Consider the following 57,671-nt stretch of genomic DNA (forward strand, 5'->3'; position numbering starts at 1 on the left):
TAGTTTAATAAAGTTTATAAACAATTGTTTTGCAAAAATATTACATTGACATTTGATTAAAGTAAAATGAAACAATGTTTTAGTAAGTATATTTTTACTCTTAAGGCCCTGTTCAAACAAAAAAAAGACTATTTTTGATTTGTACGTTTACAAATATAAATATGAATAAATTTGATGATCAGGCTACTAAAGCGCTCTTGGAGAGAAATCTTATAACAGAAAATCAATATGAGGAAATAACGTCCTATCGCAATTTGAATATTTTCTCGCTAAATGCAGAATTGAAGTTGTTTCTTTATTTGTCCGTTTTATTATTTACTTCAGGAATTGGAGTTTTAATTTATAATAATATTGACAGTATTGGGCATATTGCAATTCTTTCACTATTGTTAATTGTTATCGTAGTTTGCTTTTATTTCTGTTTTAAAAATTCAAAAGGATTTCAAAAACAGGAGACTGCATTCGAACATCCGGTTTTAGAATATCTGGTTTTAGCAGCTAATATTCTAACATGTGTTTTTATAGGCTATTTGCAGTTTCAATATGAAGCTTTCGGAACTCATTATGGTTTAGCGACATTAATTCCAACTGTCGTCAGTTTCTTCTGCGCTTATTATTTTGATAATAAAAGTGTTTTAGCGATTGCAATCACTGGTTTGGCAGCCTACGTAGGACTTTCGGTTACTCCTCAGGATTTACTAAATAACAGTCGTTTTTATTCAGGACAAAGTTTAGGTTATTCTGCAGTTATGTTAGGTGGATTATTGATTTTGTGGACCATTTATAGTTCAAAAATTCAGTTAAAAACACATTTTAAGATTATCTACCTCACATTTGCATTGCATATAATAAGTATTGCGTCAATCAATAATTTAATATATTATTATTACGGTATTTGGATCGTTTTTGCATTCATTTTAGCTGGTTCTTCTTTCTACTTTTATAAAGTAAGTCATCAAATGAAGGCAATGTCATTGTATGTATTTATGATCATTTACGCTTATATTGGTCTAAATATCTTTTTGTTCAGGCTTTGCGAAGCTGTCGATTTCTCTGATTTTTGGCAATTATTAATTTTAATTCTTCCTGTATATTTTATAGGTTCTATAATAATGTTTATAAAATTGATTAAAACCTTCAATAAAGAAATTGCAGCATGATAGTATACGATAAAAATTTATTAGATAATTTGACTTTAGTCGAAGAAGCAAATTCATTAGAGGCAGCTGGATTTATCAGCAAGGAACAAAAAGTTTTTATAAAAAAAGAGTTGCCGGCTTTTAAGAGACAAAGTAATATTTTAGTTCGGATAGGATTTTTTCTCTTGGGAGCATTCTTGTACCTTTCAATATGTGGTGTAATTGCATTAATGGGATTAACAGGTTCTTCTTATTCTGAACGTACTTTTTTTAGCATATGCTGTTATCTTTTTGCTATTGTTGGCTTTGCAGGAGCAGAGTTTCTTGCCCAGCAAAAATATTACGAACATGGCTTAGACGATGCTTTTATTTTGGGAGCCCTTTTAAATGTAGGATTTGCTATTGCTATAACTACAGAGGGCTATGAAATACAAGTTGCAATTTTTGTAGCCGTAGCTTCTTTTTTTATGTACAGAAGATATTTGCATTTATTGTCTTTATTGGTTTTCTGTTTGGCGGCGTCAGCAGTTTTATTTTACGGAATGTTTGAACTGGGCAGTATCGGAGAAATGATTTTACCATTTGCAGCTATGTTAATCTCGGCAGGTTTTTACTTTTTTACTAAAAGAATACTTAACAATCTAAAAGAAAGTTATTATTACAAAGGACTTTTATTAGCCAATACCTTCTGTTTGGTATTGTTTTATCTTTCTTGTAATTATTTGGTAGTAAGAGAACTTTCTATTGATTTTTTAGGAAGTGAAGTACGTCCTGGAGAAGATATTCCTTTTTCTTTTTTCTTTTATGCTTTTACCTTTATTGTTCCGGTTTTATATTTGATTCAGGCTTTAAAGACAAAGGATAGAATCATGCTTTGGATTAGTTTTTTAGCCATAGGTTTTTCCATCTATACAATCCGATATTATTACTCTGTTTTACCAATAGAAGTAGCATTAACCCTTGGCGGATTAGTTTTATTTGCGCTGGCTTACTTTTCGATTAGAAAACTAAAAGATAATGAAGCAGGATTGACATTTAAACCGGACAGAATTAATAATTCTAATGCAATTTTAAATGCCGAAGCTTTAATTGTTGCCTCAGCATTTGGCATGAAGCCAGAAGCAAAAGCTCCAGATTCGCCTATGAATTATGGTGGTGGTGGATTTAGTGGAGGAGGTTCAGAAGGAACTTTTTAAGGAAACAAAATTTCTCACATATTTAATGATTTTAAAAACATTTTAATATGTGAGAAAAATATTATACCTTAGCTTTTAATGCCACAGCATCAATATCACTGTGAGAAACATCATAAACTGCCTTTCCATTTCTGATGAGAATTAGTTGCGGGGATTCATGATATACATTAAATCTGCTTGCAATTTCGTTCGAAATATCTCTATGTGCGATCAAATCGAGAAAATAAGCATCAACAGTATCATTTAAATCAAATTCACGTTCAAATTGTTTCAAAGCCATTCGGCTAATACTGCATCGTGTACTGTGTTTGAAAATGATAACCGGCTTTTCATTTGAAATGGCTGCAATTTCCATTAATTGTGCTATATCTGTTAATTCGGTCCAGTTTACATTACTTTTTGGAGAGTCTGTATTGTCTGAATTTCCGAAGATTGAATTTAAAAAACTCATATTTTGACGTGTTTAATGACTTTTTGGCGTTAAAAATGAGTTAAATATCAATGTTTAATGCCATTTTGTCTGTTTTTTTAGTATGGAATATAATTTGAATAATCTGAAGCAAAGTTATATCATTTTAAGTTAAAAATTTAACCCAATAAATCGTAATTTTAATGATATCAAATAGTATAACTGATAATCAACCATAAATCGTATACATATGAACATAAATAAATTTACAACCAAGTCGCAGGAAGCCATACAGCTATCACAGCAATTGGCACAACGCAACGGACAGCAGCAAATAGAAAACGAACACATTTTTAAAGCTATTTTTGAAGTAGATGAAAATGTAGCTCCTTTTATTTTGAAAAAACTAAATGTAAATGTTCCGTTGTTTTTACAAATACTAGACAGTACAATTCAGAGCTTTCCTAAAGTTTCCGGAGGTGATATTTTACTTTCCAGAGATGCAAACAAAGCGTTGAATGAAGCAGAGATTATAGCTGAAAAAATGAACGATGAATATGTTTCTATCGAACATTTAATTTTGGCAATCTTCGATTCAAAAAGTAAAGTTTCTCAGATTTTAAAAGATCAGGGAGTTACAGGAAAAGGGCTTAAAGCTACGATCGAAGAACTTCGCAAAGGTGAACGAGTTACATCAGCTTCTGCTGAAGAAAATTATAATTCATTAAATAAATACGCTAAAAACCTAAACGAATTAGCACGTACAGGAAAATTAGATCCTGTTATTGGACGAGATGAAGAAATTAGACGTGTTTTACAAATTTTGACACGTCGAACTAAGAATAACCCAATGTTAATTGGTGAGCCCGGAGTGGGTAAAACTGCAATTGCCGAAGGTTTGGCGCGAAGAATCGTTAATGGTGACGTGCCGGAAAACTTAAAGGATAAAATTGTGTTTTCGCTTGATATGGGTGCATTGATTGCGGGTGCAAAATTTAAAGGGGAATTCGAAGAACGATTAAAATCAGTTGTAAAAGAAGTTACAGCTGCCGAAGGTGATATCGTTTTGTTTATAGATGAGATTCATACACTTGTAGGTGCAGGTGGAGGAGAAGGCGCTATGGATGCTGCCAATATCCTAAAACCGGCATTGGCTCGTGGAGAGTTAAGAGCGATTGGAGCGACGACTCTGGATGAATACCAAAAGTATTTTGAGAAAGATAAAGCGCTTGAACGCCGTTTCCAGAAAATTATAATTGATGAGCCGGATACAGAAAGTGCGATTTCAATTTTACGTGGAATCAAGGAAAAGTATGAGACACACCATAAGGTTCAGATAAAAGACGAAGCGATCATTGCAGCTGTTGAGCTTTCTCAACGTTATATTACCAATCGTTTCCTACCGGATAAAGCGATTGACTTAATGGATGAAGCTGCTTCTAAATTACGTATGGAAATCAATTCAAAACCTGAGGAATTAGATGTTCTGGATAGAAAAATAATGCAACTGGAAATTGAGATTGAAGCCATAAAACGTGAGAAGGAAGAAAGCAAGCTCAAAGTTTTAGGAATGGAACTGGCTAACCTGAAAGAAGAACGAAATGAAATCTACGCGAAATGGAAATCTGAAAAAGATGTAGTAGATGGAATTCAGGCAGTAAAATTAGAACTTGAAAACTTTAAGAATGAAGCTGATCGCGCAGAACGTGATGGTGATTACGGAAAAGTAGCCGAGATTCGTTACGGAAAAATAAAAGAAGCGCAAGAGCGTCTTGAAGTTTTACAAAAACAAATACATGAATACCAATCCGGACATTCTTTGATTAAAGAAGAAGTGACCAGAGAAGATATTGCCGAAGTTGTTGCAAAATGGACAGGTATTCCTGTGATGAAAATGCTGCAGACTGAGAGAGAAAAATTATTGCATCTTGAAGATGAATTGCACAGACGTGTAGTAGGGCAGGAAGAAGCCATTGAAGCCGTAAGTGATGCCGTTCGTAGAAGTCGTGCAGGTTTGCAGGATATGAAAAAACCAGTTGGAACGTTCTTATTTTTAGGAACAACTGGAGTGGGTAAAACAGAGCTGGCAAAAGCCCTGGCCGAATATCTTTTTGATGATGAAAATTCGATGACGCGTATTGATATGAGTGAGTACCAGGAACGTCACAGTGTGAGTCGTTTAGTAGGTGCGCCTCCAGGATATGTAGGTTATGACGAAGGAGGTCAGCTGACTGAAGCCGTGCGTAGAAAACCGTATTCTGTAATCTTATTAGATGAGATCGAAAAAGCGCATCCTGATACTTTTAATATTTTATTACAAGTGCTGGATGAAGGTCGTTTGACAGATAACAAAGGTCGTCTGGCCGATTTTAAAAATACAATTATCATCATGACATCCAACATGGGAAGTCAGATTATACAAGAGAAATTTGAGAATTTAAAAGGAGGTATCGAAGCTGCAACAGAAGCTGCAAAAGCTGAAGTTTTAGGATTGTTGAAACAAACAGTTCGTCCGGAATTTATAAACCGTATCGACGAAATTGTAATGTTTACACCTTTAACAGTTGAGAATATTTCTAAAATTGTTAGTTTACAGCTTAAGAGTGTTACAAAAATGCTTGCCTTACAAGGTATTGTCATGGATGCTACACCAGAAGCTATCAAATATTTATCAGACAAAGGTTATGACCCTCAATTTGGTGCAAGACCTGTAAAACGTGTGGTACAAAGAGAAGTGCTGAATCAATTGTCGAAAGAAATTTTGGCAGGAAAGATTACTACAGACAGCATCATTTTATTAGATGCTTTTGATGGGCAATTGGTTTTCAGAAACCAGACTCATAATCATCCACATACTGAAGAATAATTTATTTGGTTTTTAATATTAAGGAAACACCAGTGGAAACACTGGTGTTTTTTTTGATCTTTATCGAAATCAAATCAGTAAATAATGAAACTTTTTTATAAAGTAATATAATTACATTCAAAGATTAAAGGATGAACTTTACTTTTGTAAATTTATATTATAAATAATTGATTAACAGTGTAAAAAAGGAGAACTATGAATAATATTTTTAGAGGATTACTAGCGGGCTACGGAGCTAAAAAATTAGGTGGAGGATGTTTTGGTACAATCTTCGTTTTTATAATTATTTGGGTACTTTTGGGACAATGCAGTTAAATTTTAGATAAAAAAGTCGACAAAAAAAGTCTTAGATTAGCGCACTTAAATAATCAAACTCGTAAAGTAAACCGGATACTCAAAGCCAGTCAATTACGTAGTTTTTAAAACCAAATAAAGTATAATGGCATCAGGTTTTTTCGTACTATTAGATGATATCGCAGCAATTATGGATGATGTTGCAGTAATGAGTAAGGTTGCAGCAAAAAAAACAGCGGGAATTCTGGGCGATGATTTGGCTGTAAATGCTGAAAAAGCTTCGGGATTTGCTTCGTCAAGAGAACTTCCGGTATTGTGGGCAATTAGTAAAGGCTCACTTCTTAACAAAGTGATTATTTTGCCTATTGCTTTTTTGCTAAGCGCCTTTTTTCCTGTTGCGATTATAATAATTTTAGTACTAGGAGGATTATTTTTAGCCTACGAAGGAGCCGAAAAAATTTATGAATTTATATTTCCGCACAAACATGAAGAGTCAGAAGGAATAACATCACAAACTTTTACGGAAGAAGAAATTCTGGAAGCTGAGAAAGGAAAAGTGAAATCGGCAATATTAACTGATTTTATTTTGTCTGTCGAGATAGTAATCATTGCATTAGGAACTGTAATAGGAAAGCCTATTTTACAGCAAATTATAGTAGTTTCAATAATAGCCGTAATTGCCACTGTTGGTGTTTATGGTATTGTTGCTCTTATTGTTAGAATGGACGAGGCGGGACTTAAACTAATTCAGATCAGCAAAAAAGAAAATAGTATTTTAAAAATCATCGGAAATATATTAGTACAGGCACTTCCTATTGTTATTAAAGGCCTAACTGTAATTGGTACAATAGCTTTAATTTTAGTAGCAGGAGGGATATTTGTTCATAATATTGATTTTTTCCACGATTTAGTACCAAACTTGCCATCAATTATAAAAGAATTTACAATAGGAATTATTTTGGGATTTATAGTTTTAGCCATTGTAAATCTTGTTAAAAGAATACTTGGAAAGAAATAGAAAATAAAATTGTCACGTAAATTTTAAAACACCAGTCGAAAGGCTGGTGTTTTTTTTTGGAGCAAAATCATCCTCTTAAACATACCATTTGTCCCGCTGTCAACTGTATCTTTTTATCAGCAAAAAGCAGATAAAAAGGATGCCGTTTGTATCGGGGCTATACGGAAAATTATAATTTTTATAAGAAATAACTGTTGTTGCTTAAAAAATATTATTTAATTAATGTTTTGGTATACAGTTGTTTAATGTTTTTGTTGAATTATTTAACATTTTTAGTAAGCAACCAAAGCAACCCATCTGCATCTTCATAGTAATTAACAATTAATTATTATTTTATATGAAAAATTTTAGATTTAAATCAGCTTTAGTAGTATTATTTTTATCAACTGCATTAATTTCATGCAGCAATGACGATGACAAACCAAGTGTTCCTGATGCTACAACAAAAGTGGCGCTAGTAACAGAAGTTAAAGGACCTGAAACCGGAAAAGTAAATGAAGAGCTTAGTTATGATGTAACTTTTATCGTAGATAATGCTTGTGGAGAATTTAGTAAAATTAGTGACGCTACAATTGGAACAGAAAAAGGATTGCAAGTTGAAGCAAAATATCCAACAGGAGTTTGTACACTACAAGTTCCGGATCCAAAGAAAACAGTTTACAAATTTAAATCAGCAACAAAAGGAACTTTTGAAATCAAATTCAAAAAGTCAGATAAGGAATTCATAACGACAAAAGTGGTTATTGAATAATTAGGTTTTAGGTTAGAAGCCATTTTGCAAATGTTTGAAATATTTGTAGAATGGCTTTCTTTTTTTATGAAAGTTAGATCTGCAGGAATTTTATAATTAACTAAATAAAAAAATGAGTCAAAATAGCTATCTTTGAATTATTAAAAGATTATAATTATGGGTGCTTTAGAATTAAGAGATAGTGTTTTAGAATATATAAATGCTGCAGACGAACGTCTTTTAAAAGTTGTTAAAGCGGTTATTGAAAGCTATCAGGAAGAAGAAATAGTTGTTTTTTCTGTTGAGGGAAAACCAATTACAAGAGCTGTTTATAAAGAAGAATTAGCTACTGCAAAATTAGATATTAAAAAGGATAATGTGATTTCGCAGGAAGATTTAGAAATAGAATCTGAGAATTGGTAATGAGTGAAGTTAAAAAGATAATTTGGACAAATTCAGCAAAAGATCAGTTTAAAAAATATTTTTAATTATTACAAAGAAAAATCAGTTCAAAGCGCCCACAATATAAAAAATGATATTTTAAAAATTACAAAGGATATTCATTTTACGGAACAATATCAAAAAGATGAAATTGAACCAGAATACCGAGAATGAAGTTGTTTGTATTGTTAGGGTATTTCTGACAAAAAAGTGATTTTGTAAAACAAATATGAAGAGCTTAATAAGCTCTTTTTTTATAATAGTAAGTAAAGAAACACTCTTTGTCATTCCTCCAAAAATTACTATTTTTGCAGTCTAAATTTTATGTCATGCCGAAAAGAAAATATAAAATCGCCGTTATACAATTAAATCTTAACGACGTTGCCGAAAATAATCTTAAAAAATGTATCAGTTGGGTAAAAGACGCTGCCAATAAAGGAGCAGAAGTAATCTTGTTACCGGAATTATATAGCAGTCATTATTTTTGCCAAAGTGAAGATGTCGATAATTTTGCTTTAGCAGAACCACTTTACAGTACTTCATTTATTGCTTTTAGCGAATTGGCAAAAGAATTGGGAGTTGTAATAATTGTTCCTTTTTTCGAAAAAAGAATGGCTGGAGTTTACCACAACAGTGCTTATATTATTGATACAGATGGTACAGAAGCCGGTTTATACCGTAAAATGCATATTCCGGATGATCCTCATTTCTACGAAAAATTCTATTTTACACCTGGTGATTTAGGTTTTAAAGCAATTGAAACTAAAAAAGGAAAAATAGGAACACTTATTTGTTGGGATCAATGGTATCCTGAAGCTGCACGTATTACAGCTTTAAAAGGAGCCGAAGTATTGTTTTACCCTACAGCTATTGGATGGCATCCAAAAGAGAAAGAACAGTACGGAGAAAACCAATATGGGGCCTGGATGAATGTAATGAAAGGTCATGCGGTTGCAAATGGAGTTTTTGTTGCTGCAGCAAATAGAATTGGTTTAGAAAAATATATCGAAGGTACCGAAGGAATTCAGTTTTGGGGAGCGTCGTTTATTGCAGGTCCTCAAGGCGAGATTTTAGCACAGGCTTCTCATGATCAGGAAGAAATTTTGATTGCTGAGGTTGATTTAGATCTTCAGGAAAATGTACGTCAGAACTGGCCATTTTTCAGAGACAGAAGAATCGATGCTTTCGGTGATATTACAAAAAGAGCAATTGACTAATTCAGTTAATTAATATATAATAGAAAAAGGACGAAATATAATTTCGTCCTTTTTTTTATTTCCTGCAGTAAAAAAAAGTCCGCTCCAAATATTTTGAAGCGGACTTTTTACTATTATTTATAAAAAGATTATTTTACCTGGAAAGTAACTCTTCTTACGATTTGACGAGCTTCTTTAGATTTTTTGTTCACAGAAGTGTCTTCACCATTAGCGATTACATTCAGTCTTGAAGAATCAATTCCAGCATTTTCAGCTACTTTTTTCACAGCTTCAGCTCTTTTTCTTGATAATTCAGTGTTATAACTAGAACTTCCAATTTCGTCAGCATTTCCTATGATATCTGCAGATTTACCTGGATTGTTTTTCAAGTATTTCACTAAGAAATCAACACCTGATAACGAAGCATTTGTTGGTTTAGAAGAGTTAAAGTCAAAATATACATTCACATAACCACCGTTAATCAATTCTTCAACAGTATTGTTTGTAGTTGTACTTTCGCTTCCTTTTTTAACATAAGTTTTGTCTAGGTAACTTTCTAATTCATCCGGAACACCATTTTGATTGTTGTCAATAGATTGTCCTTTTGTATTTACAGCAACTCCGGAAACAGTATTAGGTTCTAAGTCGTATAAATCAGCAACACCATCTTTGTCAGTATCAATAAGATTAGTTTCAATAGTAGTAACTCTGTTTTCTAATTGATTTAATCTTTCATTTTCTTCTGAATACCAATCAGCATGTTTAGTATTTTTACCTAAGTAAAAAGTCAAACCAACAGAAGCATTCAATAATACACCGTCTAATGAACCAGTAGTAGTTGTTGCCTGACCATCAAAGTTATGGTTTTGTCTTCCGTTAACAATACCGGTAAGATCTCCAGTAATTGCAATTCTGTCACTTACTCTAATTTGTCCTGTTAAACCAGCGATTCCATGAGCCATGTAATCTTTTCCGTCAAAACCTTTGTCGGAGCTTAATTGAGAAACACCAAAACCACCATGTGCTAATAAACCGAAAGTATTGGTCCAGGTTTCAAAGTTTAAAGCTCTACCAAGGTTAACAACCCCTTGTAAACTCGCTCTGTAATATTTACTATCAAATTCAGGAGTGTCATCACGTTCTTGAAATTGATCATAACCAACATCCAATTTCAAACCAAATTTAGGATTAAACATATATCTTACACCTAAATCTGCGTGAAACAGGTTAAGAGATTCAGTAGAATAACCAGGAGTTATTGCTCTAAGTGGTTTGTTTACCCCGCCATTCAATTCAACAGACCATTTATTGTATTCAGGTTTGTCAATTGATGGCTGAGTCGAAGTCGTTGCCATATTTTGCGCGCCTGCAGCGAATGTTAGTAGTAAAAGCGAGACTGAAGCTAATTTCTTTTTCATGATATCCAATTTTTATTTAATTGTTATTATTTAAGAGTTTTTCGTTTTAAACTCATTGACAAAATTATAGCAGGAGTTTTAATTTGTGTTCTATTTGGTGTTACATAATTCCCACCTTTTGGGTTTTATTTATGTAAATACGTTAAAACAATCAAAATATTTGGGCAAAAAAAGGGGCTAAATTTATATTTAGCCCCTTTTGGAATTTGTAAATGTGAAAGTTATTTTAAATCTGGTTGGTATATTTTTATTGTGCCATCTCCCTCACTACTAACAACTAACAAACTTCTTTTTGTTGGACTTTTAGAAGCTGGGATGAATAAAATCCCTTCAGGGGCATCTCCGGTTTTTACAGTTTGCAAATATTGTGGCGAATTTGGATTGGTTACATCATAAGTCATAAAAGCATCTGATCTTTCCAGGCCAACAAACAGAATATTCTGACTTCCCATCTTAACAGCTACCACAGCTTCCGGTTCTGAGCCTTTATCATCGCTGCGTTTGTCATCATAAGTACCAAGTTCATTCGTTTTTTTGTCAACATCATTTTTGCTGTCGTAAACAATTTTTCCGGTATTTCCGTTCCAGATTGAGAAAGAACGAGCTCCAAAAGCAACTAGTTCGTCAAGGTCTCCATCTCCATCAGTATCTCCCATATCCGCAATAAGATTTAATCTTCCCAGATTTGTTTCTAGTTTTAAAGTTGCGGCATCAGGAAAAGCAGTTGCATCAAGTTTCATGTCTTTCATTCTTTTAATATCAGAATAAGCGGTATATTCTCTTGCATCACCTTCGTTTGCCGTTACAAAATAAGGAACGTTATTAGCAGAAAAGTGGCTAATACCATCAGGCATATACATCCCTTTTACTTTCCAGGGATTAAAAGCTATTTTATCATCCTTGTCGCTAACATCAATAGCATTTTCTGCAGTATTGAAATTTTTAAATCCTAACGGGTAAATTGCGGTAATAGTTTTAGAAGTCAAATCTACTTTTGCAACACCATTATTTTCTTGTAATGTTACCCAGGCCGTTTTCGAATCATCAGAAATTGTAACATATTCTGGTTCGATATCCTGTGCGAAACTTTTTGCGAACTTCGAAATTCTGAAACCTTCTTTCTGCAAAGCAGCCGCCTGACTGCTGAAAGAACTAAAATCTAAAGTCGTAACGGCATAATTGTTAGCAACCTCAATGATAGAAATAGTACCGTTTGGATCTTGCGAATAATCAGTATTTGGTTCTCCTTCGTTAGCTGTCATAATATATTTTCCGTCAGGCGAGAAAGTAACCATATCCGGCAATGCGCCTACAGTAATTTGTTTGATTAGGCTATAATCAGTAGTATTAAAGATTACCACCTTTCCATTTCCTTGTTTGTTTACAGTTGATTCTAAGGCAACGGCTAATTTTCCGTCATAAACAGCAACACTATTAGATGCTCCTTCATATGGAGTCAGGTCTATTTTACCAATTTTGACTGGTTTTGTCGGATCAGTTAAATCAATTACATCAATTTGGTTTGTTCCGCTATTATTTACTGCAAAAAGTTTCTTTGTTTTTTCGTCGTAAGCCGTTATTTCTGCTGCGCCTTCGCCACCTATTGTGATAGAGCCTATTTCTTTAAAAGTTCCCGGGTTTTCATTGACAACAACTTCAGGTACTCCGTTGTTTGAATTTTCGTCATTATTACAGCTTATCATAATCGATAAAGCTGCTAATAAGGACATACTTAGTTTTTTCATTTTTTGTGTTTTTAGTTTTGCCAAATGTAATTAGGAGATCCTGAGTGTATATTAAGGCTGTATTATTTAATCTTTAACTTAATTTTTATCAGATAATTTATATAAATACGATATGATTTTAGTTGTACTATTTTATAATCCTTTTGAATGATTATCTTTGTACTCTTTCAAATTTAGAACCTCTTTATGTCAACAAATAATAGAAGATTTCCAGCAGAATGGGAAAAACAACAAGGAATCGTATTGTGTTTTCCGCATAATGGCAACGACTGGCCAGGTAAATACGAGGCTGTTCAATGGGCTTTTGTAGAATTTATTAAAAAAGTAGCCACTTTTGAAACTGTTTTTTTGGTCGTAGCCGATGAAAAACTAAAAGAAAAAGTAGCCGAAATGTTAGAAAGAGCCCATGTAAATGTTGCAAACGTCTCTTTTATCATTCATAAAACCAACAGAAGCTGGATGCGTGATTCAGGACCAATTATTGTAAAAAATGGTTCGAAAAGAGAAGCATTAAACTTCAATTTTAATGGTTGGGCAAAATATAAAAATTATCAGTTAGACAAATTTGTTCCGTCTAAAATTGCTGAATTTATTGATGTTCCCTTAACACAAGTGGTATATAAAGGAAAGCCGGTAATTGTAGAAGGTGGTGCGATTGATGTAAACGGACTAGGAACTTTATTGACTTCTGAAGAATGTTTGATGCATCCATCTATACAGGTTCGAAATAAGAATTTTACGAAGGAAGATTACGAAGCTGTTTTCAAGGAATACTTAGGGGTTACAAATGTAATTTGGTTAGGAGATGGAATAGAAGGGGATGATACGCACGGTCATATCGACGATTTATGCCGATTCGTAAACGAAGATACGATTGTAACAATTGTAGAAACAGATAAAAATGATGCCAATTACAAACCATTACAGGATAATTTGAAGCGTTTGCAAAATGCAAAATTAGAAGATGGAAAATTTCCAATTATTGTAGCATTGCCAATGCCAAAACGAGTAGATTTTGAAGATTTAAGATTACCGGCAAGTTATGCCAACTTCTTAATTTTGAATAATTGTGTTTTGGTTCCTACCTTTAATGATAGCAATGACAGAGTTGCGCTAAATATATTAGCAGAATGTTTCCCTGACAGAGAAGTAATCGGAATAAGTTGTGTTGATTTTATCTGGGGATTTGGGACATTGCATTGCTTGAGCCAACAGATTCCGGTTTAGGTTTAACCACGAAGGCACGAAGTTGCTACGTTTTTTTTTGTATGCTTGTGAAGCTGATCGATCCCAAAGTTTTTGGAGAAACCTCACAAAGTTTTGTATAATAATTTTAGTCTCACAAACCCGACAGGTTTTAAAAACCTCTGGGGTATAACGCCAGAATTTGTCAATTTCGACCAAAGGGAGAAATCACACAAGGAACTCCGCAAAGGAAGTTAATCTTTGTCGATTCATGAATGTGATTTCTCCCTTTGGTCGAAATGACATAAAATGAGAAAAAATCATTTTAATCCTTTAATCTGTGGTGAAAGAATAAACAAAAAGCCTCGGAAAATCACTTTCGAGGCTTTATATTTTTTATATCTCTTCAGATAATTTATCTGCTCTTCATGGCCTGATAAATGGAGGTAAAAGCTGGCTCGCAACTTCTCCAAAACCAAGACGTACTTCAGCATTTTCGCAGAAACCTCTAATAATTACTGTATCATTATCTTCGATAAATTTACGCTCGCTGCCATCTTTTAATTTGATCGGATTTTGTCCTCCCCAAGTCAATTCTAACATAGAACCAAAACTATCAGGAGTTGGGCCTGAAATAGTTCCTGAACCCATCATATCACCAGAATTTACACGACAACCGTTTGAGGTATGATGTGCTAATTGCTGACTCATTGACCAATATAAATATTTAAAATTTGATTTAGAAACGATAGTTTCTTCAGCTTCTTCAGGTTTGATTGAAACTTCTAAATGAATATCAAAAGCTTTTTTACCTTTAGTTTGTAAGTAAGGAAGCGGCGACGGATCTTGTTTAGGACCTTTAGTTCTAAAAGGTTCAAGAGCATCCATAGTCACAATCCATGGAGAAATTGATGTAGCAAAGTTTTTGGCTAAGAATGGTCCAAGAGGCACATATTCCCATTTCTGAATATCGCGCGCGCTCCAGTCATTCAGTAAAACCATTCCGAAAATGTAATCTTCGGCTTCATACGTTGGGATATTTTCTCCCATTATATTAACATCAGTCGTAATAAAAGCAGTTTCTAATTCGAAATCTACTAAACGAGACGGACCAAAAACAGGGTATTTTTCTCCAGCCGGTAAAGTTTGTCCCATTGGTCTGTGCACCGGAATTCCGGACGGAACAATTGTAGAGCTTCTTCCATGATACCCAACCGGAATATGCAGCCAGTTTGGTAATAAAGCATTTTCAGGATCACGAAACATTTTTCCAACGTTCGTAGCGTGCTCTTTACTGGAGTAAAAGTCAGTGTAATCGCCTATTAACACAGGCAATTGCATTTCGACATCATCAATTTTAAAAATAACAATATCTCGATCTTTTGTTGAATCTCTTAGTTGAGGATTAGTCTCGTCGAAAATATCAGCGATGCGATTTCGAACTAAACGCCATGTTTTTTTTCCATCAGAAATAAAATCATTAAGCGTATCCTGCATGAACATATCATCTGTTAAATCTATTCCTGAGAAATAGTTTAATTGTTGTAAAGCTCCTAAATCTATAGCGTAATCGCCAATTCGTGTTCCTACTGTAACGACATTTTCTTTGGTAAGAAATACACCGAAAGGAATATTTTGAATAGGGAAGTCGCTATTTTCTGGCACTTCTAACCATGATTTTCTTTTGGTATCGTTAGCGGTTATTGGCATGTGAATGTTAATTATTTGTTGAAAAATTCTATGTCAAATATATCATAATCTAGCAGTTTGACAAACGTTTTTTTGTATTTTTGCAGGAAATTAACGAAAAACGAAAAAATGCAACGCGACGAACAAATTTTTGACCTTATACTAGAGGAACAAGACAGACAAATTCACGGATTAGAACTTATCGCTTCAGAGAATTTTGTAAGTGATGAAGTAATGGAAGCAGCTGGTTCTGTTTTAACTAACAAATATGCTGAAGGATATCCTGGCAAAAGATACTACGGAGGTTGCGAAGTAGTTGACGTTATTGAGCAAATTGCAATAGACAGAGCTAAAGAATTATTTGGTGCTGAATATGCAAACGTGCAGCCACACTCAGGATCTCAGGCAAATGCTTCAGTATATCATGCTTGTTTACAGCCAGGGGATAAAATATTAGGTTTCGATTTATCTCACGGTGGCCACTTAACCCACGGATCTCCTGTAAATTTTTCAGGACGTGTTTATGTTCCTGTTTTTTACGGAGTAGATAAAGAAACTGGTCGTTTAGATTATGATAAAATTCAGGAAATAGCAACAAAAGAACAGCCAAAATTAATCATCGCAGGAGCTTCGGCTTATTCTCGTGATATGGATTTTGAGCGTTTCAGAGTAATTGCTGACAGTGTAGGAGCAATCTTGTTTGCTGATATTTCGCACCCTGCAGGTCTTATTGCAAAAGGATTATTGAACGACCCAATTCCACATTGTCATATTGTTTCTACAACAACACACAAAACATTACGTGGACCACGTGGAGGTTTGATCCTGATGGGGAAAGATTTTCCAAATCCAATGGGATTAACAAATCCAAAAGGAGAAATCAGAATGATGTCTGCTTTATTAGATCTTGCTGTTTTCCCTGGAAATCAAGGAGGACCTTTAATGCACATTATCGCTGCTAAAGCTGTAGCTTTTGGCGAAGCATTAAAAGATGAATTCTTTACTTATGCTTTGCAATTGCAAAAAAATGCAAATGCTATGGCAGATGCTTTCGTAAAAAGAGGATACAACATTATTTCTGGCGGAACTGATAACCACATGATGCTTATTGACTTAAGAAATAAAAACATTTCTGGTAAAGAAGCTGAAAACGCGTTAGTAAAAGCAGAAATTACAGTAAATAAAAATATGGTTCCATTTGATGATAAATCACCATTTGTAACTTCAGGAATTCGTGTTGGAACAGCTGCAATCACAACTCGTGGTTTAGTTGAAGAAGATATGGAAACTATCGTAGCTTTAATCGATAAAGTTCTTGCTGATCACACAAATGAAGCAGTTATCGAAGAAGTAGCAAACGAAGTAAATGAAATGATGAGCGAAAGACCAATTTTCGTATACTAAAAAATAAAATTTGAAACTTAATTGTTTCAAGTTTCAGGTTTCAAGTTTAAAGTTTTGTGACGCGTAAAACATGCGCATAACAAAACTTTAAACTTTTTTCGTTCTTAAAACAACTTGAAACAAAGAAAACTTGAAACAAAATAAAACAAAATAAGAGACCATGGGCGTACTAAGATTACAATTGCCAACAGATCCTAGATGGGTAAATATTGTAGAAAAAAATATTGAAGAAATCCTGACAGATCACGCTTGGTGCGAGCAAAAAGCAGCAACAAACGCGATCACGATTATTACTAATAACTCAGAACATCAGGATTTGGTAAAAGATTTATTGGCTTTAGCCAAAGAAGAAATCGACCATTTTGAGCAAGTTCATAATATCATCATCAAAAGAGGATTGAAACTAGGACGCGAACGCAAAGACGATTACGTAAACGAATTGTATTTGTACATGAAGAAAAGCGGAGACGGAAGCAGAGTTTCTGGTCTTGTTGAAAGATTACTTTTTTCGGCAATGATCGAAGCCAGAAGCTGCGAACGTTTCAAAGTTTTGTCTGAAAATATCAAAGACGAAGAATTATCTGTTTTCTACAGAGATTTGATGGAGAGTGAAGCCGGACATTATGTTACTTTTATTACCTATGCCAGAAAATACGGAGTAGGAATCGACGTTGAAAAACGATGGAGGGAATGGCTTGCTTACGAAGAATCAATTATTACCAACTACGGAAAAGGGGAAACGATTCACGGGTAGGGTTTTAGTTTTTAGTCTCAGTCTCGGTTTTCAGTTTTCACGTTTGTCACGTTGAGCGGAGTCGAAACGCGTTCCAATGAGAAAGTTTTCAGTCTCAGTCTTAGTTTTTGCGCTTGTCACGTTGAGCGAAGTCGAAACACGTTGCTATTGAAACCTTTTACGTAAAGTCTAAATAAAAAAAATCCGTTTAAAATCCGTGTCATCCGCGAGCCAACCAATCGCAAAGTTTTAATAATCTAAAATTTCTTATATTTGGGAGTAACGAAAATTTAAAACCATGAGAATAGAAACTGATTTGAAATTAGGGTTTAAAGACGTGATGATTAGGCCTAAAAGATCTACATTAAAAAGCAGGTCAGAAGTCTCGTTAGAGCAAAATTTTAAATTTTTGCACAGTACTGCAACCTGGACAGGAATTCCTATTATGGCCGCTAATATGGATACTGTGGGGACTTTTGAAGTGGCTCAGGTTTTAGCCGGAGAAAAACTTTTTACCGCTATTCATAAGCATTACACACTTCAGCAATGGAATGATTTTCTACAAAATGTTACACCTGATTTCTACAATTATATAGCGATTAGTACAGGAACAGGACAAGAAGATTTTGCTAAAATTGGTCATGTTATCACAGCCAATCCGTTACTTAAATTTATTTGTATTGATGTTGCAAACGGGTATTCAGAACATTTTGTTCAGTTTTTAAAACAAACGAGACTACAATATCCGGACAAAGTCATTATTGCCGGAAATGTAGTTACCGGCGAAATGGTTGAGGAGTTATTACTGGCCGGAGCAGATATTGTAAAAGTTGGCATTGGTCCCGGTTCTGTTTGTACAACTCGTGTAAAAACAGGTGTTGGATATCCACAACTTTCAGCTATTATAGAATGTGCCGATGCGGCTCACGGTTTGGGCGGGCACATTATAAGCGATGGCGGATGTAAAACTCCGGGAGATGTTGCCAAAGCTTTTGGCGCAGGTTCAGATTTTGTAATGTTGGGAGGAATGCTTGCCGGACATGATGAAAGCGGAGGAGAATTGATCGAAGTAAATGGCGAAAAATTCAAACAATTTTACGGAATGAGTTCGACAACAGCAATGGATAAATATGTTGGAGGAGTGGCAGAATACAGGGCAAGTGAGGGTAAAACAGTTCAGGTTCCGTTTAAAGGGCAGGTTATCAATACAATATTGGATATTTTGGGAGGTTTAAGAAGTACGTGTACTTATGTTGGAGCTTCCAGATTAAAAGAACTTACAAAGCGAACCACCTTTATAAGAGTAAGCGAACAGGAAAATCAAATTTTTACAAAATAATAAAACATTTTAGATACAACATGATCACGATTTCAGAAGTAACTATAAACGACATTAAACAAATTCAAAATATAGTAAACATTACATGGCCAATTACTTATGGTGAGATTCTGTCAAAAGAACAATTAGATTATATGTTGGGGCTTTTTTATTCTACGGAAGCTTTAACGGAACAGTACAATAAAAAAGTACAGTTGTTTTATATGATTGATGAGGATGAAGCTAATATTGGGTTTATCGGAATAGAACATAATTATAACGGACAAGCAGCAACTAAAATTCATAAAATATATCTTTTACCAGAAACGCAAGGAAAAGGAATTGGTAAAAAAGTGGTCGATGAGATTGAAAAATTAGCTAAAAATAACAATTCAAAAGCATTATTGTTAAACGTAAACCGATTTAATACCGCTTTAGGTTTCTATAAAAAAATAGGTTTTGAAGTTGCTCAAGAAGTAGATATTGAAATCGGAAATGGTTACCTGATGGAAGATTATGTTATGGAGAAGAAGTTGTAATAAAGTAAACACGAATTTCACGAATTATCACTAATTCTTAATGTCTGGTTTATTTTTTGAAATTAATTTTCACTAAATAATTCGTAACAATTCGTGACTCAAGACAGAAAGTTGAACAGACGAAGTAAATTCGTGTACGATTTTTGCTCTTAACTCACAACAACATCATGCTTAAACAATAAGCCTTTTACCTCTTTCAAAGAAAAAACAGCTTTCTTCAGTTTAGTTTTTGATGGATCAATAGTATAATTGTAACTTGTTTTAAAATCGGCTTTATTAGCGATCGCTTTATCAAATTCTGAGCGATACAAGTCACAATTATCAAAAAGAACGCTTGTAAGATCTGTTGCCATAAAATCTACGGCAATCAAACTACAATTAGTAAATGTAGTCCCTTTTATTTTTAAGGTATAAAACTTCGAAAAATCTAAAATACAATCATAAAAATTTACTTCGAAGATGAGTTTGTCGCACATGGCAAAATTCACTTCTTTGATTTCACATCTATTAAAAGTAGCTGTTCTAAAAGCCACGTAATTTATTTTGGCTTCGTTAAAAATGCAATCATTAAAAACGCAGTCAATAAAAGTTACTGCTAAGAAAGTACAGGCAGAGAAATTACAATTATTAAAGACGCAGCATTCAAAATCCTTGAAATTCGCATCATCTCTGTTATAAGTAATAGTATTGTATTCTTTATCAAGAAAATATTCGGACTCTTTTTTCAAGGCAATTTTTCATAATTATTTAAGAGCGAAAAGATAATAATTACCTTGCAAAAACAGAGCACTAAACTGCATTAATTTTTACACTTTCTAAAATTGGTTTTTCTTGATAAAATAAGCACATTGGTCATGTAATTTTATAAATCAAGACGTTTTTTTTATGCCTGTTTTTTATGAATATGATATTTTTAAAGCCTTAAAATGATAAGTGTTTAATTTTTAAGCTTTATATTTATAAAAATTTATTAATATTTAATTTAAAATGTTTTATTATAATATTAATTTGCTGTAGCTTTACACTGATTTTTAAGTTAAAACGTAACACTTATATTATATGGGATCAACAAGAAAAGAACATGATTTTTTAGGGGAATTAGATATTCCTAATCATTTATATTATGGTATCCAAACTTTCAGAGCTGTAGAGAATTTCAATATTACCGGAATTCCAATTTCAAAAGAACCTTTATTTATTAAGGCTTTGGGATATGTAAAAAAAGCAGCAGCTTTAGCAAATAAAGATTGTGGAGCACTTGACCCAAAAATTGCCGAGGCAATCTGTTACGGAAGTGATCAGGTTATTGCAGGTAAATTTGACCAGGAATTTGTAAGCGATTTAATTCAGGGTGGAGCCGGAACATCGGTAAATATGAATGCAAATGAAGTTATTGCTAATATTGGTCTGGAATATCTGGGGCATAAAAAAGGTGAATATAACTTTTTGCATCCAAACAATCATGTAAACTGTTCTCAATCTACAAACGATGCTTATCCATCGGCTTTTAGAATAGCACTTTACATGAAAATGGAAAGTTTTATTAAAACATTAGAAGGTTTAGAAGTTGCTTTTGCAGCAAAAGGAGAAGAGTTCAAAAGTGTTTTAAAAATGGGAAGAACGCAATTGCAAGATGCGGTTCCTATGACTTTAGGACAAGAATTCAGATCTTATGCTACTACTATAGGAGAAGATGTTAAAAGGTTGAAAGAAGCTCAAAGCCTGGTTTTAGAAATTAACATGGGAGCTACTGCAATTGGAACAAGAGTAAACGCACCGGAAGGATATCCTGAAATTTGTGTGAACTATTTAGCCAAAGAAGTAGGTATTCCGTTAACGCTTTCACCAGATTTAATTGAAGCTACTGTTGATACCGGAGCTTATGTTCAGATTATGGGAACATTGAAAAGAACAGCGGTAAAAGTATCTAAAATCTGTAACGATTTAAGATTATTGAGTTCAGGGCCAAGAACTGGTTTCAATGAAATCAATTTGCCTGCACGCCAGCCGGGATCTTCGATCATGCCTGGAAAAGTTAATCCTGTAATCCCGGAAGTAGTAAACCAGACTTGTTTTTATGTAATTGGTCAGGATTTAACAGTTACAATGGCTGCTGAAGCAGGACAATTGCAATTGAATGTAATGGAACCTGTAATTGCTTTTGCAATGTTTACATCATTAGATTATCTTTCAAATGCAATTCAGACTTTAATAGATAAATGTATCGTTGGGATTACTGCAAATGTAGATCATTGCTACAATATGGTAATGAACAGTATTGGAATTGTAACACAATTGAACCCTATTTTGGGTTACGAAGTAAGTGCCAGTATTGCGGGAGAAGCTTTAAAAATGAATAAAAGCGTACATGAAATTGTAGTGGTAGAAAGAAAATTAATCACACAGGAAAAATGGGATGAAATTTATTCATTAGAAAACTTAATTAATCCTAAGTTTATCACGAAATAAAAGTATTATTTTAAAATATATTTCAAAAGCCGCCAGTTTTTTTATTGGCGGCTTTTTTATTGGGTAAAATCTAATGTTGTTTTTGTTAAAGTGTTGAAAATAAGGCATATATTTACATGTGGATTAAAGGTTTTTTCGGAAAATTAAAACTTTAAAATGGTAGAATTTTTAAAAAATATTTACTTTAATCAATATAAAATCTTAGGGTTGCTTTTCTTTATTTTTCTTAATTCAACAGGACAAACAGAAAGTACTACTTCAGAATTATGTTCGCCTAAAACTATTCTCGAAATTTTCAAAAAGAAAGATTCAGTATACGCTGTTAAACCTACAAAAAACAATTTTTTCCTTATTATTCCCGCAATTGGATCTCAGCCCGCAACCGGATTCTTTTTTGGCGGAGTCGCGCAATATACTTTCAAAGGGAAACAAGCATCAGATAAATATTCTATCGCCAATTTAGGCATAACATATACTACGAAAAAGCAATGGCTCGTAAACGTAAAAAATAATATTCTGCTCAACAACAACAAGATTTTCCTGAGCGGGGATTATCGATTGTATATTTTTTCGCAGCCTAATTACGGCTTGGGAACCGATATAATTCCGCATCACAGCAAGCAAAATCATTTTAACGTCGATTCTATTGCACAACCTATGGATTATGATTATTTCAAATTTCATCAGACAGTATCTTTTGAAGTCGCCAAAAACTTTTATGTTGGAGGAGGAATAAATCTAGATTGGTATTCGAGTATTAATGATAAGAATTTAGATGTCGAAAATGCAAAATATACGTATCATTATACCTACAGTCAGGAACATGGATTTAATAATTTAGAATATTTTTTAAGCGGAATGAGTCTTAATTTGGTATATGATTCAAGAGACAATCAGGTAAATTCGACCCACGGATGGTTTGCCAATATCAATTATCGTTTTAATCCTGTTTTGTTTAATAATCAGCAGTATAGTAATGTTTTGTATGCAGAATATCGACATTTTATTCCTGTCTCAGCTAAAAATGAAAGATATATTTTAGCAATTTGGGCTTACGGACAATTTGTAACGCGCGGAAAAGTACCATATTTAAACTTACCCGCAATTGGCTGGGATCAACGCAGCCGAAGCGGAGAAGGGTATACGCAAGGATTGTTTAGAGGAGATGGTTTAATATATCTTTCAACAGAATTCAGGTTTCCAATTACTTGCGATCAGATGTTTAGCGGCACTGTTTTTACCAATTTTGTAACAGCGAGTAATATAGATAACAAAGTTTCGCTTTTTAATTCTGTTCAGCCTTCTGCCGGAATTGGTTTGCGCATTTTAATTGATAAAAAAACAAGAACAAACTTAATTGTAGATTATGCGTGGGGTAATAATTCGAAAGGTTTTTATCTGAATGCAGGTGAAACGTTTTGAATTGTATAATGTTGTTTGCAACAAAGAAAGCATTCGCCGTCGACGAATGCTTTTTTTTTGATGTTACCAATGATAATTGTTCTTAATTAAATCATAATTTATGTCTATGTAATTTCTAATTTTAAACTCAATCCCTATTTTTGTTATTAATCCAATTAATAAATATGAAATTACTTATAGTTGAAGATGAACCAAATCTTTTATCGATTTTACGAAAAGGGTTTGCGGAAAACAATAATGAAGTTAGTGTAGCAATGGATGGTAAAACTGCTCTTGAAATGCTCCATAATTATAATTTTGACGTTGTCATCTTAGACGTAATGTTACCTGATATTAATGGAATCGAAATTTGCAGACGACTGCGTGCCAGTAAAAATTTTGTTCCTGTATTGCTTTTGACAGCGCTTGGAACTTCAGAAAATATTGTAACCGGACTTAATGCTGGTGCAGATGATTATCTGGTTAAACCTTTTAAATTTGGAGAACTGGATGCCAGGGTAAATGCTTTGCATCGAAGAGCGCATCAGGATACAGAAAGAATAGACAGTATAACGGTAGGAGATTTAGAGATAAATGCACGAGCCAAAACAGTAAAAAGAGATGGTGAATCTATTGTTTTGACCGCTAAAGAATTTAAATTACTGTATTACCTGGCTAAAAATAGTGGACGAATCGTTTCCCGCGATCAAATATTAGATAATGTCTGGGATATTAATTTTGACATGAACACCAATGTTGTCGATGTTTATATCACGTACTTAAGAAAAAAAATAGATAAACCTTTTGCAACCAAACTTATTCATACCATGAAAGGTTTAGGTTATGTCATAAAGCCATAAAATGGATATAAGAAAAAAAATTACTTTTACATATGTAGCACTTTCTACCTTTAGTACACTGTTATTGTGTATTGTGGTTTTTGTCTTATTTCAGGAAAATAATCGTTACCATTTTCTAAAACGATTAGAAGACAGAGCAAAAATTGTGGCTTCTATTCATTTTCAAAATGATCCTGAAAAGATTAAGTATTATAAAAACCTGAAAAAGGACGGTCTTGAAGAACTTATCGAAGAAGAAGAATTTGTTCTTAAAATAAACAGCGCCAATAGTTTTGATTATAATACAAAATTAGATTTGCCAAATGAGTTTTATACAAATGTTTTAAAAACAGGAGAAGACTATTTTGAAATAAATAATAAGTATTATTTAGGGCAGGTTTTTACTGAGAACGGTCAGAGATATATTGTAATTGTTGGTGCCAGAGATCAAAAAGGTCCCACAACGACTATTTATATCATAAAGATTATGTTTTTTGGAGGTATAGCTTTTATATTTCTGGCTTTCTTTTTGGGACGTTTCCTTGCAAAAAGAGTAATTAATCCGGTAGCACGAATAACCAGAGAAGTAAATAGAATAAGCGCTTCTAATCTTCATAATAGATTGCCGGAAGTAAAAAATTCAGATGAGATTTCAGATCTTACAGCAACTTTTAATGATATGCTGGATCGTCTGGAAACTTCTTTTGAAATCCAGGCTAATTTTATAAATAATGCTTCTCACGAATTAAAAACGCCAATAACAACGATTATTGCCGAGTCTGAAATTATGCTTCTCAAAGAAAGAGAAGTTCCGGAATATATTCAGTCATTAGAAAATATTTACAGTCAGGCATCTAAATTAGGAAACCTCACAGAAAGTTTATTAAAACTAACCCAAACTGGTTACGATGGTAAGAAACAGGTATTGGATATTGCCAGAATAGACGAATTGTTGATGGATGTAAAATCAGATCTGGATAAGATTTATCCTGACAATCGTGTGAGTATCAAACTTAATTTTGCTCCAAACGATTCTAATTTACTATTAATTCCGTGCAACAAACCCCTTTTAGAGCTTGCAATCAATAATATTATTACAAACGGTGTCAAGTATTCTGATAATAATGAAGTGTTCGTAACGCTTTCAGCCAATCAGGAAATGATAAAAATTGCCATTAATGATATAGGTATTGGTATTCCGCCAGAAGATATTCCGCATTTATATGAACCTTTTTTTAGAGGCAAAATTGCAACCAAATATATAGGTTATGGTTTAGGGCTTCCGTTAGCCTCAAAAATTATTCGTATGCATGATGGTGAAATACAAGTGCAATCAGAGCAAAATAAAGGAACTATTGTAACGATTATTTTCAAGAAGTCGAAGATAAAAAAGATTAATATTAAAAATTCTAATGTTGAATCTTAGAAAGTTCTAATTTTATATTAAGACCACTCTAATTTTGGTAGAGTTATTTTGTATGTATAAACTAAACGATTATACATATGAAAAATTTCCTTATACCAACGACTCTAAAAGATGATACTATTTGTGCTGTAAAATCAGCAGTGAAACAATCAAAATCATCAGGTTGCGAAATCATTTTAATGATGGTTTCAGATACTCCAGATACTTTTTCATCTTCAGGTTATTTACGCGAAATGCGCACCGGACTAACCGCCAGTCAGGAAATAGTACTTGAAACATGTCGATATATCATCGAACATACTCCAAATTGCAAAATAAAAATACACAATCAATACGGACTTTCATCTCCGGTTTTCAAACACATTATTGATGTGTTTTCGGTAAAATTAGTAATTCTGACCCATTCTTATAAACAAGAAACAAAAAGAATTCACCAATATCTTGTTCAATTGGCAGGAAATCAAAAATGTCCTATTTTACATTTAGGTTCAGAGCAGTTCAAAGACGATTTCAATAAAGCACTTTATATTGAAAACGCTCATGCTAATATGCATGTAAAAGATGTACAGCAATTTTTGAATGATAACTTTTCATTCGAAATTGTAAGCCAAACTTCTAATTTCGACGACAACTACGAAAAATTTGCTCCTTACTTAACAGAGGCAATTTCAAAATACGACATCGATTTGCTGGTAGAAACCCGTAAAGGAGAAAAAATCAAGTTCAAAAAAACGAAAAAAGAGAATGTAAACGACAAGCTGGGACTTCCGGTCTTATCGCTGTATGAAGAATTGGTTTAAAAACTAATTACTGCTAAAAAAATACAAGTTTAATTTTTAAACCGAAAAATATGTTATTAAAGAAAAGAATTCCCATGAGGTACGTTCTCGGAAAAATTAAAGTAGAATTAGGTTTGGTAATGACTTACACTATATTGTTTGAAATTTTTCATCACTATTTCATCAATGTTTCCGTTGATATTCCAATTGCAATACCTACAATGGTAGGTACAATTATATCTTTATTATTGGCTTTCAAATCTAATCAGGCTTACGATAGATGGTGGGAAGCAAGAATTATCTGGGGATCTATTGTGAACGAATCCAGAACTTTAGTAAGGCAAATGTTGACTTTTTATAAGGATCCTGAGTTTTCGGTAGAAGCAAATGAGTTCAAAGAAAACTTTACTAAGAGACAAATTGCATGGTGTTATAGTTTAGGGCAGGCTTTGCGTAACAAAGATGCTATAAAACCAATTAAAGAATTGATTAGCGAAGAAGAAGTGAATTTTGTAAAAAATCATCAGAATATTCCAAACGCAATATTATTGTTGCACGCCAGAGATCTTAGAATTGCGAGAAAAGACAAACGACTAAATGCTTATCAACAAGTAGAAATTGATAAGACATTGACAAGATTATGTGATGCAATGGGAAAATGTGAGCGTATTAAAAATACCATTTTTCCAACAACATATAGTATGTATATCAGAATGACATTGTGTTTGTTCATTTTACTATTGCCTTTTGGTTTAATTAGTTTATTGAGTTGGTTTGCAATTCCGTTGATTACAGTAATTGCAGGAATGTTTTTTCTAATCGAAAAAATGGCAATCCATTTACAGGATCCTTTCGAAAACAGGCCAACAGATACTCCTGTAACCACTATTTCGAATACAATCGAAAAGAATCTAATGCAAATGTTAAACGAGTATCAAAGTGAATTTGACATTATCAAAGAATTTGATCTTAAACCCGAAATTAAAAAAGCGGAAAACAACGCTTACTTTGTTTTATAATTAAAATTGATTTTGGTTTCAATTTGTTAGCCGGACAATACCTTTAGAAGTATTGTCTGGCTTTTTTTATGAATAAAGTATACCATGTTTACAATGCAATTTTGTCACTAGGACCAAAGGGAGAAATCACACCAGAAATGCCACAAAGAAAATTATCAATTTGTGTTGAGGTTACGTTGTGTGTATTTTATTAAATGAATTTTAGATCATCGATGAAGTAATCTTCCTAAAATTTGAATGGATTCCCTTAATTCATTTGTCCACGGTAAACCAAAACTCAGCCGCATACAATTCGAAAACTGATCCTGAAAAGAAAAAATTCTTCCTGGTGCAATACTAATATTGTGCTGCATTGCCAAATGGTAAAAAGCAGCTGTATCAATACTTTTATCAAGTTCTATCCAAAGAAAAAAACCACCCTGAGGCTGACTCACTTTTGTTCCTTTTGGGAAAGATTCCAGAATCGTATTGATATAATTATTGCAATTGTGATTCAATATCTGTCGTATTTTCCTGAGATGATTTTCGTATCGTCCATTTTTAAGAAAATCACCCACAACCTGATGTGTAATAGTAGGAGAGGAGAGCGAATGATAAATCTTGTTCCGCAATATTTGTTTTTTGAATTTCCCCGGAGAAACCCAACCAACGCGATATCCCGGAGCCAATGTTTTAGAGACAGAGCTGCAGCAAAGAACAATTCCGCTTTCGTCATAAGTTTTGCAATTCGTTGGCCGGCTCGCGCCAAAATACAAATCACCGTGAATATCATCTTCAATCAGCGGAATATTATAAAATTCCATCAATCTCACTACTTCTATTTTATGTTCGGCCGGCATCATACTTCCGGACGGATTACTGAAATTACTCATCAATAAGCAAAGCTTCACCTTTTTAGACGAAAGTGCTTTTTTTAGCGCGTCCAATTCTATTCCCGTAGTCATATTTGTAGGCAACTCCATGATGTACAATCCTAATGATTTTGCCAATTGAAGAATTCCAAAATACGCAGGACTTTCTGTAATGATCGTATCTCCGGGTTTTGTCAAAGTCATCAGACAATGTGATATAGCACTTGTACAGCCCGGCATTGTAATAATGTCTTCTTCGGTTAATGATCCTCCCCAGGTAAACGACCATCGGGCAATTTCACGTCTTAAATTTGGATTGCCTTTTACTTGTTCATAACCCGTTCCGCTATTAGGGAGATTCCGCATTGCCTGAATCATTCCTTTGTTTAATTTGGCGATAGGAAGAAGCTCGTTTGACGGAAAACCCAAAGAAAGCATCGTAATATTAGAATCAGTCATATTACCATAAACCTGATCGATCAGATCCTCCCTGTCAATATTAAGGCATTTTAAAACAGGACTGCTTGGTGAAGGTTCAGGAATTGTCCTTGCCGAAATATTACTTACATAATAACCGGATTGTGGTCGGGATTCAATCAATGATCGGCTTTCGATTTCGTAATATGCTTTGCTGACCGTACTCATACTATATCCTGTTTCGGCACATACTTCACGTATCGAAGGGAGTTTGTCACCAACATTTAAAACGCCTGATTTTATTTGCTTTTCGATCCGGTCAGCAAACTGCAGATACAAGTAATTTGAGTTTTTCATCCAGAAATAATATTTGTTTTTTTAATAGAATGTGGTATCGTTTATTTCAGTTTATAATTTATAATCTTGAAGATTTCAAAAAAAAACTGTTATGGTGCAATTTACTAAAACTGTATCTGTATTGCTGTTTTATTTTTTAGAAATTTGCGTTGATAAGAAAATCAAAAACAATATTCGTGAAAACAACAAAATACTATATAGCTGCCATAACTTGTTTCGTAATCTGGGGATTTTTCAGTTTGGTTTTAAAGCCTATACATGAATATGCTTCGTTAGATATTTTATTCTATCGTGTTTTCAGCTGTAGTGCTCTAATGTTGCTTATAGCTTTTGCTTTTAAAAGAAAAAAAATAAAAGAAGCCATTCAAACTTTTAAGGAATTGCCAAAAGCAGAGAAACGCAAAACTATTTTGTTGAATATAGGAGGAAGCCTTTTTATAATGACAAATTGGTTTACATTTATTTACGTGATGAACCATGTTAGCGTAAAAGCCACATCTTTGGCTTATTTGGTTTGTCCTATTTTAACCACATTGTTAGCTTATTTCATTTTGCATGAAAAACTAAGTAAAACACAATGGATTGCCGTTGGTTTAAGCATTTCCGGATGTGTTCTTTTATCTTATGCTAATATTACAGACATGCTTTTTAGTGTAATTATAGGTTTTTCCTATGCTTGTTATTTAGTAAGTCAGAGAGTAAATAAAGGTTTCGATAAATTTTTAGTCCTTACATTTCATATAACTCTGATCGCTTTGTTTTTGCTGCCCTTTTTTCCATCATACAGCGGACCTGTTCCCACAGAATTTAAGTTTTATTTCTGTATCGAAACCATTGCAATTCTGTTTACAATTTTTCCATTGTTCCTTAATTTATATGCCCTTTCAGGAATTAATTCTTCAACGGTTGGAATGCTTTTAAATATTAACCCAATGATTGCTTTTCTTTTGGCTATGTTTCTCTATAAAGAACAATTTGGACTGATACAAATTATAGCATACGGAATTGTTTTTATGGCAGTTTTGGTTTTTAATTCACATCATATTTTTGCAATCAAGCAAAAGTTTGCCACAATATCCAAAGATTCTAAATAACATGAGTTTTTTATATTTTTTAGTGGTTTTTAAAATATAAATTGCGAGAATCGTGAGGATATGTTAAACAGGAATGAATTTTTTATTCCTGTTTTTTTTATGTAGAGGTTTTTGCCGCGAATTACACTAATTTACACGAATTATTTTATCTGACTGATCTGCAAAATCTGTGTAAATTTTTTTGCCGCATCTAAGCGAAGCTTCATTATTTACGTTTAATTTCTAAAGTTAATTAAGAAAAAAATTCGCGTAAATTACTGTAATTCGTGGTAAACTTTTTTTTGTTTTTCAATAGCTGGAATTAAAATTACCACAATCTTAACAGGATATTTAAATAGGAATGACTATTTTCATTTCTTGCTTTTTTGCGCAATAAACGTTGGCAAGAAAAAATATAAACTGAACAACTATATTGATATGAAAAATACCAAACTTCAAGCCTTTATTCCTTTATTTTATTTAGTATGGTCAGATGATTTGCTGACCCAGAAAGAGTTTACAACCATTCAGAAATTTATTACTGATTTAAGTTGGCTTTCGCCCGAAGAAAAACAAGAATTGCTTTCAAGATTAGACATATCGAATCCGCCTTCGCGAAATGAACTCACACAATGGAAATTGGATATTGAAAAAAGCATTCAGAATAAAACAGATATAAAATCTATTTTTGATATTGCAGTAGCACTTTCAGAAAAAGATGTAGATATTTCGACCTTACAATCCAGTTTTATAAAATTAGAGAATGATCTTGGAATTTTAGGTGAAGAAGCACTTCAGAACTTCAAAACAAAAGCCAGTTCGTTTACGGCAAATTCCCAAGCCAATGCTGATTTTGATATTCAAAAAATAACAGCCATTTTAAACGGTAAAGAAGCTGCAATAATCAACAAAGTAAAGTCCGTTATTTCAAGACCCGAATTTGCTTACGAAACCTCCACAGATATTAATGTCTATCGCCAAACAGTTTATAATTGGTGTAAGATCTTAGCAGATGAAAATCTTGGAAATATGGCATATCCAAAGCAACATGGCGGAGGAGAAAACATAGCCGATTATTTTGCGATTATGGAAACCTTAAGCTATCATGATTTAAGTCTCGTGATAAAATTTGGTGTTCAGTTTGGATTATGGGGTATGAGCGTTCAGTCATTAGGAACTGAAAAACATTATGCTAAATATCTAAAAGATATTGGTTCCCTTAAAATTCCTGGTTGTTTTGCCATGACCGAGACTCATCACGGATCAAACGTAAAAGGGCTGGAAACGACGGCTACTTATAATCATAATGAGCAAACGTTTACAATTCATACACCAAATAAAAATGCCCAAAAGGAATATATTGGTAATGCCGCAGTTCACGGACAAATGGCAACTGTTTTTGCTAAATTGGTTATCGACGGACATGATTATGGAGTGAATGCATTTATAGTTCCGCTAAGAGATACAAAGGGAAACACCTTAAACGGAATCACTATTGGTGATTGCGGACATAAAATGGGATTAAACGGAGTGGATAACGGAACAATTAGTTTCGATAACGTATTGATTCCGAAAGAAAATATGCTGGATCGTTTCGCTTCTGTAAATGATAAAGGAGAATTCGAAAGCCCGATTCCAAGTGATAACAGACGTTTTTTTACTATGTTAGGAACTTTAGTCGGAGGACGAATCGGGATTCCGCGTTCTGCTTTGGCTGCAGCCAAATCCGGATTAACAATTGCCATTCGTTACAGCGATCAAAGAAGACAATTTGGTCCTGAAGGCGGATCAGAAGTTCCGATTTTAAATTACAGAATGCACCAACGCCGATTAATTCCGCCATTAGCGAAAACTTACGCCGTTCATTTTGCTTTGCAATACCTTACAAATCGTTTCCTGAATAAAACCGAAGACGAAATGCAGGAAATCGAAGCTCTCGCAGCCGGAATGAAATCTTATTCGACCTGGAGTACAAGGGATATTCTACAAGAATGTCGTGAAGCTTGTGGCGGAAAAGGATATTTATCTGAAAATAGAATTGATGCCCTAAAAAACGATACCGAAATATACACGACTTTTGAAGGTGATAATACCGTTTTGATGCAATTAGTAGCTAAAAACCGTTTATCAGAATTCAGAAAATCTTTTGGTGAAATGGGAGCTGCAGGAATTATTAATTATGTGTATGAAAATGCAAAAACGGCCATTACAGAAAAAAATCCAATTGCAACCCGCAAAACAGACGATGAACATTTATTAGACGAAGGGTTTCATTTGCAGGCTTTTATTCATAGAGAAAAAACAATTCTTGCATCTGCCGCAAGACGTATAAAAAAATTAGTTGACGGTGGTTTAGAACCTTACGACGCTTTTAATGTTGTACAGCACCAGATGATCGATGTAGCTCAGGCATATTTAGAAAGAGTCGTTCTCGAACAATTTCAGTTAGCAATAAAAGAAGTCGAAGACATTAAATCGAAAGAAATATTAACAAAACTGAATCATTTATATGCACTTTCGCAAATAGAAAAAAACAAAGCCTGGTATCTTGAAGATGGTTATATGGAAGCCGTAAAAACCAAAGCGATTCGCAAAATGGTCAATCAATTGTGTTGGGATATTCGACCAGATGCCGTTTCATTAGTCAATGCGTTTGATATTCCTGAGAGTTGTTTAGCGGCTCCAATTGCTGTTAGTTAGATTTTAGAATAAAGAGAATAGAATAAAGAGAATAGAATAAAGAGAATAGAATAAAGAGGATAGAATAATAGAACAGATCTTTATTGGGGCTTTGTCAAAGTTTTAAACCAAGGGTGTGAGGAACTTTATCGAAGCCTAAGCTCAAAGTTGATATAGGCATTTTTTGTCATTTCGACCGAAGGGAGAAATCACATAAAATAGCTCGGCAACAGTGCGTTGTCCCCGCGTGTGATTTACTTCGTCTGTTCGCTATCTCTAGTTTCCCTTCGGTCGAAAAGACAATTGTTGTGCTTATTTTACGTGAAATCACTTTTAATCTTTAATCTGTGGCAATAAATTCGTTACTGCTTATGACAAACTCGAGTTGTCATTTTTTAGATCATAGTTTTATTAAAATAACTCGCTTTTTCAAAATCTTTTATATTAATCGAAATTACCGGAATTTCAGGAAGTACTTCATTCAGCTTAATAACAATTGCCTTAGAGAGTTTTGCTTTTTGATCTGTATTTCGGCCTTCCATAATGTACGCAAAAACGTGAATAAAATCGTTTAAGGAATTGCCGTTGTTATAATACGCAAAGGGATTAATACGTACTTTAATTTCAGACTCCGTAAAAAGATCAGTTGATAATGCAGCGTTAAAAACATCCTGCATGATGTCTTCTGCAGATTTTAGACGAATTACATTTTCTGAGCAATCAATGATAAAATGAGGCATTTGTAGATGTATTTTTAGATTATAGAAATTGAGTACAATCAAATTTACAAAAATCCAATTGGTGTAAGGAGGTTTCTTTGTGTTTGTTTTTTTAAAGTCTCTTTTACTTGTTACGAAATTTAAAATTTGCGACTTATAAAAAAATCATTTTTTGTATTCACACTTTCTTATATTTGTGAAATCTCATTATATCTCAAATTGGTTTGAAAAATTATCTGTTGCTTTGTTTTTTAGTTCTATTGGCAAATCCTGTTTATTCATCGGATAGTACAGATACTATTTTGGCAAAACTAAATGATGCATTGAGAAATAAAGGCAATTATGTTCGTCTAAAAGAAGAACGTATTTTGAATTTTAAAAAAATAAAGTCAGAAAATCTAACCAGGGAGCAAGAGTATAATTACAACAAAACTCTTTATACAGAATATCAAAAATTCAATTCAGATTCGGCTATTTTTTATGTAAAAAAGAACCTTAAAATCGCCAATGAACTTCATGATCAGGAATTACTAAATTTAGCGAACCTGCAACTCGTAACACTTTATTCTTCTTCTGGAAAATACCGTGAATCTGAAGCATTGTTAAAAAGCATAGATAAAAAAACACTTTCAAAATCCCTGCTTCAAAATTATTACGTAGCATATCGGGAGTTTTTCGAACATTACGCTGCTAATAGTTATGATGTAAAGTACATTCAGCAAATACGAAAATACCGTGATTCATTATTGACAGTTTTAGAACCTAATACACTAAACTATCAGATCACAAAGATTCAACAAGTCATGTCTCAGAAAAAGCTTGCCATTGCTGAGAAGCAATTGTTGCAATTATTCAATACCATCAAAGAAGATAATCCGCAATATGCTATGGTTACCTATCTTTTGGGAAGCATCTATGAAGAAAGACATCAGCTCGAGCCAAGAAAAAAATATTACGCACTTTCAGCCACTTCAGATTTAAAAAATGCCAATAAAGACAATGCATCGCTTCAGGAATTAGCACAGGTTTTTTATGAAATTGGCGATGTTGATATGGCATATAAATTAACGCAATCAGCTGTCGAAGATGCACTGTACTGCAATGTTCAGTTTCGTACGCTTTTAATGTCACAGGTTTATTCGATTATCAATACCGTATATTTAGAAAGAGAAGCACAGCGAAAAACCGAACTTCAATTGTATCTTTTATGCATTAGTCTGCTTTCGGCATTTTTGATCGTAGCCGTTATCTACGTTTACAAACAAATGAAAAAAGTTTCTAAAATAAGAGGAGAACTTTATGAAACCAGTCAGAAATTAGCCGAATTAAATAAAGATATTACAGAAACAAATAATCAGCTGCAGGAACGTAATGCGCAATTATCAGAATCCAATCATATTAAGGAAGAGTATATAGCGCACTTTTTCAGCCTTTGTTCCACTTACATCAATAAGTTGGAAAATTATCGCATTATTTTAAATAAAAAGGCGAATGCAAAACAATTTGATGAGATTTATAAAATGCTAAAATCAACTACTTTGGTTGATAATGAACTCGAAGAATTGTATAAAAATTTTGATATTATCTTTCTGAATTTATATCCCACTTTCGTCAAAGATTTCAATGCACTTTTAATTAAGGAAGAACAGATCGTTTTAAAGCAGGGCGAATTACTCAACACTGAACTTCGGATTTTTGCTTTGATTAGATTAGGAATTAATGACAGCGTAAAGATCGCAGCCTTTCTTCGTTACTCTTTAAGCACAATTTATAATTATCGTACTAGAGCCCGAAATAAAGCTGCAGTTTCGAGAAATGATTTTGAAGAAATGGTCATTAAAATTGGTTTAATATCATTAAAAGTGTAGTTTTTTATTTTAAAATCACTACTTTTTTCGGGGTATATTTTTAATTAAATATCTGTAAATCAAATGCTTGATTTATTGTTTTACTACTTTTTTTCGTTTAAAAATTCAAAACGAACTATAACGTTTTAGCTTTACGGTATTATTAAAAGGGTTATACGTTTTTATAATCCCTTTTATATTGTATATTAAATGCTTTAATAAATTAATAGTTATGTTTAAAAACGTTAAAACAATTGTTGTTTTACTTTTGTTGAGCTCTATCGGTGTGAATGCACAGAATAAAGTTCCGGTTTATCTAGATGATAAAAAGCCAATTAATGAGCGTGTAGAAGATGCTCTTAAAAGAATGACAACCGACGAGAAAATTGCCATGATTCATGCGCAGTCAAAATTCAGTTCACCAGGTGTACCACGTTTAGGGATTCCTGAAAACTGGATGACTGACGGACCACACGGAATTCGTACTGAAGTAAAATGGGACGAATGGGATCAGGCTGGCTGGACAAATGATTCTTGTATTGCATTTCCGGCTCTTACAGCAATTTCTGCAACCTGGAACAAAGAGTTATCAGCTTTATATGGTAAATCGATTGGAGAAGAAGCTCGTTATCGTAACAAAAACGTATTGTTAGGGCCAGGAGTTAATATCTACAGAACGCCATTAAACGGACGTAACTTCGAATACATGGGCGAGGATCCTTTCTTAGCTGCAAAAATGGTTGTTCCTTATATTAAAGGTGTTCAGGCCAATGGAGTTGCTGCATGTGTAAAACATTTCGCTTTAAACAATCAGGAAACAAAACGTAACTCAGTAAATGTAATTGTTGATGATCGTGCGTTATACGAAATATATTTGCCGGCTTTTAAAGCTGCCGTTCAGGAAGGTGATGCATGGGCTATTATGGGTTCATACAACAAATACAAAGGACAGCAATGTTGCCACAACGAATTTTTATTGAATGATATTCTTCGCGGAGAATGGGGTTTCAAAGGAGTTGTAGTGTCAGATTGGGGTGGAGTTAATGATACAAAACAAGCAATTCATAACGGTTTGGACATGGAGTTTGGTTCATGGACAAACGGACTTACTGAAGGTGCCAGTAATGCTTACGACAGTTATTACCTGGCAAAACCATATTCTAATATGATCGCCAGAGGTCAGGTTGGAACTAAAGAATTAGACGAAAAAGTACGTCGTATTTTACGTTTGTCTTTCTTAACTACAATGGACAGAAACAGACCTTTTGGTTCTTTTGGAACACAAGAGCATGCAGATGCTGGCCGTAAAATAGCCGAAGAAGGAATTGTATTGCTACAAAACAACAATAATATTTTACCAATTAACCTTTCTAAAACAAAGAAAATCGCAGTTATTGGTGAAAATGCAATCAAAATGATGACCGTAGGTGGAGGAAGTTCTTCGCTTAAAGCAAGATATGAAATTACGCCACTTGAAGGATTAAAGAAAAGAATTGGAAACCAGGCTGAAATCGTTTACGCTCGTGGTTATGTTGGAGATCCAACAAGTGAGTATAATGGAGTAGTAGCAAAAGTAAGTTTAGAAGAAAAACGTTCTCCTGCAGAATTATCTGCTGAGGCTTTAAAAATAGCTAAAGACGCTGATATTGTTCTTTTTATTGGAGGTTTGAATAAAAGTGATAATCAGGATGCAGAAGGACATGATCGTAAAGAACTGGGTTTACCATACGGTCAGGATAAATTAATTGCTGACTTGGTTAAAGTAAATAAAAATGTGGTTTTTGTAAATATTTCAGGAAATGCTGTGGCGATGCCGTGGGTAAAAGAAGTTCCGGGAATTGTACAAGGATGGTTTTTAGGTACAGAAGCAGGAAGTGCGTTGGCTAATGTTTTGGTTGGAGATGTAAATCCTTCAGGAAAATTATCTTTTACTTTTCCTGTAAAATTAGCAGATAACGGAGCTCATGCATTAGGAGAATTTCCTGGTGGTGACGAAGTAAAATACAATGAAAGCATTTTTGTTGGATACCGTTGGGCAGACAAACAAAAAGCAAAACCATTATTCTCTTTTGGTCACGGTTTAAGTTATACGACTTTTGAATATGGAAAAGTAACAGCAGACAAAAAACAAATGGCTGCTGGAGATCAAATTACATTCTCTGTTAAAGTAAAAAATACAGGATCGAGAGAAGGTTCAGAAGTAGTACAGCTTTATATCAGTGATTTAAAATCTTCATTACCACGTCCGATAAAAGAATTAAAAGGATTTGAGAAAATTGCGCTTAAAGCAGGAGAAGAAAAAACAGTAACTTTTACAGTAGATAAAACAGCATTAAGCTTTTTTGATGATAAAAAACACGACTGGGTTGCTGAACCGGGAGCTTTTGAAGCAATCGTTGGGGCATCTTCTACAGATATAAAATCTAAAGTGGGGTTCTCACTTAAATAATTTCATTATTTCTAAATTGGTTGGTTGTAAAGCTGCAAGTGTAAAAATTTGCAGCTTTACTTTTAAAATGATTTTACCATTAAGAGATTAAGAAAATTAAGCTTTATGGTTACTGGACTAAAAAAGTATGTATCATTAAGATTTTAAGTTTCATTAAGCTTTGTGGTTACTAAGCTTAAAAAAAGCATTAAGACATTCTGAACGATTAAGCATTGTAACTTAATTTTCTTAATCTCTTAATGGTTCAAAAAAGATATTAATTGTTAAATTAATTTAAATGAGAAAAATTGTACTTAGCGTTATGACCTTGTTTTTGGCGCAAAATCTTTCGGCGCAGACTTTAAATAAAATGCAATGGTTTAATGAACCTGAAAAATGGGAAATTAAAAATAATGCTTTAATCATGAATGTCACAGCCAACAGTGACTATTGGCGTATTTCACATTACGGATTTACCGTAGATGATGCCCCATTTTATTTTGCGACTTATGGAGGGGAATTTGAAGCTAAAGTAAAATTAACCGGCAACTATATTGCCCGTTTTGACCAAATGGGATTAATGCTTCGTATCGATGAAAAAAACTACATTAAAACGGGAGTTGAATTTGTTGATGGAAAATTTAATATCAGTACAGTTGTGACGCATGATAAAAGCGATTGGAGTGTGACTACTTTAGAAAAAGCACCGCCATTTGTATGGATAAAAGTCGTGAGAAGATTAGATGCCGTTGAGGTTTTCTTTTCTTATGATGACAAAAATTATATTATGACCAGAAATGCGCCGTTGCAGGACAACACACCAATTATGGTTGGCTTAATGGCCGCATCACCAGACGGAAAAGGTTTCGAAGCTAAATTCGAAAATTTTAAGGTAACACATTTACCGGATCAACGCAGATTAGAATGGCTTAAAAGTCATCAGTAATTGAGCAAATAGATGATGAGATTATTTTATACTTTGTTTAAAATTCTTCCTTACATTTTTTCGCAAAAAACGTTGTGAACTTTGCAGTTAATCTATCTTAACAAAACTGAGATTGTTTAGAAAATATATTATTTTAGCTAATACCAAAAAAACAACTAACCTTTAACCACAAAAAAACAACATGAGTTCAATTTCTGTTGATATTAAACCAAAAAAACATTATGAAATTTTAGACGGCTTGCGGGGAGTAGCTGCTATCTTAGTAGTTGTCTTTCATATTTTAGAAGCCTTTAATGAAGGAAGCCGATTTAAACAAATTATTAATCACGGTTACCTGGCTGTCGATTTCTTTTTTCTCTTATCCGGATTTGTTGTAGCATATGCTTATGATGATCGCTGGGGAAAGTTAACCCAATGGGAATTTTATAAAAGACGTTTAATTCGTTTGCAGCCAATGGTCATTATGGGAATGATTATTGGAGCCATTTTCTACTATTTTCAGGCATCAGATGTTTTTCCGCAAATTGCAGGAATGGCACCTTGGAAAGTGATTTTAACAATGATAATTGGGTTTACATTACTGCCAATTCCGCCATCGATGGAAATCAGAGGCTGGGGCGAAATGCATCCGCTCAACGGACCTGCATGGTCACTTTTTTTCGAATATATTGCTAATATTTTGTATGCCTTGTTCTTTCGTAAATTCTCGAATAAGGTTTTAGGAATCTTTGTTTTTATATTCGCAGCAATGCTGGTTAATTATACCGTTTTTGGACCAAAAGGAGATGTTATTGGCGGCTGGTCTTTAAACTTAGAGCAAATGAATGTTGGTTTTACCCGTTTATTATATCCATTTTTTGCAGGAGTTTTGCTTTCACGTTTAGGAAAGTTAATTCATATAAAAGGAGCTTTCTGGGTTTGCAGTATTTTAATTGTAGTTCTTTTTTCGATACCAAGAATTGGAGACGAAAACACTTTATGGATGAATGGTTTATATGAATCAATTGTGATTATTTTCTTTTTCCCATTAATTGTTGCCATTGGAGCAGGAGGCGAAATAAAAAATGCAGTTTCGGTTAAAATATGCAAAGCATTGGGAGATATTTCATATCCAATTTATATCATACATTACCCACTAATTTACTGGTATACAGCTTGGGTAATCGATAATAAAGTTCCTCTAAAAGACGGTTACCTGATTGGAATTGGAGTTTTAATTTCCAGTATCACAATAGCGTATTTATGTTTGAAATTCTACGATGAACCAGTGCGTAATTGGCTTCAGAATAAATTTCAAAAAAGAAAAATTTCTTAAAATAAAGTTCAGAGGTTCAATGGCTCAGAGGTTCAAAGGAAAAACTTCGTCCCTTTGAACTACAGAAAGATCTTGAATTTCTAAAATTTTGTTAGTTATAGATATTCAGAAAAGGGATGAACTTTCATGTTTTCATCCCTTTTGTATTTATAGTTTCATGTAGAAATAAACAATTTAAAAAAAGTAGACAATTGTAGATATGTATAATCGTAGAGATGCACAGCAGTGCATCTACGCAAGGTATATCGACAAACAAAAAATAAAACTAAGAGTTTAAGAGCATTTTTTGCCACAGATTACAAAGATTAGAAAGATTTTGGAAGCATTTGAAGAAATGAGGAAAAGAACTTCTTATTATTTGTATTTATTAATGTTTTAAATTTATTTGCAAAAAAAAATGTCAAATCCAGACAACACTGATAGAATGCCAATTTATATAAAGGCAGAACAAATTTTTAAACTTACAGAAGGACTTGTCCAGATTATTCCACCGGATAATGAATTTTTACAAGAAACAACTGTCCAGTTTATGCGTAAAAATGCAATGATTATTCCTGTAAAAATTGCCGGTGCAGAAGCAGCAGATGTATATGATCTAAGAATGGAAAATGCGGCTATTATTCGAAAGGCCGCAAGAGAATTATATGTTCAGGCAGGTAGTTTACGTTTTGAAGAAGGCATTACAGATAATGATTATATCGATTTGTTGAGAAGCACTATTGATGAATTTCGCTTACTGTTTATTGATTGGGTTGCCAGTTTTGATCAATGGAATTATATTAAAGACAGTTAGGGATTATTCAATCCGCCAGGTGTAAATGCGCACGACAAAGATCCCGATGATGATATTCCTTTTGATCCAAATGATTTTTTTGAATCAGACGATAAAGATGATTTTGAATAAGTGTTTCATCCGTACAACCCGTTTTATCTGTGGGCAATTTGCGTATACAGACAGAAGTAGGCCTGTAAGATATAGATACCGAAAAGTTTGTGTAAAATAAAAGGGATAAACAATTAAGCTTATCCCTTTTTATATTTTAGTTCAATCAGAAAAACTTTGTCCCTCTGTTCCTTTGAACTTTTTTTAAAAACTTATTCTAACACTAAAGCTCCCAAAGCCTCTTTGCTAAAACCTTTCAATTCATCTGTTTTACCGGCTTTAATTTTAGCCACCCAGTTAGGATCAGATAAAAGAGGTCTTCCAACGGCAACTAAATCAAAATCACCTCTGTCAAAACGTCTGTTTAATTCTTCAAGAGATGTTGGTTGAGAACTTTCTCCTGCAAATGCACCAAAGAAATCTCCCGAGAGACCAACAGAACCTACAGTAATAGTTGGTGCCCCTGTAACTTTTTTAGCCCAACCAGCAAAGTTTAAATCAGATTCTTCAAATTCAGGCTCCCAGAATCTACGTTGAGAACAGTGCAAAATGTCAACCCCGGCATCAACAAGCGGCGTAAGCCAGGCTTCTAATTCTTGTGGATTTTTAGCTAGTTTATAGTTGTAGTCAGAAGGTTTGAATTGAGAAAATCGCATAATTAAAGCGAAATCATTCCCAACCTGTTTTCTGATTTCTTTAATTACTTCAATAGCAAAACGATTACGTTCCGGCAGCGTTTTCCCACCATAAATATCATCACGTAAATTAGTTTCAGCTCTAAAGAACTGATCGATTAAATAACCATGTGCTCCGTGAATTTCGATCGTATCAAAACCTAGTCTTTTAGCATCAGCAGCAGCTTTTCCGAAAGCAATAATAGTGTCTTCAATATCTTTTTCAGACATAGTAACACCATTTCTAAAATCAGGTCGGTTTAATCCGGAAGGTCCTTCAAAAGGAACTGGTGGAACCCATCCTGAATGGTGATTGTCCATAATTCCCATATGCCAGATTTGTGGTCCCATTTGACCTCCGGCAGCATGAACTTCATAGATCACTTTTTTCCATCCATTTAAAGCAGCTTCGCCGTAAAAATGAGGAACATTAGCGTCGTTTGATGAAGAAGCTCTGTCAATAACAGTTCCTTCAGATAATATTAATCCAACTTCACCTTCAGCTCTTTTTTGGTAGTAAGAAGCTACATCATCAGTTGGAACTCCGTTTGGAGAAAATGAGCGCGTCATTGGCGCCATTACGATTCTATTTTTAAGATTTAACGTTTTTAAGTTAAATGGCGAAAACAGGTTGTTTGTACTCATAGTAATTTACAAATTAGATTGAATTAATTTACTGAGTGCTTCAAAGGCACCTTCGTTGCGTTTATAGTAAGTCCATTGACCAACGCGTTTAGATTCTATAAATCCTGCACGTTGTAGAATAGACAGGTATTCAGAAACTGTCGATTGCGTTAAGCCGGCTTTGGCTTGTATTTGTCCCACACAAACTCCGTGCTCAAATCCTGCATGCTGCAATTGATCCGGAAAGTTTATTTCAGGTTCCTTTAGCCATTCCAACATTTGCAATCTGGACTTATTAGAGAGTGCTTTAAAAATTTCTAGATGTTCCATGGTGTAAATATATCGACTTTTCCCGATATGTCAATTTAAAGAAAGATATTTAGCAAAAATTTAAGATCAAGGAGAAGGAAGTTGTATGAAACAGTGGAGGATTTTAATAAAGAAAATTTATATTTGCTTGTGAAGAATTAATCTCGCAATACTGATGTCCATCGGGATTACAAGACTAAAATGCCCCCAAATAAATAACTTTAACCCAACTATGAAAAAAACTTTACTTATTCTAGGATTTTTATTTTGTATAACAACAACTTCAACGGCCCAGGTCGTAGGAACTGATGTTGGTAATATTGCTCCTGAAATAGATTTGCCCGATACAAAAGGAAATAATGTGGCGCTTTCTTCTCTCAGAGGAGATTTAGTTTTAATTGACTTTTGGGCTTCATGGTGCGGACCTTGTATTAAGGAACAACCGGAATTGATAAAACTAAACAATACCTATACAGGTAAGTTCTCTGTCTACAGCGTTTCGATGGATACTAAAAAGTCACTTTGGTTAGCTACAATCGCAAAACAAAAATTGACGTGGACACATGTTAGTGACTTGAAATATTGGAATTCTCCTGTTGTAGGGGATTATAAACTTCAATCAGTACCATTAAACTTTTTGATCGACAAAAACGGAATTATCTTAGCTAAAAACATTCATGGTAATGCATTGAATGAAAAGATTAAAAGTTTGTTAGAGGCACAATAAAGTTGAAATAGAGTTATAATAAGTTGATACAATTGCAAGAGAGGATTTAGAATCTGAAAAACTATGGAAGAAAAATTAAAGAGTTACGAAAGGACAATTAAAAGAAAGCATAGCTTTAACTGGACGCCCAAGTATAGAGAAGAATTTCGTACCTCTTTGAGTAAAATTGTTTTTATTCCTATTGTAGAAAAGGCAGTTTTAAAATTGGGATGGGATGTGGTTTTTAAAGATGACAATTCAGTTGAAGCAAAAAGAAAAGAACTGGCATTAGGAATTGAAAAGTGGACTGAAGCAATTACAATTACTTTTAATCATGGAAATGTAGTGGTGCAAAGTCAATCCTTAGGAAATGAAATCTGGGATAATGGGAGGAATTCTAAAAGAGTAGGACTCTTTATTCATGTTTTTAAAGAGACGGAAAAAGAGTTTGATCGGGAAGCTTTAAATGAACTGGAGAGAGAAACTGAAAAGAAGAATAATTGGGATGATTATATCATTCCTGAAAAACTGGCAGAGCCAACTACGCCCAGAAATAAAAATTTCTCAATTTTGGTTATTGGAGGCCTTTTAATATCTTTAGGACTTGGTTTTGTTATTGCAGAAATTTCTGTGTACGGAATTTATTTGATTGGATTGTTTGAGGTATTAGTAGGATTGGCAATTGCTTTTTCATTAAAGTATCTGATTCAATGGTCAAATTTTACAGAGTTGGCTAAAATTCGCTTTTTATTGTATGGAATGGTTTTTTTAACCTATTTTTCGAATCAATATTTTCAATATGAAATTATTTTAAGGGAAAACAGCTTAGAAGGAATTAATTTTTTACAATTTATAGAAATTAGGCTTTTGCAAGGATTGACCATTAAAACCTTAAATACAGGTTGGATAGGATTGGTTTTAAGCTGGGGCTTACAGTTAGTATTAACTTATTTTGTAGCCTACTTAAAGCTAATTTCAATAATAGCATCTTATCAATTAAGGAAAATTCCGACTGAAGTTTTAGATTTTTGTAATTATCATTTTATAAAGGGGAAAACCGGAGAAGAAGTACGATCTGAACTTTCGAAAAAAGGCTGGACGCAAACCGAAAATCAAAATGAAGTTTTTGAAGCGATGGGAGCTGTTTATGGCTCAATGGAATTGCGTAGATCCAAATAAAAGAGAAAATCTAATAAATATGTTTTCGAACAAAATGTAATAAATTAAATATTAAAAATAAATCATGATTCAAAAATCGATACTATTATTCTTTATACTGTTTTCGTTCAATTGTAATGCGCAAACAATGGAAACAGTCAGTATATTGAAAACTTCTTATCAGAAATGTCTGGACAGCGGAAACGGAATGAAGAATTGTGCTATTGAGTATTACAATGATTCAGATAGTTTGCTGAATGTTTCCTATAAGAACCTAAAACTTAAATTAAGTTCTAAAGAGCAATCAAAATTAAAAAAAGAACAATTAGACTGGATAAAGAAACGTGATCTGTATTTCGAAAAGGTATATTCTGATACTAAAAAAGAAGGACATTTTGTAGAAGGAAGCGGCGATTTTGATATGGTTGTTTTTGACGAAAAAGCCAATTATATTCTTTCAAGAGTAAAAGAACTCATTAAAAAAATGTAACATTGCTTTCAAAATAAAATGGCTCAATGGAATCAAGGCTCAGTTTATCTGAATTTAGAACAAGATTAAAGGATAATACAGAAATAGGTTCTCTAAAAGCAGAATTAAATTTGCTTAGAATATTTCCCCGATTTGGCGGAACAAAGCCTTTTTATGGACTTTTTGATGATAAAAGTTTTCGTCTGACTTTAAATTCACCAACATCACCAACTTATTTTATAATAAGAGGAAAATACAAGAATGTCAATAATGTGCTTAAAATAAGCTATGTTATTGAACCTAACAGCAAGTTTCAGTTGCTTTGGGTAAGATTTTCTCCAGTAGTTTTTCTGATAGCACTAAATGTATTTTTCCTTTTTTTTGGAAGAGGACTTAGAAAGGCAACTACAATTGTAAGTTTGTTTATGCTTATAATTATTTTCTATTCGAGATGGAAAGAGGAAAGAAAGTGGAAGAAATTAGAGCAAAAATTTGTCAGGATTTTTGAAATTAAAATAGACTAGGATTAGGAATCTTTGTCAAAATTTTAAATTTTGACAAAGATGATCAACAAGAAAAACGAGATACAAACCAATAACCTCAGTTTAGTCTGTCTGAATGATCCCGAACACCGCCAAAAGTTGTTTTCAGCATTTCTCTAATCTGAAATTGCGTTTTATTTCGGGTAACATTTTTCCATTCATTAAAATCGAAAACATGAATTTCCTGTGCATTCGGATTTGTGACGAAAGAAAGTCTTGCAATCGAATATTTGTAATATTTTAATTCGTGCGATATATGGCGATCCGGAACGACAATAAGTATAGTCTCCCATTCGAGGAAATTTTTAGGAATATCCTCTCTTTCTGTTAAACCTAGAGCTTCAAAAAAGGCAATGATCTTTTGATCATTAAGTTTGTCGATTTTTTGATCGACACGTTTAATGGTGCTAATAAGTTTATTTTCATCTTTAATAACACTCATAATTGTAATATTTTTTTTGTTTAAGTTAATTTTCAATATAAAATTACATCAAAACAAAATAATTTAATAAAAGAGAGGCATTAGAATGATTCTAAATTTTAACAAAGCAATTTATTTGCTTGTAATTCAATTAGTAAAAGAGAAAAATTAGAAGAATATTTAAGGTGAAAATAATACGTTCTATTTTCAAAAAAGACTTGGTAATGATACAACTGACGATCAGATTTTGATAAAAGTCTATTAATTTATTTCGTTTAAAAGACATATTTTTATCGCACTATCTAATTGCATTACTTATGAAAACTATTTCTCACAAAGAAACTTTTTTGTATTTTATTCTATTAGTCACTTTTAGTTCATTGGCTCAAAATAAATCAGATAGAGAATTGATTTTAATCGACAAAGATTGGCATTTTTCATTAGGACATTTATACGATACACAAAAAAAGGAAAGTGAAATGAAGTAGCTTTATCGGCTTCCGCGAAAGGATTAAAGTCTGGTATTTTGAATGTTAATCAGAAGAAATAGTTTGTAAAATTTATGTCGCTCCGCTGGAGCTTTAACGAAATGCTGTATCTGTTTCTATAAATATATCGCTCCTCTGGAGCTTTAATAAGAATATTTGCTGATTTCTATAAATATGTTGTTCCGCTGGAGCTTTAACGAAATGCTGTATCTGTTTTCTGTAAATATATCGCTCCTCTGGAGCTTTGATAAGCATATTTGCTGATTTCTATAAATATGTTGCTCCGCTGAAGCTTTAACGAAATGCTGCATCTGTTTTCTATAAATATATCGCTCCTCTGGAGCTTTGATAAGAATATTTGCTGTTTTCTATAAATATGTTGCTCCGCTGGAGCTTTAACGAAATGCTGTATCTGTTTTCTATAAATATATCGCTCCTCTGGAATTTTAATATAGATTATGATATTTTTCTATTAATATGATACTCCTGGAAGTTCTGCCAATACTAACGATTAATTTATTGTCAATATAATGCTTCGTTACCATTAATATAAAGGGCAAGTAAATCCCAGCGGGATGTCATATTTATAGAAAATTAGTAGTTAGGTTCCATAAAACCCCAGCGGGGTGACATCTGTTACAATCTTTAATTTATATTTTTATGTGTTTAAATAATTTAATGATCTGAAATAATCATATTCGTTTTTGGTTTTTTCGATTTGTTCATTACAAATAAAAGGAGCGGTAATGGCACCACAAAAAACAATCCAATAAAAAAGAAAGCATCCCTGTAATTCAATAAAGAAGATTGTTTTAGAACGACATTTTCCATTAATATGATAATCCTAGAAGTTCTGCCAATACTAACGATTAATTTATTGTCAATATAATGCTTCGTTATCATTAATAGACAGGGCAAATAAATCCCAGCGGGATGTCATATTTATAGAAAAATATTAATTAGGTTCCATAAAACCCCAGCGGGGTGACATCTATTACAATCTTTAATTTATATTTTTATGTGTTTAAATAATTTAATGATCTGAAATAATCATATTCGTTTTTGGTTTTTTCGATTTGCTCATTACAAATAAAAGGAGCGGTAATGTCACCACAAAAAACAACCCAACAAGAAAAAAGGCATCTCTGTAACTCAATAAAGAAGATTGTTTCAGTACGACATTTTCCATTAATTTAAGTGCTTTTAGTTTTGCTTCATTATAAGCAAAACCTTTGTTTTGAAAGTATTTTGTATAGGCATTTATTCTATCCACGGCGGTTATATTATAGGACGTAATATTTGAAACAAGTTCATTTCGATGTGCATAAAATCGGTGCGCAACATAGGTATTAATGATCGAAACGCCAAAAGAACCGCCCAATTGTCGCATCATATTGTTAAGTGCTGCACCCTGACCGACATCTTTGTCATCAAGAGACGAAACAGCCAGCATTGTAAGCGGAACAGTTAGTAACGCCATACCTAAGGCACGAAAAATAAGAGAAGTTGCCACCTCAGAAGCACTTGTGTTTAAAGTCATTCCGGACATTCTCCAATTAAAATAAATAAACAATAGAAATCCCGTAGCAATAATTAAAACAGGAGAAACTCCTTTTTGTAATAATGTACCACATAATTTTAAAGCCAGTAAAGCCATTAAAGCTCCCGGAAGTAAAAGCAATCCGGTTTGATAAGGAGAAAAACTCAAAAGGCGTTGTGCCACAACCGGAGTGATATATATCGAAATAAACATACCAAATCCCGTTACAAAGGTTAGAATTGCTGCTATACTTAAGGACTTGCTTTTTAGCACCCTAAGATTCACAACCGGCTTTTCGATTGTCAGTTCCCAATAAATGAACGTTAATAATGTAGAAATTGCGATAATAGTCAGTGCAATAATGTATCTGGTTTCGAACCAATCTTCGACTTCGCCTCTTTCTAAAACAGTTTGTAATGCGCCAACTCCAATTGCTAATAAAGCAATTCCAGTCCAGTCGACTTTGGTTATTTCAGGTTTAACAGCAGGTTCTCTTAATAGAAAATAACAAGAAATCATTACAAGAATCCCAATTGGCACATTGATCAAAAAGATCCACGGCCAATCATAGTTTTCGGTAATATAACCACCAAGAGTAGGTCCTATTGTGGGGCCTATGAAAATTCCTGCTCCAAATAATGCTCCTGCTGTCGATTGTTTCTCTTTTGGAAAAAGCTCGAAAACTACAACCTGAGATATTGACAATAAGGCACCACCGCCAATTCCCTGAAAAAACCTGAAAAATACCAGCATCCAGATATTCGAAGAATGTCCGCACATAAAAGAACAGAAAGTAAAGAGAATAACAGATCCAATATAATAATTTCGTCGACCAAGGTTGGCACTCAAAAAGCTTGTAATAGGTATAATAATTACGTTTGCAATAGCATAAGCAGTAATTACCCAAGAAGTATCTTCCAGCGTTGCGCCTAGGTTTCCGCTCATGTGAGACAACGCTACGTTTACGATCGATATATCAATCAATTCCATAATCGCAGCCAGAATGACTGTGAAAATAAGTAGTTTTCGGTGTAATGGTGTCATAATAATTTTTTTATACCGATTGGTATATTTTTAATAAAAAAAAAATATTTAAATATTAGGCAGTAATGCGTAAAATTTTAAACACATAGAAACATAGGTTATATAGAAATAAAGAGGTGTCAAAAAGAAATACGTTTCTTTCACATAGCTATGTGAATTGATGTAAAGTGAAACGCCTTTTTTTAAGTTTACAAAATCTATGTTTGTATGTGTTTAAAAATCACAGCTACTGATTTTAAAAATCTGCTTAATCTGCGTAAAAAATTATTCACTCATAGATTTATATGAAAACCGACAGAATTTGTGTTATAAATATTTACAATTCTTTTTTGATAATATTGGTTTTAAGAAGATTAGAAGTTGCTCTTGCAATTAATCTGGTTTGATCTTTGTTCCAGATTTCACATTGTGCATTTACGATTTGTTTTCCTTTTCTAATGATCGCTGTTTTGGCAATAATCGTATCACCAACAAAAGCAGGAGCAAAATAATCAACAACAAGATTAATTGTAGTATAAAAAGTTTCTTCATGAAGAGAAAACATCGTAGCTCCAATGCAATCATCAGCAATTGCAGCCGTTACGCCGCCATGCAAACTCTTGACAGGATTAGACATTTCTTCGCGAACCAAATATTTAAAAGTAACTGTACCTTCTTCGGCAGCAACTACTATAGGTTTCATCCAGAGCATAAAGGGCGACGGTGACGCAGTAAATTCTCCGTCAATGTGATCTTGTAATACTTGTAATCTTGTTTTTGTTTCCATTTTGTTTTGATCTATATTAGATTATTTATTATACCAATTGGTATATTTTATTGTGAAAAAATGTTATTCCAGATCATCAATAATCCTATTAAGCGAAAGCATAATAGTAGATAAATTAGATAAGTTGCCGGTTATTTTAGAAATCATTACAGCTCCTTCGATAATAGCAATTATAGTCAATGCCGTTTTTTCAGGATCGATCTCTTTGGCTTTAAATTCTCCTGCAATAATTCCCTGTTCAATAAAGTAGACTAATTTATTTTTCCAGGCCAGAATAGTGTTTTCGACTTTTTTTCTAAGAACAGGATGAGTATCATCAGCTTCTGTGGCTGTATTAATAATTGGGCAGCCTCCCTGTGTTAATCTTAAATCAGAATAATCAGAATAGAGTCGGGGATAAACCAGTAATTTATCTTTAAAAGTAGTTTGCTTTTCAATTTCTCTTGCAAAAGTATCCTGAAGTTTTTTTACATTAAACTTAAAGGCGGCGATAGCAACTTCATCTTTATTTTCGAAATTACCATAAATACTCCCTTTTGTAAGCCCTGTAGCGGTGGTAATGTCGCTCATCGAAGTTCCGCTGTATCCTTTCATATTAAAAAGAGGGGCAGTTTTTTCGATAATAAATTGCTTTGTTTTTTCAGCTTTACTCATGATTGGTAAATTTAAATGCAAATATATACCGATTGGTATAATTAAACAATTTTTTACGGGTTTATTTTGTTTCAGGTTTTCTATACATTGCCGTGAAACTTAAAGCATATTATTTTTACCACAGAAGTTACACAAAGTCTTTTTTAATCGCGCAAAGACTCAAAGTCTTATACTATTTTTACAATTTTAAAATAGAAAGTTAGCTAAGTTAATTGACAAAGCTTTGCGTTCTTTGTGTTTGTCAAGACAATCTACTATAGAAAACTTTGTGTAACTCTATGGTTAATTTTTTATTCTCATTTCAAACCTGAAACCTGAAACCTGAAACTAAAAAAACTTGAAACCTGAAACGATATTGTTTGTTTGATTTTCATAACTTTGCAATATGAAAGATCAATTAGAATCTCAGGCTGCGGAACTTGGTATTAACGATTTAAAACTGAAAGGCTTTAAAGTGTACGAAGTAAATGAAGATATAAGTAAAATTCCGACCTATAATCGTAGGGATTTCTACAAGATTTGCATTAACACGAGTAAAAGTTTGATTCATTATGCAGATCGTGGTATAGAAACTGATGGCACAATATTATTCTTTGGAAATCCACATATTCCATATTCCTGGGAAATTATTTCATCGGTTTTTCACGGATATGCATGCGTTTTTACCGAAGAGTTTTTAAAAGCTAATGATCGTTCTGAAAGTCTACATGAATCTCCTTTGTTTAAAATTGGCGGAACACCAATTTTTGCCTTATCAACTGATCAGAAAGTGTTTATAGATTCATTGTTCAGGAAAATGATAGAAGAACAAGAAACCGATTATGTTTTTAAGGATGACTTAATCCGTAATTATATCAATTTGATTTTGCATGAATCGATGAAAATGCAACCTACAGAAAATTTCTTTAAACATAAAAATGCTTCTTCCAGAATTACCTCTTTATTTCTTGAATTATTGGAAAGACAATTTCCAATAGAAACAAAAAATGAGCCTTTAGTATTAAAAACGCCTCAGGATTATGCACAAAGTCTTGCTGTACATGTAAATCATTTAAACCGTTCAGTAAAAGAAATTACAGGAAAATCTACCACGGCACATATTACCGAAAGAATCATTGGCGAAGCCAAAGCATTGCTGCAACATACTGATTGGAGTATTGCAGATATAGGATATTCACTGGGTTTTGAATATCCAAGCTATTTTAATAATTATTTCAAAAGACTTACCGGAACAATTCCCAAATCGTTAAGAATGTAAAATTGTTTCATATTCTTAATTTTTTGTTTGATTATCGTTATTTCTGATTGTCATTGCTAAAGTAATTTTGCCGTGAAATAATTAGTATTAACTACTTATCGGTTTTTCGCTAACTAAATACAACTTCTATAAAGCGCATTCTAGCTTTCTAATTTAGTTTCTGGCACTGATATTAAAAACAAATAATTATGAAAGCAACAAAAAATCAATTAAACGAAACCATTTTCCCAAAAGGAGATTTAGCATCGGCAGATTACTTTACAGGAAAAGCGTGGGTAAAAATGCTCGTTCCCAATGATCCCGTTTTAAATACTGCTGTTGGTAATGTAGTTTTCGAAGCCGGAGCAAGAAATAATTGGCATACACATCCCGGCGGACAAATCCTGATCGTAACACAAGGAACAGGATATTATCAGGAAGATGGAAAACCAATTCAATTACTGCAAGAGGGCGATGTAGTCAATATTCAGCCTGAAGTAAAACATTGGCATGGAGCTTCTCCAGAAAGTGAATTTACTCATATTGCTATAAGTACCAATACCGAAAAAGGTATTGTAGACTGGCTTGAACCAGTAACAGACGAACAATACAATAACTTTAAATAATTACAGTAGTAGTGTTGTCTGGCGAGATCTAAGTATTAATTAACGGTTTTATTAGATCTTATTTAAATAAAAATCCAATCTCAAAAAATCTATTTTATGTCAACACTTTATACTTCTGCTATTGAAGAGGGAAAAATCCCGAATACCTTCATGACTGGTGATGTTTCTTATAAAAAACAAACCAGCAATATTCATCCGGACAATACGGTTATTAAAGAAATTTCTTTTGAGCCCGGTTCGAGATGCAAGTGGCATATTAATGCAAGTTTACAATTATTTATCGCTACTGACGGAATAGGTTATTTTCAGGAAAAAGGCGCTACAATTCGTCTGCTTCATAAAGATGAGGTAATTACAATTTTACCTGGCATAGAACATTGGTATGGTGCAACACCTTTTAGCCGATTCTCGCACATTAGCATAATTACAGAAATCGACAAAGGAAAAGGAATCTGGTTAGAGAGTGTAACAGATGAAGAGTATTTTAGTTTTGGAAAATAGATTTTTTAAGTTTCTAAGTTACTAAGTTAAAAACTCAAAACTTAAAAGTGTATTATTAAAAGAAAACTTTGCGCCTTTGCGAGAATTATTTTTTTTCACGCAGATTTAAACAGATTTGAGCAGATATTATTTAATTAAAATCTACCTAAATCATATTAAATCTGCGTGAAATTAACCCAAAGAAAGCAAAAAAACGTCATTTTAAATATAACAAAAACCTTCGTGTCTTAGCGCCTTCGTGGCATTTTTCAAATCTAAAAACAAAGAAAACCTGAAACTTTAAACAAATATTTTTAAATGGAAACAAAAAACATAAAAGCCTTTGGCACAGAAGCTGCCGAAGCACCGTTACAAACATTAGACATACAACGCAGAACGGTATTATCACACGATGTCGAAATTGAGATTTTATATTGCGGAATTTGCCATTCAGATTTGCATTCTGCCAGAAACGAATGGCACGGAACGGTTTATCCAATAGTTCCGGGACATGAAATTGTAGGTAGAGTAACAAAAATTGGCGATCACGTAAAGCATTTTAAAGTTGGCGATTTGGCCGGAGTAGGCTGTATGGTTGATTCTTGTAGAGAATGTGAGCATTGCAAAAATGATTTAGAGCAATTCTGCGATGAAGGAAGTACTTTAACATTCAATTCTCCTGACGTTCATTTAGGCGGTCAGACTTTTGGTGGATATTCTCAAAGTATTGTAGTCGATGAAAATTATGTATTGCATATTTCAGACAAACTTGATCTTGCCGGAGTTGCACCTTTATTATGTGCAGGAATCACAACTTATTCTCCTTTAAAGCACTGGAATGTTGGTCCCGGACAAAAAGTAGGAATCGTTGGTATTGGCGGTTTAGGACATATGGGAATCAAATTGGCGAAAGCAATGGGCGCTCATGTGGTAGTTTTTACAACTTCATTATCTAAAACCGAAGATGCAAAACGTTTGGGTGCAGACGAAGTAGTTTTGTCTACAGATCCTGAACAAATGGCAAAATATGCAAAATCGTTAAACTTTATCTTAGATTGTGTATCTGCAGAACATAATATCGATTCTTATCTAAACTTACTTAAAGTAGACGGAACTCTTACTTTAGTTGGTGCGCCTATGGAACCGCTTCCTGTAACTTCGTTCAGTCTAATATTAGGAAGAAGAAGTTTTGCAGGTTCTGCAATTGGCGGAATTGCTGAAACTCAGGAAATGCTGGACTTTTGTGCAGAACACAACATTACCGCAGATATCGAATTAATTGGCGTTGATGAGGTAAACCATGCTTACGAAAGATTATTAAAAGGAGATATTAAATACCGTTTTGTAATTGATATGGCTTCTTTGAAGTAACAAAGGTTCAAAGGTTTTTTACTTTGCTCCCGATAGATTTCAGGATTGCGCGAGCTAAAAAAACAAGCATAAACAATAAAAAAAAGGTTTGACTTGAAAATAGTCAGACCTTTTTTTATTGTTTTAAAAAACGGAGACGATTTAATTATTAATTTTGAAAGTGAACAATCAACCACTTTTTTCTTTGCAAAAATATTCGATTCCTATTTTATCCGTTGGCAATATACTTGGAGAAGAAACTTTAGGTATTACCTTATTTCGCCATAGTGTCAAGGGACGAAACGAATTCGAACAGCCTCATAAACACGACTTTTATCTTGTGTTTTTTGTAGAGAAAGGCTCAGGTGTTCATAATGTCGATTTTACACAATATAAAGTAGACGATTATCAGGTTTATTTTATAAGGCCCGGTCAGGTACATAACTGGTCGCTCGATGTTGATACTTCAGGGTTTCAATTAATGGTTTCGGCAGATGTAATTACTATTTTTTCGAATTTAGGAGCATTTCCATTTTTTGAGCAAAGTGTTCCGTCTTGTATTTCTTTAACTCAAAAAGAATTTGAGGAATTTAAAGATCATTTACATGAAATAGAAGTAGTACTTTCTAATAATGATTTGCTAAACAGAGAAATAGTTTTGCTGCGTTTGCATTTACTGCTGAAATTATTGCAAAAAGAATATTTGGTTCAATATCCGGAACACGATTCTTCGACCAAACCGGAGAAAATAATAAAAGGATTTCATGCTTTAATTGATGATCATTATAATGTGGAATCATCAGTGAATTTTTATGCTGACAAATTAAATATTACACCTAATTACCTTAATATTCTTTCGCAGAAATATTTAAAGATACCAGCAAGCGATGTGATAAAACAAAGAACCATTCTCGAAGCCAAACGGTTACTAACCAGTACCCATTTATCTATTAAAGAAATTGGCTATCAGCTTGGTTTTAATGACAATACCTATTTTACTAAAGTATTTAAAAAATATACAGGAAAAACTCCCGGTGATTTCAAAAAGTTATAATTTTTACCATCCTTATCCGCAATATTACCGTTCCTGTTTTAAGTTTATAACGATTTTTGCAATGTAATATATTCTAATTTTATTAGAATGGTATTGCAAAAACACATAACAAACTCAAAGAAGGTAAAATATAATTTATGGAAGAGCATAAAATTAGCAGAAAAAAATTCTTAGGATTAGGAGCCGCAGCAACCGGTGCAGCTTTGTTTTCAGGAATTGGCGGCAATGCAGTTGCGCAAGTATTGCCACAAGAAAATAAAACAGCTTTAAACGAATATCTTTTGATTAATGTGCGATTAGAAGATGGTTTTGAATACAACGAAAAAAATGAAGTAATTGCTACTAAAACAGCACTTTATACAATTCATGTTGCCAATGGAAAAATTAAAAGTATCACGACAGGAAAGTCTGCTTTGAAGTTGAAAACAGTTGACGCCAAAGGACTTTTGATGCTTCCAGGATTGCGTGATATGCACATTCATATTGATAAAACCTATTATGGAAACGGGACCTGGAATGCAGCGCCAAGAAAAGGATATACGGTAAAAGATATGATTACGCTGGAGCAAAAGTTGATTCCGCAATTATTACCCGATTCTCAGCATAAAGCAGAAGAAGCTATTAAACTCATGCAAAGTCAGGGAAGTTATTTTGCACGTTGCCAATGTAATATTGATCCTGTAAGCGGATTGAAGAGTTTAGAACATTTACTTGCCGCATTAGATAAAAACAAAGATAGTTTTGGGTGGGAAATTGTTGCTTTCCCGCAACACGGAATCTTATACTCGCAATCTGAATCTCTATTAAGGGAATCAGCCAGTATGGGAATTGATTTTATTGGCGGACTTGATCCAACCAATGTCGATGGTAATATGGAGAAATCATTAGATACTATGTTTCAAATTGCAATCGATACGAATAAAGGAATAGATATTCATTTGCATGAATCTCCACCATCAGGGAAATCTGCGATTGAATATATCATTAAAAAAACAGAAGAAAATAAACAACTTCAAGGAAAGACCTATATAAGTCACGGTTTTGCTCTTGCCAAAATGGATCCGAAAGATCTGGAAAAAATAGCAGAGCAAATGGCAAATCTGGGAATAGGAGTAGTCTCCGGAATTCCGATTGGGAAAACCATAATGCCAATTCCAACCTTGAAAAAGTACGGTGTAAAACTCATGACAGGAACAGATAGTATTGTCGATCACTGGCAGCCTTTTGGGACGTGCGATATGCTCGAAAAAGCAAAATTATGCGCACAATTATATGGCTGGACAGATGAATACAATTTAAGCAGAGCTTTGCACATTGCAACAAAAGATGAAATTTTGCCACTTAATGATTCAGGAGTACGAGTTTGGCCAGCAGTTGACAACGAAGCTAACTTTATTCTGGTAAAAGCAAGCTGTTCTGCCGAAGCCGTTGCGCGTTTGCCTAAAAGAGAAGGCGTTTTTTATAAAGGAAAAATTATTGCGGGCGATATTTCTTAAGCTACTAAGTTACTAAGGTTCTGAGTTGCTAAGTTTTAACCTTTAATGTTTTAACAGATTAACATTTTATACGATTTGATTAAGAATTAAACTTAAAAAAGATGCACTGTAACGCATCTCCTACGGTAAATTGATCGTCTTTTTTAAGTCTAAGAAAAAAGACTTAGAACCTTAGCAACTTAGCACCTCAGAACCTAAAAAAGAAAAACCCCTTAAGCAATTCAACTCTTAAGGGGTTTTTTTGAAAATAAATAATAACCAATTAAATTTATTTCTTTTTATCTAAGTCTTGTTTTAGCAATTTCGCATGCTCCAAATGAGCTGTTAGCGGTGCTATACTATTTGATGCCCAAAGCTTAACATCTTGATCTTTTGCATCTTTAGCTGCTTTTTGCAATTTGTCAATTGCTTTTTCGTGTCCGTCGATCATCATATCAGCGAACTTTTTATCAAAGTCAAGACCAGATTTTTCGTTTAGTTTGTTGTATTCCTCTTTTCCATCTTCGGTAATCGAAGTAGGTAAAGTGAAGTTTTTAGTTTTTGCCAAAGCACTTACTTCAGAAGCTGATTTGGTATGCTCATCAACAAGCATTTTTCCAAATTTCTTAACCTCAGGATTTGTACTTTTTGTTTGCGCCAGTTTTCCAATTTCGATTTCAGCAAGATTTACTTCCGCTTGATCTACTAAAAATTGAGAGTCATCTTCTTTATTATTAATAGTGTCGAATTTTTCTTCGTTTGCATCTTCTGCAACTTCTTTTGGATCTTCTTGTTTTGTTTCATTTTTACAAGAATTCAGGGATACTAATAATAATCCTGCTCCTAAAATTACTTTTCCGGCTAATAGTAGTTTTTTCATGATTTAATAGTTTAAATGTTATAATGTAAAATTATTCAGATTGTGTGAAGAATGCCTTACAGGATTTTTGAATAATGTTATATGATTTGGATTTATCAAAAATTAATATGTAATACAAATAGTATTATATTCGCAATGCTAAATAATCAAGCCAATATAAAACGAACCTGACATTATATGAATGTAATAACCCCCAAGGTCACACAGAAAATTTTGACAGCATTACTTTTTTTAGTTTCCCTTGACTTAGCTGCTCAAATATCTTATACAGGATTTATAGATAAGTATCCAATAGAATTTATAACAGATCTTAACTCCGAGGGATCAGGAAATGCCATTTATGCCTATTCTAATTATGATACTCCTATCGAAATAAAGGGAATTTTAAAGCAGAAAATATTAACGT

The 57,671-nt window shown here is 33.4% G+C and carries 51 protein-coding genes (1 of these 51 only partly in view); 37 read left to right on the top strand and 14 right to left on the bottom strand.

What is annotated here, in order from left to right; translation table 11 throughout:
* Window positions 1-161 precede the first annotated feature (161 nt).
* Window positions 162-1,160, top strand: coding sequence for a DUF2157 domain-containing protein (locus tag ACQKCJ_RS14560; protein ID WP_271337194.1), 999 nt, complete (start codon window positions 162-164; stop codon window positions 1,158-1,160).
* Entirely contained in the window at window positions 1,157-2,335 is a 1,179-nt protein-coding gene (locus tag ACQKCJ_RS14565) for a hypothetical protein (protein WP_427402281.1), read from the top strand. Before ACQKCJ_RS14560 ends, ACQKCJ_RS14565 begins: the two co-directional genes overlap by 4 nt.
* A 61-nt stretch (window positions 2,336-2,396) precedes the next feature.
* On the opposite strand, the gene ytxJ is transcribed toward ACQKCJ_RS14565, so the two are convergent.
* Window positions 2,397-2,786: a bacillithiol system redox-active protein YtxJ gene (gene ytxJ / locus ACQKCJ_RS14570; RefSeq protein ID WP_427402282.1), complete on the bottom strand. Its 390-nt coding sequence runs from the start codon at window positions 2,784-2,786 to the stop codon at window positions 2,397-2,399.
* Between the two features lie 208 nt (window positions 2,787-2,994).
* Between ytxJ and clpB the strand changes: the two genes are divergently transcribed.
* The 5 genes from clpB (at window position 2,995) to ACQKCJ_RS14595 (ending at window position 9,310) form a co-directional block, all read left to right on the top strand.
* Complete coding sequence (gene clpB / locus ACQKCJ_RS14575) at window positions 2,995-5,610, top strand: ATP-dependent chaperone ClpB (protein ID WP_271337197.1); 2,616 nt, start codon at window positions 2,995-2,997, stop codon at window positions 5,608-5,610.
* Between the two features lie 439 nt (window positions 5,611-6,049).
* On the top strand, window positions 6,050-6,922 hold the full coding sequence (locus ACQKCJ_RS14580) for a DUF808 domain-containing protein (protein ID WP_271338764.1): 873 nt from the start codon (window positions 6,050-6,052) through the stop codon (window positions 6,920-6,922).
* Window positions 6,923-7,259: 337 nt separating this feature from the next.
* Entirely contained in the window at window positions 7,260-7,673 is a 414-nt protein-coding gene (locus ACQKCJ_RS14585) for a hypothetical protein (RefSeq protein WP_271338763.1), read from the top strand.
* Window positions 7,674-7,829: 156 nt separating this feature from the next.
* Window positions 7,830-8,075, top strand: coding sequence for a hypothetical protein (locus tag ACQKCJ_RS14590; RefSeq protein WP_427402283.1), 246 nt, complete (start codon window positions 7,830-7,832; stop codon window positions 8,073-8,075).
* 347 nt (window positions 8,076-8,422) lie between these two features.
* Window positions 8,423-9,310 (top strand): carbon-nitrogen hydrolase, encoded by an 888-nt coding sequence (locus tag ACQKCJ_RS14595; protein WP_427402284.1) that lies wholly within the window; start codon window positions 8,423-8,425, stop codon window positions 9,308-9,310.
* 128 nt (window positions 9,311-9,438) lie between these two features.
* Here ACQKCJ_RS14595 and ACQKCJ_RS14600 read toward each other — a convergent pair whose 3' ends face one another.
* Together ACQKCJ_RS14600 and ACQKCJ_RS14605 are read right to left on the bottom strand one after the other, a co-directional pair.
* Window positions 9,439-10,707 carry an OmpA family protein gene (locus tag ACQKCJ_RS14600; RefSeq protein WP_427402285.1) on the bottom strand — a complete coding sequence of 423 codons (1,269 nt, stop codon included), beginning with the start codon at window positions 10,705-10,707 and terminating at the stop codon, window positions 9,439-9,441.
* Between the two features lie 221 nt (window positions 10,708-10,928).
* Window positions 10,929-12,452 carry a choice-of-anchor I family protein gene (locus ACQKCJ_RS14605; protein ID WP_271337744.1) on the bottom strand — a complete coding sequence of 508 codons (1,524 nt, stop codon included), beginning with the start codon at window positions 12,450-12,452 and terminating at the stop codon, window positions 10,929-10,931.
* Window positions 12,453-12,638: 186 nt separating this feature from the next.
* Between ACQKCJ_RS14605 and ACQKCJ_RS14610 the strand changes: the two genes are divergently transcribed.
* Entirely contained in the window at window positions 12,639-13,679 is a 1,041-nt protein-coding gene (locus ACQKCJ_RS14610) for an agmatine deiminase family protein (RefSeq protein ID WP_427402286.1), read from the top strand.
* Between the two features lie 384 nt (window positions 13,680-14,063).
* Here the strand turns inward: ACQKCJ_RS14610 and fahA are convergent, their stop codons facing one another.
* Window positions 14,064-15,347 carry a fumarylacetoacetase gene (gene fahA, locus ACQKCJ_RS14615; RefSeq protein ID WP_271337746.1) on the bottom strand — a complete coding sequence of 428 codons (1,284 nt, stop codon included), beginning with the start codon at window positions 15,345-15,347 and terminating at the stop codon, window positions 14,064-14,066.
* Between the two features lie 108 nt (window positions 15,348-15,455).
* On the opposite strand from fahA, the gene glyA reads away from it, so the two are divergent.
* From glyA to ACQKCJ_RS14635, 4 genes are all read left to right on the top strand, one after another.
* Window positions 15,456-16,730, top strand: a complete 1,275-nt coding sequence (gene glyA / locus ACQKCJ_RS14620) for a serine hydroxymethyltransferase (RefSeq protein ID WP_271337747.1) — start codon at window positions 15,456-15,458, stop codon at window positions 16,728-16,730.
* 160 nt (window positions 16,731-16,890) lie between these two features.
* The gene (locus tag ACQKCJ_RS14625) at window positions 16,891-17,484 is read left to right on the top strand and encodes a tRNA-(ms[2]io[6]A)-hydroxylase (RefSeq protein WP_271337748.1); all 594 of its coding nucleotides are present in this window, start codon (window positions 16,891-16,893) and stop codon (window positions 17,482-17,484) included.
* Window positions 17,485-17,761: 277 nt separating this feature from the next.
* Complete coding sequence (locus ACQKCJ_RS14630) at window positions 17,762-18,802, top strand: GMP reductase (protein WP_427402287.1); 1,041 nt, start codon at window positions 17,762-17,764, stop codon at window positions 18,800-18,802.
* 20 nt (window positions 18,803-18,822) lie between these two features.
* Window positions 18,823-19,320, top strand: a complete 498-nt coding sequence (locus tag ACQKCJ_RS14635) for a GNAT family N-acetyltransferase (RefSeq protein WP_427402288.1) — start codon at window positions 18,823-18,825, stop codon at window positions 19,318-19,320.
* Between the two features lie 149 nt (window positions 19,321-19,469).
* Here the strand turns inward: ACQKCJ_RS14635 and ACQKCJ_RS14640 are convergent, their stop codons facing one another.
* On the bottom strand, window positions 19,470-20,048 hold the full coding sequence (locus tag ACQKCJ_RS14640) for a pentapeptide repeat-containing protein (RefSeq protein ID WP_271337751.1): 579 nt from the start codon (window positions 20,046-20,048) through the stop codon (window positions 19,470-19,472).
* A gap of 331 nt (window positions 20,049-20,379) precedes the next feature.
* Between ACQKCJ_RS14640 and aspA the strand changes: the two genes are divergently transcribed.
* The 6 genes from aspA (at window position 20,380) to ACQKCJ_RS14670 (ending at window position 27,253) form a co-directional block, all read left to right on the top strand.
* On the top strand, window positions 20,380-21,789 hold the full coding sequence (gene aspA, locus ACQKCJ_RS14645) for an aspartate ammonia-lyase (protein ID WP_271337752.1): 1,410 nt from the start codon (window positions 20,380-20,382) through the stop codon (window positions 21,787-21,789).
* A 156-nt stretch (window positions 21,790-21,945) separates the two neighbouring features.
* Window positions 21,946-23,211, top strand: a complete 1,266-nt coding sequence (locus tag ACQKCJ_RS14650; protein WP_427402289.1) for a BamA/TamA family outer membrane protein — start codon at window positions 21,946-21,948, stop codon at window positions 23,209-23,211.
* Between the two features lie 164 nt (window positions 23,212-23,375).
* Window positions 23,376-24,050: a response regulator transcription factor gene (locus ACQKCJ_RS14655; protein WP_271337755.1), complete on the top strand. Its 675-nt coding sequence runs from the start codon at window positions 23,376-23,378 to the stop codon at window positions 24,048-24,050.
* Window position 24,051: 1 nt separating this feature from the next.
* Window positions 24,052-25,455, top strand: a complete 1,404-nt coding sequence (locus ACQKCJ_RS14660; protein WP_271337757.1) for a sensor histidine kinase — start codon at window positions 24,052-24,054, stop codon at window positions 25,453-25,455.
* Between the two features lie 77 nt (window positions 25,456-25,532).
* A complete protein-coding gene (locus tag ACQKCJ_RS14665; RefSeq protein ID WP_271337758.1) occupies window positions 25,533-26,255 on the top strand; it encodes a hypothetical protein in 723 nt (240 codons plus the stop codon).
* Window positions 26,256-26,305: 50 nt separating this feature from the next.
* The gene (locus tag ACQKCJ_RS14670; RefSeq protein WP_338083396.1) at window positions 26,306-27,253 is read left to right on the top strand and encodes a bestrophin family protein; all 948 of its coding nucleotides are present in this window, start codon (window positions 26,306-26,308) and stop codon (window positions 27,251-27,253) included.
* Between the two features lie 206 nt (window positions 27,254-27,459).
* On the opposite strand, the gene ACQKCJ_RS14675 is transcribed toward ACQKCJ_RS14670, so the two are convergent.
* The gene (locus ACQKCJ_RS14675) at window positions 27,460-28,878 is read right to left on the bottom strand and encodes a PLP-dependent aminotransferase family protein (protein WP_427402290.1); all 1,419 of its coding nucleotides are present in this window, start codon (window positions 28,876-28,878) and stop codon (window positions 27,460-27,462) included.
* Window positions 28,879-29,054: 176 nt separating this feature from the next.
* Here ACQKCJ_RS14675 and ACQKCJ_RS14680 point away from each other — a divergent pair, with 176 nt between their 5' ends.
* Window positions 29,055-29,972: an EamA family transporter gene (locus tag ACQKCJ_RS14680; RefSeq protein WP_271337761.1), complete on the top strand. Its 918-nt coding sequence runs from the start codon at window positions 29,055-29,057 to the stop codon at window positions 29,970-29,972.
* Window positions 29,973-30,389: 417 nt separating this feature from the next.
* A complete protein-coding gene (locus tag ACQKCJ_RS14685) occupies window positions 30,390-32,651 on the top strand; it encodes an acyl-CoA dehydrogenase (RefSeq protein ID WP_427402291.1) in 2,262 nt (753 codons plus the stop codon).
* Window positions 32,652-33,025: 374 nt separating this feature from the next.
* On the opposite strand, the gene ACQKCJ_RS14690 is transcribed toward ACQKCJ_RS14685, so the two are convergent.
* A complete protein-coding gene (locus ACQKCJ_RS14690; RefSeq protein WP_271337763.1) occupies window positions 33,026-33,370 on the bottom strand; it encodes a 5-carboxymethyl-2-hydroxymuconate Delta-isomerase in 345 nt (114 codons plus the stop codon).
* Window positions 33,371-33,573: 203 nt separating this feature from the next.
* On the opposite strand from ACQKCJ_RS14690, the gene ACQKCJ_RS14695 reads away from it, so the two are divergent.
* The 5 genes from ACQKCJ_RS14695 to ACQKCJ_RS14715 all read left to right on the top strand — a co-directional run bounded on the left by ACQKCJ_RS14695 (window position 33,574) and on the right by ACQKCJ_RS14715 (window position 40,678).
* Window positions 33,574-35,217: a DUF6377 domain-containing protein gene (locus tag ACQKCJ_RS14695; RefSeq protein ID WP_271337764.1), complete on the top strand. Its 1,644-nt coding sequence runs from the start codon at window positions 33,574-33,576 to the stop codon at window positions 35,215-35,217.
* Between the two features lie 211 nt (window positions 35,218-35,428).
* Complete coding sequence (locus ACQKCJ_RS14700) at window positions 35,429-37,645, top strand: glycoside hydrolase family 3 C-terminal domain-containing protein (protein ID WP_427402292.1); 2,217 nt, start codon at window positions 35,429-35,431, stop codon at window positions 37,643-37,645.
* A gap of 277 nt (window positions 37,646-37,922) precedes the next feature.
* Window positions 37,923-38,570 carry a DUF1349 domain-containing protein gene (locus ACQKCJ_RS14705; RefSeq protein WP_427402293.1) on the top strand — a complete coding sequence of 216 codons (648 nt, stop codon included), beginning with the start codon at window positions 37,923-37,925 and terminating at the stop codon, window positions 38,568-38,570.
* Between the two features lie 181 nt (window positions 38,571-38,751).
* Entirely contained in the window at window positions 38,752-39,885 is a 1,134-nt protein-coding gene (locus ACQKCJ_RS14710) for an acyltransferase family protein (protein ID WP_271337768.1), read from the top strand.
* Between the two features lie 397 nt (window positions 39,886-40,282).
* Complete coding sequence (locus ACQKCJ_RS14715) at window positions 40,283-40,678, top strand: hypothetical protein (RefSeq protein ID WP_271337770.1); 396 nt, start codon at window positions 40,283-40,285, stop codon at window positions 40,676-40,678.
* Between the two features lie 302 nt (window positions 40,679-40,980).
* Here the strand turns inward: ACQKCJ_RS14715 and ACQKCJ_RS14720 are convergent, their stop codons facing one another.
* Window positions 40,981-42,087, bottom strand: coding sequence for an NADH:flavin oxidoreductase (locus tag ACQKCJ_RS14720; RefSeq protein WP_271337772.1), 1,107 nt, complete (start codon window positions 42,085-42,087; stop codon window positions 40,981-40,983).
* Between the two features lie 6 nt (window positions 42,088-42,093).
* On the bottom strand, window positions 42,094-42,396 hold the full coding sequence (locus tag ACQKCJ_RS14725) for an ArsR/SmtB family transcription factor (RefSeq protein WP_271337773.1): 303 nt from the start codon (window positions 42,394-42,396) through the stop codon (window positions 42,094-42,096).
* 211 nt (window positions 42,397-42,607) lie between these two features.
* On the opposite strand from ACQKCJ_RS14725, the gene ACQKCJ_RS14730 reads away from it, so the two are divergent.
* The 4 genes from ACQKCJ_RS14730 to ACQKCJ_RS14745 all read left to right on the top strand — a co-directional run bounded on the left by ACQKCJ_RS14730 (window position 42,608) and on the right by ACQKCJ_RS14745 (window position 45,232).
* Window positions 42,608-43,102: a TlpA family protein disulfide reductase gene (locus ACQKCJ_RS14730; RefSeq protein WP_271337774.1), complete on the top strand. Its 495-nt coding sequence runs from the start codon at window positions 42,608-42,610 to the stop codon at window positions 43,100-43,102.
* 63 nt (window positions 43,103-43,165) lie between these two features.
* Window positions 43,166-44,260, top strand: a complete 1,095-nt coding sequence (locus ACQKCJ_RS14735) for a hypothetical protein (protein ID WP_271337775.1) — start codon at window positions 43,166-43,168, stop codon at window positions 44,258-44,260.
* A gap of 64 nt (window positions 44,261-44,324) precedes the next feature.
* Window positions 44,325-44,729: a lysozyme inhibitor LprI family protein gene (locus tag ACQKCJ_RS14740; protein ID WP_427402294.1), complete on the top strand. Its 405-nt coding sequence runs from the start codon at window positions 44,325-44,327 to the stop codon at window positions 44,727-44,729.
* A gap of 26 nt (window positions 44,730-44,755) precedes the next feature.
* Window positions 44,756-45,232: a hypothetical protein gene (locus ACQKCJ_RS14745; RefSeq protein ID WP_271337780.1), complete on the top strand. Its 477-nt coding sequence runs from the start codon at window positions 44,756-44,758 to the stop codon at window positions 45,230-45,232.
* Between the two features lie 76 nt (window positions 45,233-45,308).
* Here the strand turns inward: ACQKCJ_RS14745 and ACQKCJ_RS14750 are convergent, their stop codons facing one another.
* Window positions 45,309-45,692 (bottom strand): hypothetical protein, encoded by a 384-nt coding sequence (locus tag ACQKCJ_RS14750; protein WP_271337782.1) that lies wholly within the window; start codon window positions 45,690-45,692, stop codon window positions 45,309-45,311.
* Between the two features lie 296 nt (window positions 45,693-45,988).
* Between ACQKCJ_RS14750 and ACQKCJ_RS14755 the strand changes: the two genes are divergently transcribed.
* Window positions 45,989-46,159 (top strand): hypothetical protein, encoded by a 171-nt coding sequence (locus tag ACQKCJ_RS14755; RefSeq protein ID WP_427402295.1) that lies wholly within the window; start codon window positions 45,989-45,991, stop codon window positions 46,157-46,159.
* 1,033 nt (window positions 46,160-47,192) lie between these two features.
* Here ACQKCJ_RS14755 and ACQKCJ_RS14760 read toward each other — a convergent pair.
* The 3 genes from ACQKCJ_RS14760 to ACQKCJ_RS14770 all read right to left on the bottom strand — a co-directional run bounded on the left by ACQKCJ_RS14760 (window position 47,193) and on the right by ACQKCJ_RS14770 (window position 50,163).
* Window positions 47,193-48,743, bottom strand: a complete 1,551-nt coding sequence (locus ACQKCJ_RS14760; RefSeq protein WP_427402296.1) for a DHA2 family efflux MFS transporter permease subunit — start codon at window positions 48,741-48,743, stop codon at window positions 47,193-47,195.
* Between the two features lie 316 nt (window positions 48,744-49,059).
* A complete protein-coding gene (locus tag ACQKCJ_RS14765; protein WP_271337787.1) occupies window positions 49,060-49,509 on the bottom strand; it encodes a PaaI family thioesterase in 450 nt (149 codons plus the stop codon).
* Between the two features lie 63 nt (window positions 49,510-49,572).
* Window positions 49,573-50,163 carry a TetR/AcrR family transcriptional regulator gene (locus ACQKCJ_RS14770; protein WP_427402297.1) on the bottom strand — a complete coding sequence of 197 codons (591 nt, stop codon included), beginning with the start codon at window positions 50,161-50,163 and terminating at the stop codon, window positions 49,573-49,575.
* A 385-nt stretch (window positions 50,164-50,548) separates the two neighbouring features.
* Here ACQKCJ_RS14770 and ACQKCJ_RS14775 point away from each other — a divergent pair, with 385 nt between their 5' ends.
* The 6 genes from ACQKCJ_RS14775 (at window position 50,549) to ACQKCJ_RS14800 (ending at window position 56,406) form a co-directional block, all read left to right on the top strand.
* The gene (locus tag ACQKCJ_RS14775) at window positions 50,549-51,421 is read left to right on the top strand and encodes a helix-turn-helix domain-containing protein (protein WP_271337791.1); all 873 of its coding nucleotides are present in this window, start codon (window positions 50,549-50,551) and stop codon (window positions 51,419-51,421) included.
* A 188-nt stretch (window positions 51,422-51,609) separates the two neighbouring features.
* Window positions 51,610-52,026 carry a (R)-mandelonitrile lyase gene (locus tag ACQKCJ_RS14780; protein WP_427402298.1) on the top strand — a complete coding sequence of 139 codons (417 nt, stop codon included), beginning with the start codon at window positions 51,610-51,612 and terminating at the stop codon, window positions 52,024-52,026.
* 96 nt (window positions 52,027-52,122) lie between these two features.
* Window positions 52,123-52,527: a cupin domain-containing protein gene (locus ACQKCJ_RS14785; RefSeq protein WP_271337793.1), complete on the top strand. Its 405-nt coding sequence runs from the start codon at window positions 52,123-52,125 to the stop codon at window positions 52,525-52,527.
* A 297-nt stretch (window positions 52,528-52,824) separates the two neighbouring features.
* Window positions 52,825-53,877, top strand: coding sequence for an NAD(P)-dependent alcohol dehydrogenase (locus ACQKCJ_RS14790; protein ID WP_427402299.1), 1,053 nt, complete (start codon window positions 52,825-52,827; stop codon window positions 53,875-53,877).
* A gap of 160 nt (window positions 53,878-54,037) precedes the next feature.
* A complete protein-coding gene (locus ACQKCJ_RS14795) occupies window positions 54,038-54,910 on the top strand; it encodes a helix-turn-helix domain-containing protein (RefSeq protein WP_427402300.1) in 873 nt (290 codons plus the stop codon).
* 137 nt (window positions 54,911-55,047) lie between these two features.
* The gene (locus tag ACQKCJ_RS14800; protein WP_427402301.1) at window positions 55,048-56,406 is read left to right on the top strand and encodes an amidohydrolase; all 1,359 of its coding nucleotides are present in this window, start codon (window positions 55,048-55,050) and stop codon (window positions 56,404-56,406) included.
* A 268-nt stretch (window positions 56,407-56,674) separates the two neighbouring features.
* On the opposite strand, the gene ACQKCJ_RS14805 is transcribed toward ACQKCJ_RS14800, so the two are convergent.
* On the bottom strand, window positions 56,675-57,265 hold the full coding sequence (locus tag ACQKCJ_RS14805) for a DUF4142 domain-containing protein (protein WP_427402302.1): 591 nt from the start codon (window positions 57,263-57,265) through the stop codon (window positions 56,675-56,677).
* A 177-nt stretch (window positions 57,266-57,442) separates the two neighbouring features.
* Between ACQKCJ_RS14805 and ACQKCJ_RS14810 the strand changes: the two genes are divergently transcribed.
* Window positions 57,443-57,671: the beginning of an XAC2610-related protein gene (locus ACQKCJ_RS14810; RefSeq protein ID WP_427402303.1), read on the top strand. It continues 665 nt past the right edge of the window; 229 of the gene's 894 nt are visible here — the first part of the coding sequence; its start codon is at window positions 57,443-57,445; its stop codon lies beyond the right edge, outside the window.

The organism is Flavobacterium sp. NPDC079362 (assembly GCF_050267765.1).
In the GTDB taxonomy this organism is placed as follows: domain Bacteria; phylum Bacteroidota; class Bacteroidia; order Flavobacteriales; family Flavobacteriaceae; genus Flavobacterium; species Flavobacterium azizsancarii.

What these genes read in the sequence shown, in the direction of transcription:
- ACQKCJ_RS14725 (WP_271337773.1), bottom strand. Translation starts at nt 42,396, where the DNA reads ATGGAACATCTAGAAATTTTTAAAGCACTCTCTAATAAGTCCAGATTG.
- ACQKCJ_RS14760 (WP_427402296.1), bottom strand. Translation starts at nt 48,743, where the DNA reads ATGACACCATTACACCGAAAACTACTTATTTTCACAGTCATTCTGGCT.
- ACQKCJ_RS14670 (WP_338083396.1), top strand. Translation starts at nt 26,306, where the DNA reads ATGTTATTAAAGAAAAGAATTCCCATGAGGTACGTTCTCGGAAAAATT.
- ACQKCJ_RS14805 (WP_427402302.1), bottom strand. Translation starts at nt 57,265, where the DNA reads ATGAAAAAACTACTATTAGCCGGAAAAGTAATTTTAGGAGCAGGATTA.
- ACQKCJ_RS14710 (WP_271337768.1), top strand. Translation starts at nt 38,752, where the DNA reads ATGAGTTCAATTTCTGTTGATATTAAACCAAAAAAACATTATGAAATT.
- ACQKCJ_RS14665 (WP_271337758.1), top strand. Translation starts at nt 25,533, where the DNA reads ATGAAAAATTTCCTTATACCAACGACTCTAAAAGATGATACTATTTGT.
- ACQKCJ_RS14610 (WP_427402286.1), top strand. Translation starts at nt 12,639, where the DNA reads ATGTCAACAAATAATAGAAGATTTCCAGCAGAATGGGAAAAACAACAA.
- ACQKCJ_RS14790 (WP_427402299.1), top strand. Translation starts at nt 52,825, where the DNA reads ATGGAAACAAAAAACATAAAAGCCTTTGGCACAGAAGCTGCCGAAGCA.
- ACQKCJ_RS14775 (WP_271337791.1), top strand. Translation starts at nt 50,549, where the DNA reads ATGAAAGATCAATTAGAATCTCAGGCTGCGGAACTTGGTATTAACGAT.
- ACQKCJ_RS14590 (WP_427402283.1), top strand. Translation starts at nt 7,830, where the DNA reads ATGGGTGCTTTAGAATTAAGAGATAGTGTTTTAGAATATATAAATGCT.
- ACQKCJ_RS14730 (WP_271337774.1), top strand. Translation starts at nt 42,608, where the DNA reads ATGAAAAAAACTTTACTTATTCTAGGATTTTTATTTTGTATAACAACA.
- ACQKCJ_RS14655 (WP_271337755.1), top strand. Translation starts at nt 23,376, where the DNA reads ATGAAATTACTTATAGTTGAAGATGAACCAAATCTTTTATCGATTTTA.
- ACQKCJ_RS14720 (WP_271337772.1), bottom strand. Translation starts at nt 42,087, where the DNA reads ATGAGTACAAACAACCTGTTTTCGCCATTTAACTTAAAAACGTTAAAT.
- ACQKCJ_RS14765 (WP_271337787.1), bottom strand. Translation starts at nt 49,509, where the DNA reads ATGGAAACAAAAACAAGATTACAAGTATTACAAGATCACATTGACGGA.
- clpB (WP_271337197.1), top strand. Translation starts at nt 2,995, where the DNA reads ATGAACATAAATAAATTTACAACCAAGTCGCAGGAAGCCATACAGCTA.
- ACQKCJ_RS14630 (WP_427402287.1), top strand. Translation starts at nt 17,762, where the DNA reads ATGAGAATAGAAACTGATTTGAAATTAGGGTTTAAAGACGTGATGATT.
- ACQKCJ_RS14650 (WP_427402289.1), top strand. Translation starts at nt 21,946, where the DNA reads ATGGTAGAATTTTTAAAAAATATTTACTTTAATCAATATAAAATCTTA.
- ACQKCJ_RS14770 (WP_427402297.1), bottom strand. Translation starts at nt 50,163, where the DNA reads ATGAGTAAAGCTGAAAAAACAAAGCAATTTATTATCGAAAAAACTGCC.
- ACQKCJ_RS14785 (WP_271337793.1), top strand. Translation starts at nt 52,123, where the DNA reads ATGTCAACACTTTATACTTCTGCTATTGAAGAGGGAAAAATCCCGAAT.
- fahA (WP_271337746.1), bottom strand. Translation starts at nt 15,347, where the DNA reads ATGCCAATAACCGCTAACGATACCAAAAGAAAATCATGGTTAGAAGTG.
- ACQKCJ_RS14685 (WP_427402291.1), top strand. Translation starts at nt 30,390, where the DNA reads ATGAAAAATACCAAACTTCAAGCCTTTATTCCTTTATTTTATTTAGTA.
- ACQKCJ_RS14605 (WP_271337744.1), bottom strand. Translation starts at nt 12,452, where the DNA reads ATGAAAAAACTAAGTATGTCCTTATTAGCAGCTTTATCGATTATGATA.
- ACQKCJ_RS14755 (WP_427402295.1), top strand. Translation starts at nt 45,989, where the DNA reads ATGAAAACTATTTCTCACAAAGAAACTTTTTTGTATTTTATTCTATTA.
- ACQKCJ_RS14625 (WP_271337748.1), top strand. Translation starts at nt 16,891, where the DNA reads ATGGGCGTACTAAGATTACAATTGCCAACAGATCCTAGATGGGTAAAT.
- ACQKCJ_RS14740 (WP_427402294.1), top strand. Translation starts at nt 44,325, where the DNA reads ATGATTCAAAAATCGATACTATTATTCTTTATACTGTTTTCGTTCAAT.
- ACQKCJ_RS14585 (WP_271338763.1), top strand. Translation starts at nt 7,260, where the DNA reads ATGAAAAATTTTAGATTTAAATCAGCTTTAGTAGTATTATTTTTATCA.
- ACQKCJ_RS14780 (WP_427402298.1), top strand. Translation starts at nt 51,610, where the DNA reads ATGAAAGCAACAAAAAATCAATTAAACGAAACCATTTTCCCAAAAGGA.
- ACQKCJ_RS14560 (WP_271337194.1), top strand. Translation starts at nt 162, where the DNA reads ATGAATAAATTTGATGATCAGGCTACTAAAGCGCTCTTGGAGAGAAAT.
- ACQKCJ_RS14715 (WP_271337770.1), top strand. Translation starts at nt 40,283, where the DNA reads ATGTCAAATCCAGACAACACTGATAGAATGCCAATTTATATAAAGGCA.
- ACQKCJ_RS14700 (WP_427402292.1), top strand. Translation starts at nt 35,429, where the DNA reads ATGTTTAAAAACGTTAAAACAATTGTTGTTTTACTTTTGTTGAGCTCT.
- ACQKCJ_RS14595 (WP_427402284.1), top strand. Translation starts at nt 8,423, where the DNA reads ATGCCGAAAAGAAAATATAAAATCGCCGTTATACAATTAAATCTTAAC.
- ACQKCJ_RS14600 (WP_427402285.1), bottom strand. Translation starts at nt 10,707, where the DNA reads ATGAAAAAGAAATTAGCTTCAGTCTCGCTTTTACTACTAACATTCGCT.
- ACQKCJ_RS14750 (WP_271337782.1), bottom strand. Translation starts at nt 45,692, where the DNA reads ATGAGTGTTATTAAAGATGAAAATAAACTTATTAGCACCATTAAACGT.
- ACQKCJ_RS14800 (WP_427402301.1), top strand. Translation starts at nt 55,048, where the DNA reads ATGGAAGAGCATAAAATTAGCAGAAAAAAATTCTTAGGATTAGGAGCC.
- aspA (WP_271337752.1), top strand. Translation starts at nt 20,380, where the DNA reads ATGGGATCAACAAGAAAAGAACATGATTTTTTAGGGGAATTAGATATT.
- ACQKCJ_RS14735 (WP_271337775.1), top strand. Translation starts at nt 43,166, where the DNA reads ATGGAAGAAAAATTAAAGAGTTACGAAAGGACAATTAAAAGAAAGCAT.
- ACQKCJ_RS14580 (WP_271338764.1), top strand. Translation starts at nt 6,050, where the DNA reads ATGGCATCAGGTTTTTTCGTACTATTAGATGATATCGCAGCAATTATG.
- ACQKCJ_RS14635 (WP_427402288.1), top strand. Translation starts at nt 18,823, where the DNA reads ATGATCACGATTTCAGAAGTAACTATAAACGACATTAAACAAATTCAA.
- ACQKCJ_RS14705 (WP_427402293.1), top strand. Translation starts at nt 37,923, where the DNA reads ATGAGAAAAATTGTACTTAGCGTTATGACCTTGTTTTTGGCGCAAAAT.
- ACQKCJ_RS14675 (WP_427402290.1), bottom strand. Translation starts at nt 28,878, where the DNA reads ATGAAAAACTCAAATTACTTGTATCTGCAGTTTGCTGACCGGATCGAA.
- ACQKCJ_RS14660 (WP_271337757.1), top strand. Translation starts at nt 24,052, where the DNA reads ATGGATATAAGAAAAAAAATTACTTTTACATATGTAGCACTTTCTACC.
- ACQKCJ_RS14565 (WP_427402281.1), top strand. Translation starts at nt 1,157, where the DNA reads ATGATAGTATACGATAAAAATTTATTAGATAATTTGACTTTAGTCGAA.
- glyA (WP_271337747.1), top strand. Translation starts at nt 15,456, where the DNA reads ATGCAACGCGACGAACAAATTTTTGACCTTATACTAGAGGAACAAGAC.
- ACQKCJ_RS14745 (WP_271337780.1), top strand. Translation starts at nt 44,756, where the DNA reads ATGGAATCAAGGCTCAGTTTATCTGAATTTAGAACAAGATTAAAGGAT.
- ytxJ (WP_427402282.1), bottom strand. Translation starts at nt 2,786, where the DNA reads ATGAGTTTTTTAAATTCAATCTTCGGAAATTCAGACAATACAGACTCT.
- ACQKCJ_RS14690 (WP_271337763.1), bottom strand. Translation starts at nt 33,370, where the DNA reads ATGCCTCATTTTATCATTGATTGCTCAGAAAATGTAATTCGTCTAAAA.